The following is a 57,233-nucleotide window of genomic DNA, read 5'->3' on the forward strand; positions in this document are numbered from 1 at the left end:
CCTCCGGGGTCGCCGGCCGGGACCGAGCCATCGACAGGAAATGCCGCCCGCGACCGCGCCCACCGAGTGGATGCGACCGCTGCGGGACCGCGCCGCAGCCGAGCAGCCCCGGTACAGCACAGCGCGGTTCGCGGTCGTTGCGGTTGCTGCTCTCGTAGTCGTCGCACTGGTAGTCATCGGCGCGGTAATCGTGTCCGGTCGCGGAGACGACGCGGCGACAGCAGCGCCGAGCACGGAGACGGCCTCGACCAGCGTGGCGCCGTCCCCGGCCGCCACATCGGCTGAGTCGGCACCGGAAGCATTCGGCCGCATACGGTTTCGAGTTCCGCCCGGCTGGCGTGTGGCTCCAGCGCCGGAGAGTGCACGCGCCCGTGTCGATCTGGTTCCCGAAACTGGTGCGCGGCAGCGCATTACGGTGATGCAGACGCCATTGACGGCGGGTTCCGGCTATGAACAGGTCGCCGCGAAGCTGGAGGTCCAGATGGCGCAGCGTCCGCCGGGAGTCCTGACCGATCTGGAACGCGACGTCGTATTCGGTAGCCGTTCCAGCCTCGCCTACTCGGAACACCCTGAGGACGGGTCAACCGTGCGCTGGCACGTCCTGCTGGAGTCGGGAATTCAGGTCAGCGTCGGTTGCCAGTACGTGGGGGAAGGGTGGAGTCAGTTGGAGACCTTGTGCACGAATTTCGGGGACTCGGTCCGCGTCGTCCCGTGAGCTGCCTCCGGTGTCGCGGCAGCGGTTGTGGTCGCGGCAGCGGTTGTGGAGGAAACGAAGTTCAGCGTAGAACGATTCGAGCCCCCGGCACCGAAGTACCGGGGGCTCGAATCAGCCGAGACGGGATCTCAGAAGAGGCCCGCCAGCGCGGTGTCGGTGCCCTGCAGGTCGGCGTTGCCGCTGCTGACCAGCTTGCCCGCGCTTTCCAGCGTGGTGTTCAGCTGGGTGACCTGCGTGTTCCACTGGGCCTGCAGTGAGGCGAACGCGTCGTTCGCGTCACCCTTCCAGTAGTTCGTCACGAAGTCGGTGACCTGCTTGTGGAAATCTTCGAGCATGGTCATGACGCTGCGCGCCTCGGCCACGATGGCCTGTGCGCCCGCATCGACTTCGCCGAAGTTGGAGGCAATCCGACCGGGGTCGTTCGCTACCATGGGGAGCTCCTTGTTGTCTGTGGTACGGCTATCGGATCAGGGGAGGTCCAGGCTGGAGGACTGCGCCGCCACCTGCTGGGCGAACTGCTGATCCTGATCCGCGAACTTCCGTCCGGCGTGAGCGAGCTTGTCCGAAGTCTGATCCAGCTGGTCGTTCAGCTTCCGCGCCTGGGCGAAGTAGCTGTCCATGAAGGTGTCGAACGCCTGGCGGGCCGCGCCGCTCCAGGTGGCGGTGGTCTGATCCGACTTGCTGTTCAGTGCGGTGATCGCGGTCTGCAGATCCTGGTGCCGCTGGCGGCAATTGTCTACAAACTTCGTGATCGCCTCTTCGCTCGCTTCGAGCTGTCCTGCCATTTCGGCTCCTTTCGGTTCCCGTCTCGGCCAACGGCGGAAGCCTCAGTTGGCCTGTACATCTGGTTGGACGCGGTGCGGGTCTGATCGGTTCCATCCCGACTCGAGAAAGTTCGGCCTCGAGAAGTTCGGTATCGCCCCACGGGATCAGGGCCCTGCGCCCCTCAGTCCGGCCCGTCCGTGATTTCGGCGGCCGCGCACGGGCCTGCTCGGAAGACCACGATGCGGTCCGGGCCTGCATGACTTGTAACGCCAGCGCTCGGCTCCCCTCCTTCCCCCTGCTCGCTGCTGTAATGATCGGCGAGTGGGCTGGCTGCGGTACACCTTACCGAACGCCTAAGTCCGCCGCTACCAGCAGATTGCAGTTCGACCATGGCGAAACCAGGTTGTCGCGGAACGCGAAAAGCCCTCGAAGCCTTCGCCGCAGCGGATGTGGCCGCTACACAGGATTCCGCTCGAACCCTTCGTGTTCGGGTGTCTCGAGTGGGTGCCTGGGGTGACTCGTAAGTGGCTGCCGGCCGGGCGTATCAGCGACGACCGGAGGGTGTGGAGTCGTCCATGAGATGTTCACGGCCCCAAGCTTCCAACGGGAGCAGGGCTTGGTTGAGCAGTTCGCCCAGCGGGGTCAAAGAGTACTCGACACGCGGGATCAACTCGTCGTATACCTCGCGATGGACGATCCCGTCGGCTTCCAGTTCGCGCAGCTGTGTGGTGAGCACCTTCTCCGTGACTCCCGGCACCTGGCGGCGTAGCTCACCGAAGCGGTGGGGGCGTTCGCTCAGGGGCCACAGAATCATCATCTTCCACTTGCCGTTCAGTATCGACAGTGTGGCGTCGAGCCCGCACGTGTACGCGCCCGGTCTGCGTGTGATCGGCACGACCACCCCTTTCAGCTGCCTGCTGGCTTACCCGGAAGTACGTGCCCACTTCCATGTGCGTACTTGATCCACCCGGAATGCCCGGCCAAGAGTAGCCCGTATGTTCGATCATTCGAAGAAGTCGCTCACCGTCCTCGGTCTCGGAGATATGGGCTCGGCACTCGTCCGCTCATGGCTCACCGCCGGATACGCCGTCACGGTCTGGAACCGCAGTGCCCGGCGTGCGCCGGAGGGGGCGGTGGTCGCGGCCACCGCCGCTGAAGCCGTCGCCGCGAACGCTCTCGTCGTCGTTTGCCTTCTCGACGACGCGTCGGTTCGCGCGACTCTGGACGGCATCGACCTCACCGGCCGGGACATCGTCAACCTGACCACCAGCACCCCCGCCGAAGCCCGGGAGTTGTCCGGCTGGATCGCCGAGCGCGGCGGACGTTTTCTGGACGGCGGGATCATGGCCGTCCCGTCCATGATCGGTGTCGCCGACTCCGGCGGGTACGTCTTCTACAGCGGTTCGGTGGAGCTGCACGAGACCCACGCCGAGACTTTGGCCGTACCCGCCGGTGTCACCTACGTCGGGGCGGACGCCGGTTTCGCGGCTTTGTACGACATCGCTCTCCTCAGCGGAATGTGGGGCATGTTCGCCGGGGCCGCGCATGCCTTCGCCTTGATCGGTGGAGAGGACATCTCACCGGTGGAGTTCGCGCCCCTGCTGGTCGGCTATCAGCAGGCGATGGCCGGGTACGCGTACGGCACCGCCGCGCAGCTGGCGAGCGGCGACTACGCCGAGGACGTGGAGTCGAATTTGGCGATGATGGTCACGACGAACGCGACGCTGCTGCGTACCGCCGCCGAACAGGGCGTCAGCCCCGAACTCCTCACGCCCTTCATGGCATTGATGCAGCGCCGGGTCGCCGAGGGCGGGGGGAACGAGTCGACTACCGGCGTCGTGGACCTTCTGCGGCGTCGGCGATCGCAACCTGTGGAATGACCTTCACCCGGGGGACGCGCCGATCGACTTCCTACTTCACCCGATTGCGCAGCACCGGCACCAGACGTTCGAGCAAAGTCTGTTCGGAGGACGCGCTCCAATTGCGGACCGCGGCGACGGCTGCGGGATCGTCGAGCGGGATCACCGTGGCGCGTGTGCCCGCCACCTGGTACGGAAGGCCGAGTAGTCCACCGCCACCGGCCTTCTCGTCGCTGCGCACGGCCAGCACGTAACCGTCCGGTGCGACTTCCAGCCTGGAGGACCCCGTCAATTCCCGAGGTCCTGTCTCGTCACCCTGCCGTGCGTAGTTGAGGTTGTAGACGAATCCGAGATCCTCCAGGAACTTCGTCTGCGGGGTACCGCCGAGGAAGATCGAGACCTGCGAGCCGCGGGCCACGTCGACCATCGTGATCGTCTTGCCGCGGAACACCGGGTTGTTCGCCCGCGCCTGCTCCAGCGGCGACAGCGCGGCCGTACTGCTCGGCGTCGCGACCGCGGGCGCGGGCCCGGATTCGTCCCGGTTCAGTGCCCAGATGCCGATTCCCGCGGCGAGGGCGACGGTCACGACGCCGGCGGCCGCCGCGAGCAGCCAGTTCTTGCGTGCGGGTTGCCGGGGGACGGCTCCCTGGACGGAGACGGCGACGCGGGGATCGGTCCTGGGCCGCGGATCGAAAACCTGGATCGGATAGGTCGGGGAAGTGTTGGTGGCGACCGGGTTGTAGCCGGGAGTGAGCGCGGCGGCGGCGGCGTCGGTGAATTCGCGGCAGCTGGAGAAGCGGTCTGCCGGGTCCTTCGCCATGGCTCGGGCGAAGACATGGTCGATGGCAGGCGGCAATCCGGGGTGGACCGAGGTGGCCGACGGCGGGGGCTCGTGGAGATGCCCCATCATCACCAGGGCGGGTTGCGTTCCGGGGAAAGGGTTGCGCCCGGTGAGCAATTTGAAGAACGAGCACGCGAGACTGTAGACATCGGCGCGGTGGTCGAGCGGGCTGCCGGTGAGCTGCTCGGGCGGAGCATAGGCGATGGTCGCGACGAAACTGCCGGTCTGCGTGAGTTCGGTGGTGTCGTCATTGGCTTTCGCTACGCCGAAATCGGTGAGCAGGACGCGTTCTTCTTCGCCGTCGGCTGGGGTGGACAGCAGGAAATTCGCCGGTTTGACGTCGCGGTGCAGCAGGCCCTTGCGGTGCGCGTAGTCGAGGCCCTTACCGACCTCGGTCGTGATGCGCAGTGCGCGCAGCGGATTCATCGCGTGCGGGTCGCAGGCCAGTTCGGCGGCGGCATCGGTGCCGTCGACGTATTGCATGGCGATCCACAATTGGCCCTGTTCTTCACCACGGTTGTAGACCGAGACGATGTTCGGATGGTCGAGCCCGGCGGCGAGATTGGCTTCGCGTTCGAAACGCGTGCGGAACTCGTAGTCGCGGCTGAGTTCGCCGCCGAGCACCTTCAGCGCGTCGGTCCTGGGCAGGCTGGGATGTTTGGCCAGATATACCGTGCCCATGCCGCCCGCGCCGAGCACCCGCATAATTCGGTACCCGCCGACGATGGTCCCGGGGCTCATCGCCATCTTTTACGATCTCCTGACTCGACGCGGGCCGCTGCGCTCGCCACGCAGCATACTGGACCCCTGTCGCGACGAAAGTGCGGCATTATCGGCTGTTCGCGAAAATGGAATACTGCGCGGCGGCTCGTTGCTGAGCGTCCAGTAGTTGATTGGCGGCGACGAATCCCACGTATTCCTTGTACGCGACGACGCAGGTGAATCGTCGGTCGTCGAAAAGTCCGGACCGGTTCTCCACACAAGACGAATCCGGCAGATGCTGCGGTGGCTCGGCCGGGCCCGCTACCGTCGTGGGGGTGATACGTTCCGCGGCGACACGTCGCGCCGCCTCCGGGCTCGCCGTGCGAATCACCAAGGTGCCGCCGGAGGCCGCGAATTTCTCGGCGCCCATTGCCGTGAAACGTTGTTTCGCGTAATCGCGGTCTTCGGCGTATTGCATGATTCCGCGCAGACCGAACAGGGCGTGCGAGTCGTCGTAGCTCGGGGACTGGACCTCGGCCGGATTCAGGGTACGGCTCAGCAGATGGTCGGGGTCCCACGGCAGCCGCAACATCTCTTCTTCGGTCAGCGCAGGCAGTTGGTCGAGCAGTGGCAGCTGGACGTCGTACGCCTTCTCCGCCAGCGCGACCAAGGCGTTGCGATCAGGTGCGTTGGCCGAGACGAGGAACGCCACCACATAGGAACCGTGCGCGAGCACCGTACGCAGGAACGGAGAGCCGGGACGCCAGTGCGCTCGTGCCTGCGGCTGCCGCGGCAGCGTGAGGGGTTCGTTCTGATCGCGGTAGGCGCCGAAATCGGCATCGTGGAACTCGGTCGCGGCCTGGCGGGCACGCTCCGGGTCGGGGAACTGCATGACGGTCGTGCCGACCGTCGTGGAGTTGGGCCGTGGCTTGGTCGGCCACCCCGAGGGAAATAGGCTGATGTTCTGGTCGGATCCGTTGGTATGGAACCCGTACATCATCCGGTTCCGCTCGGCGATCGGCCGCATGTCCTCCGATCGCCCGAGTTCTCCGGGCAGTACCCCTTTGCTGACGCTCGCCGATGTCCAGCCGTACTTCATCCGCGGATCTATGTCGTATGCGGAGGCGACGTAATCGGCCAGCCGCATCGCGGCGACCTTCCCCATGTCGATGAACAGCGGTTGATAATCGTCGTCGTGGGCGTTCAGCGGCTCGGTGGGGTAGTTGCCATGGTCGAGACTGCGAACGTCGATCTCTCCCGGCTGCGCGGCACCCGGCATCGTGGAACCACAACCGGTGAGGATCACGGTGGCCACCGTGCACGCGAGCGCCGCGGCGGTGGTGCGGAATGTCGTCATGCGGCGTTCACCAACAACGCGTACTGAGACGAGATGCGCTGCTGCGCGTCGAGCAACTGATGCGACCACGCGAATGCCGCGTAGCGGTCGTAGGCCACCGAGCAGTAGAACCGGACGACGACCGTCTTGTTGCCGATGTACTCCTTGCATCGGGCGACGGGGAGGCCTTTCGGCGACTCGGCCGCGCGGAACTTCTTCGACAGGCCGCCGCGCTCCTCCCGCAACTGTATGGCCGCGGCGGCATCGCGGGTGCGGAACAGATCGGTCCCGTCGGTGGCGTACCGATCCGTTCCGGCCGCTTCGATCATCCTGCGGTCCTCGGCCGAATCGGTGGTGAAGTGCAACGCGCCATGGCCGGTGTAGGCGCCCGGCGGGTCGATCCAGGAATCTTCCCGTGGACGCGGCAGGGTTCGGTCCAGCATGCGGTCCATGTCGATCGGCAGCGTCATCAGCTGGTCGACGGGCGTCGGAGTGAAGCGGCCGATCGCCGGGACGACGGTGTCCAAACTCTTCTCGACCAGGGTGAGCAGCTGGGGAAGGTCGACCTTCTCCAGGAAGATCTTCACGTAGTCGAATACCCAGGTGTAGATGACGAACTTCCCGGTGGCGAACCACGAGCCGATCGACTGGGTCTGCGGTTGCCAATGCGCGTGCGCGGCGGGGTACTTCGGGATCTGCACCGGCGTATTCCGGTTGTTGGCCTCGAAGTCGACGCGTTCCAGGGCCGCGGCCGCGGCGGCCGCCTTCTGCTCGTCCGGGAAGATCAGGATCGCGTTGACCAGGTCCGTGCCGCGATTGTCCGGCGCGCTGCCCGCGCTGCTGAGGAACCCCGCGACGAACTCAGGTGCGGCTTCGGCGAAGCGGGAGACGTCCATGATCCGCCCGAGCGCACCCTTCGGCTCGAGGAAGATCTTGGAGATCGACGGATTCGCGGAGACGAACGCCGGGTCGATGTCCGACGGCAGCGGGACGAAGTTCGCCAGCCGCTCCGCCTCGATCATGCGCGCCTGCTCGGGATTCTTCGCGGTTCCCAGCGAACGTGGCTGGGTCGGGTAGTTGCCCACGTCGAGCTGCGCCAAGTCGATGGGTGGTGTGGTTTGCTCCGGCCCGGCCTCCGAGCCGCCGCACGCGGCGCCTGCGACGGCGACGACTGCGGCGAACGTCAGGGCACAGGCGGTTCGAATAGGTTTCGACATGACGCCGTGCTGCACTTCCCTCCCCTGATTGCGGTAGTTGCGCCGGAATCCTACTTCGGGCCCCCGGCGAGCGGAGACCGCGAAAATGGCGGCACCTACCCTGCTGAACTCAGAAACTGTTCGCCAACAGCGCATACTCCGCGGCGACCTTCTGTCGCACGTCCGGTTCCTTATCACTGGTGACGACTCCGACGTACCGCTTGTACGCCACGTAGCACCGGTACTTGTACTCCCGTTCCGGGTCACCCTTGCTGTTGAGCTGCAGGCACTTGGCGCCGGGAACGTCCCTGGGAGCGCCCAGCGGGTCGTAGTGGGCGCCTTCGCTCTCCAACAGGCCGGTGACCAGCTTCTGGGCGGCTTCCGCATCGCGGGTGCGGGCGACGTAGCTGTCGTCGACGAGGCCGATGTGGTCCACGCCCGCGTCCTCGATCAGGCGCAGGTGGACGGACTCGTCGTCGGCGCGGTGCACCGTGTGGTAACCGCCGTAGACGGCGAAGGACGCCGGGTCGGGAGCGCGGTCCTTGCGGTCGGCGACCGCGACGCGGGCGAGCAGGCCGTCCGGGTCGACCTCGAGGGAGTCGAGCTTGTTCTCCGGGGTGGCTGTGAACTCACCCAGCTGCGCGACCTGGGCGGCAAGGGTTTTGTCGACCCATTTCACGAGGTCGTCGCCATCGGCGGTGGGCCGCTGGATGAACAAGGAGATGACGAACTCCTTGTGCGCCATGAAGGTGCCGACAGTCGGAACGCCGGGTCGCCAATGGATGTGGGCGTCGGGATATTTCGTCGACGACAGTTTGCGGTTGTCCGGGGAGATGGCGATGTCGACGTCTTCGAGTTCGCGCGCGGCCAGCTTCGCGGTGGCCTCGTCGGGAAAACGGAACAGGGCGTTGGTGACCGCCGTGGCATCCGGGGCCGGGTTGGACTGGCCCGCGGGATCGGGGCGGTCCGCGCCGCTGGCGGCGTACCCGACGATCAGCTTGCGGTTGTCGAAGACCGGTTTGGACACCTTGGCCACGAAGTTCAGCGCCTGCTCGGCGTCGGTCACGACGGTGCTGCCGCGCCCGAACTTCAGCATTGGGTCGATGCGCACGGTCGGGACCACGGCATCGGACATCCGCATGCCTTCCAACAGCGCGCCCTTGCCGCCGGAGTCCTGGCTGTAGTCGTGCTTGTCGATTGGATAGGTGCCGACTTCCAGCGCGCGTACATCGATCTCGCCCGCGGTCGGCGTTCCCTGCACGCCTGCGCAACCGGCCAGCATCCCCGCCAGTGTCAGGCAAGACGCGGTGAGCGCGATGCGTTGCGTCCGAACCATCTCAGGCCCCTCGTTCCTCCCGTTACTGACACTGAAGTTACCCGACGGACGACGGGGAGGGGGACCGGTGGTGTTCGTATTGCCATACCCTTGTGGGTGTGGCGACGACCTTGCACTGCACCCCCGGTGGAGGCCGATACCGTTGAAGGATCGGCAGGTCGAAGTCGTCGTAGGCAGCCACGCCGTGGCCAGGGTCGCGGGGGCGGTCGTAGTCGTCGCGCACCGCAGGCCGGGCAGGCCGACGCAGGACTCGCCCGCCGTCGTCGCTGTCGAATCGCTGGCCGAACTGGTGCGCGAGGCGACCGATCGGGAACCGGACGGTCCCGGAGCCCTGGTGGCCCGGCAGGCCACGCGCTGGCTGATGAAACACGCCGAGCGGATCAGCCCGGGGGAACCGATCGACTTCGGCATCCTCTCGCTCGCCGAGAACGGGGGCTTGGCGATCTTCTTGCACGGAGCGGTCACCGCCGTGCTGGCCGGTGACGGCGCCGTCGAGCGGTATCGCGGCAGCGACGCGGCCTTCACGGTGGACCGGGTCGCCGCGATTCCCGCGCGGGCGGCGGCGTTGTTCGTCGACGACGGGAAGGGCCGCATCCCGGATCTGCCGCCGGAGCGCGGCATCGGCTGGCTGGTCGAGGGCATCGCGCAGGCGGGCGGCGCGATCGTCTGGTCGGAGGGTTCCCGCGCCGGTATGCCCGCGAACAGCCACGCGTCGCGTCCAGCGGGCACGCATCGCCGCCCGGAGTCGCCGCCGCTGCCGACGGCGCGCATCGAACCCGAGCTCACCGCATCGGAACGGCAGCACCGGCCCGAGCCGGAGCCGCGGCACGTGCTCGGCCAACCGCGGTACCCGACCGCGCCGTCGACCGCGATGCTCGACGCGGAGGCCGAGCAGCCGCCGATCGATCCGCACCACGCGCCCACCCAGGTGGGTGGCACCAACCCCGCGCCGCAGCCGGATCCGCAACTGCGGCGCAGGCTGGAGGCCACCGCGAAAGCCACCGCGCTCACCGTCAAAGTCATGGGATTCAAGTGCGCGCGAGCGCATCCCAGCGATCCGCGGGCGGCGTTCTGCACCGTGTGCGGGATGCCGGTGGACCAGACGCAGGCGCTGATCGAAGTTGTCCGCCCGCCGCTGGGCATGCTGATCCTCGACGACGGCATGACCTACATGCTCGCCGCGGACGCGGTGATCGGGCGCGATCCGGAGCGTTCCCCCGCCGCGGAGAGCGGACTCGTCCCGCTGCGCGTCGACGACGCCTCCGGCGGCATGTCCCGGGCCCACGCGGAGATCCGCTTGGTGAACTGGGACGTGATGGTGGTGGACTGCGGTTCGACCAACGGCACCCGGACCCGGCTGCCGGGCTACCGCGATTGGATGCGCCTGGCGGCGAACCAGTCCACGGTGCTGCTACCGGGCACCGAGATCATGCTCGGCAACCGGGTGCTGCGCTTCGAACTGGCCGCGCCGCCGCCGTTCGGCCGCTGAGCGCGCTAGGCATAGCGTGCGGCGCAGATGCTCTCGCCGTTCAGGACGCCCGCGCGGAAGGCCTCGACCCGGGAGAAACCACTGGGAACGGTCCTGCCTTGGGCGTCGCTCGCGGCCAAGCCGTCGGTGAGCAGACCCGATACCGCCTCGTCCAGATCGCCTGCGGCGAGCTTGATATCGCCCTGACTCACCGGTCGGCCGGATTCGGCGAGCTTGCCGGTGACCACTCCGGACAGACAAGCCGCGCGCAGTCCGGTCTTGGCGCCCACCAGGCTCTGGCCGCGGCTCTGCTGGACGGCCAGGGTATATCGGGAGATGAACACGATGTAGCCGTTGTAGTCGCCGGTCACTTTGAGCGGCAGCGGGTCGTCCTCGCCGGAGTTCGAGGTACCCCGCTCGGCGAGCCCGGGAATGTCCGCGGCGATCGTGTTCTTCGCGGGGCAGTACGACACCGGTTCGGTGACCACGCCGTTGCGGCATTCGATCTTCGCTCGGGAGTAGTCGTAGGTCGGCTCGTGATCGACCGGCAGAATGAACTCGAGCGCTTTGGTGAGTTCGATCAGGCTTTCCTTGGTGATCGGGAATTCGCCGTGCCCTTGGTCGTCGCTGAAACTCTGGGGCAGGTTCGCGCGGCGCTGGTCGATCTCGTCCTGGTCGATGCCCTTGCACCCCTTGGGGCCGTCGGTGAAACCGATCTGCACCGCGGTGACGCGTTCGAAGGCCGAGCCGTGCACGCTCTCCGGGTCGTCGGGGTCGGAGTCGCGGATGGCGACGGTGGCGGCGAGCACCGAGTTCAGGCCGTCGGAGGTGTTGATCGTGAAGTGCCGGGCCTTGCCTTCGGCGACGTGCCGCATGAACGCCCCCGCGAAGCAGTCCGCCTGCTGCTCTTTGACGATCACCGGGTCCTTCGGCCCGACGATCTTGGCCATGGTCTGCACCGCGTGCCCGTACTCGTGCGCGAGCACCATCACCACGGCCATCTTGCCGAAGGCCTCCTCCATGGTGGGAAGCAGCACCGACCGATCCCAGCCGATGGAATTGTCCAAGCGGCAGTAGGCGGCGTTCACCAAGCGGTAGGTGGTCTCCTTGCAGAACTCGACCGCCTCGCTGCGCCCAGCCTTCGCGCTCCACGACAGCAGCTTCTCCACCGGCTTGAACTCGCCTTGGAATTCCTTGCCGAACTCGCCGCGCCAGTAGGTCTGGATGTCGTCGACGGCGTTGAGCGCCAGCGTGTCCACGGCCCCGCCGTCGCCATTCGTCGCGGTCAGTGGGCTGTCCGGGACGCCGGTGCGCGGTCCGCTGGGTCCGCTCGTGGTCGGCAGTCCGGCGACCTTGAACGGATCGTCGTAGACGGATACGGCGCGGCCGTCGACCACTCGGGTGCAGCCCCCGGCCAGTATCAGAACACCCAGCAGCGCCGCGACCAGCGAGGTCGCTCCCACTCTCGGCAAGGTTCCCCCTCGTCGACCGGTACAGCGTTCACGTCGCCGGATCGCGGCAATTGGCGCATCGGGGGCACCGCCGATGTCCGGGTGATGGAATAGTATCCGCTGCATGTCTTCACCGGGGGCGCAGACCATCACCGTGCGCCATGATGGAAACGAACGAGTATTCGATTCGAGCCAGCAGGTCACGATGGGCCGCGCGCCGGAGGTGACGCTGTTCGTCGACAGCCCGCTCGTTTCTCGTGTGCACGCGACGCTGGCCTGGCAGGGCAGCGCCTGGGTGTTGACCGACAACAGGAGCACCAACGGGGTGTTCGTCGACGCGCGCAGGCTGACCCAGCCGGTGTCGATCGACCGGCCAACCCAGGTCCGGCTCGGTGACGCCATCAGCGGTCCGCTGTTGCATCTGCTGCCGGCGAGCCCGCAACCACCGCACCGGCCTTCGGTGCGACCCCCGCAGCAGGCGCCCCAGGCGCAGCCCGGTCCGCCGCCGCAGGCGGTCCGGCGACCCGCGCAGCAGTTCCAGCGTCCGCACTATTCCCCGCCGCAGGACACGCCCGCGCCCGCGCTGAACGTCAACATGACGACCAGGGCCGAGACCTCGAACATGCCGCCGGTCCGGGCCAGGGCCGCCACGGCGCCCATCGCCCGCGCCGACCGGATCCCGCAGACCGGGCTGAGCATCGGCCGCACCACCGACAACCAGATCGTCGTCAACGATCCGCTGGCCTCGCGCAAGCACGCCCGTCTGGTCGCCTCCGCCGAGGGGCTCACCATCGAGGACCTCGGTTCGGCCAACGGCACGTTCGTCAACGGCCACCGCCAGCAGCGGGTGGTGCTGCGCGAACGGGACATCATCACCGTCGGCAACGTCGACTTCGTCGTCCAGCAGGGCACATTGGTGCACCGGCAGAAGCCGGTCGCCGAGCAGGGCCTCGCGGTGCACGGGGTCGGCTTCACCGTCGAGGGCAACAAGCAACTGCTCGTCGACGTGAACATGTCGGCCAGTCGCGGGACGCTGACCGCGCTGATCGGGCCCTCCGGTGCGGGCAAGTCGACGCTGTCGCGCCTGATCGCAGGCACCACCCGGCCCTCGGGCGGCGTGGTCACCTTCGAGGGGCGCAACCTGCACGCCGAGTACGAGGCGCTGCGTTCCCGCATCGGCATGGTGCCGCAGGACGACGTGCTGCACCGCCAGCTCACGGTGCGCCAGGCGCTCGGTTTCGCGGCCGAGCTGCGGCTGCCCCGGGACAACAGCAAGCAGGACCGGCAGAAGGTCATCGACGGTGTATTGCAGGAGCTTTCGCTCACCGAGCACGCCGACACCAGGGTCGACCGCCTTTCCGGCGGTCAGCGCAAACGCGCTTCGGTGGCGCTGGAGTTGCTGACCGGCCCGTCGCTGCTGATCTTGGACGAACCGACCTCCGGCCTCGATCCGGCACTGGACCGCCAGGTCATGGTGATGCTGCGCGAGCTGGCCGACGCCGGCCGCGTGGTGATCGTGGTGACCCACTCGGTGGCGCACCTGGACATGTGCGACCAGGTGCTGCTGCTGGCCCCCGGCGGCAAGACCGCCTACTGCGGCAACCCGGCCGGTGTCGGCGCGGCGCTCGGCACCAGCGACTGGGCGGAGATCTTCGCCAACGTCGCGGCCAACCCGGATCAGGCGTTCGCGGCCTATCGCTCCCGGCAGGCGTTCGCACCGCCGCCTCCGCCGCCTCCGCAGCCGTACGGGTCCGCGGGCAGTCCACCGCAGTCCAGTCGCGGAAAGCAGTTCTCGACCCTGGCGCGCCGTCAGATCCGGCTGATCCTGGCCGACCGCGGTTATCTCACGTTCCTCGTGATCCTGCCGTTCATCCTCGGTGCGCTCTCGCTGGTGGTGCCGGGGAAGAACGGTTTCCAACGCGGCGCGTTGAAAGCGCTGCCGGACGGCACATTCGTGCCGGAGGGCGGCAGTGAGACGCAGCAGCTACTGGTGGTGCTCATTCTGGGCGCCTGCTTCATGGGCTCCACGCTCACAGTGCGCGACCTGGTCGGCGAACGGACCATCTTCCACCGCGAACGCGCTGTCGGGCTGCTGCCTTCGGCGTACCTGATGGCTAAGATCGCCGTGTTCAGCCTGACCGCGCTGCTGCAATCAGCGGTGCTGGTCGGCATCGTGCTCGCGGGCAAGAAGCGTCCTGGAGAGGGGGCGGTGCTGGCCTCCGGCAGCGCGGAGCTGTACATCGACATCGCGCTGACCGCGATCTGCTGCGTGGTCCTCGGCCTGTTGCTCTCGTCGCTGGCGAAGTCGAACGAGCAGGTGATGCCGTTGCTGGTGGTGGCCATCATGTGCCAGCTGGTGATGGCGGGCGGTCTGATCCCGGTCACCGGCCGCATCGTGCTGGAGCAGGTGTCCTGGCTGTTCCCGGCGCGCTGGGGCTACGCGGCCGGTGCGTCGACGGTGAACGTCCGTGAGTTGTTCCTGAACGCGCAGCCCGACACGCTCTGGCAGCACAAACCGGAGATCTGGGCGCTGGACGCGGGCGTGCTGCTGTTGATCACCGTGGTACTGGCGGTCCTCACCTGGCGCCGCTTGCGACTGAAGAAGTCGGCGGCGTGACGCGGCTTCGAGCGTTCGCGGGCGCCCCGGTGCGCGAAAGCGGCTCCGAGCGGCGCGGGAGGGCAACGACGAGCATCTCGGCCGCGAACCGGGCACACTTATGCCTGTGACGGTGCGAGTAGGGGCAGTGCATCTCGGCTGGGATGTGGTGTCTGTGGCGGCCGGTGGCGGTGGCATCCCCATCCGCCCGGTGCAGGTGGAGGGTATGTGGACGCCGCCGGCCTATCTGCTGGCGGATTCGTCGGGCCGGTTGCATACGGCGGGCGTGGAACGCAACAGGCCGGATCTCGGAATGGCGATCGCCGACGTGCGCGACATCCTCGGACATCCGCAGATCGTGGTCGCGGGCGCGACGTGGCCCGCGGAGCTGGTCTTCCGCGCGCGCATGTACAACCCGCTCGCGGAGATCGGCAAACACTTGCGCGGCAAACCGGACCTGGTGGCGCTGCCCTTCCCGGACAACTGGCCGGAGGAGAAGGTCGAGGTATACGCCTCGATGGTGGAACAGCTCGACGTGATGGTGGAGCCGCTGCCGGAGAGCGTCGCGCTGTCCGGCTACGTCCGAGCGCTCGGACTGGTGCACCCGCCGGACCGCTCCATGCCGCACGGCATCGGCGCGACGGGCGTGTACTCGGACGGCCGCAGCATGCTGGTGGTCGCGGTGCACGGCGACGACGAGCAGCCCACCGAGTCGGTCGACGTTCCGGTCGACGCGGAGGCCATGCGCGATGCCAGGTCGGCGGACGACGTGGTGATCGAGGTGATGGCCGCTGCGCGTTCGATCGGCGCGGACACCTCGACGGTCCTGCTGTCGGGCAACGTGCGCTTCAACGACGCGTTGCGCCTGGCTTTCCAGAACCATCTCGGCCACCGGCTGCACGTGGCCGACCATCCGATGCACGCGCTCGTGCTCGGCGCGGCGCACCTGCTGGTCAGCGACACCGAAGCCGAGGAGCCCGAGCCGGCGGGCAGGCATGCCGAGCCTGTCCCGCAGCGCCCGGTGGACGCGCGGCCCCAGGCCGAGTACCCCGCGCCGCCGCAACCCGCGGACGCCGGACAGCGATCGACCGGGCCGGTGCCCGGCGTCCAGTACGGGCCGGGATACCCGACCCAGCACGACGAGGCGCCGCGGGGTCTCCCGCCGAACCTCGCCGAGCTGGGCAGTCGCTTCACCCGGCCGCCGAGCGCGCCCGACGAGCAGCAGACCGGGCGTCCGCAGGGCGACCTCGCGGGCCCGCCGTCGGGGCCGCTGCCCGGTGGGCCGGTGCCGCCGCTGGGCCCGCAGCCGCCCTACTCGGGCGCACCGGAGCCGTTACACGGCGGACAGCGCCAGGACGCCTGGCAGGACCCGGAGTCCGATGCGGACGATCGGCACCGCAAGGGCAAGCTCTGGAACAAGATGAAGGGCAATTTGTTCGGAGCGAACACCGTCGCCGGGGCAGTGGCACTGGCCGTGGTCGCGCTTCCGTCCGGAGGCGATCGGGTCGAGCTGACCGCGCGGCAGGTCGTGGGGGACACGGGATCGGTGGTCGCGGAGGAGATGGCCGCCGACGGTGCGGCCGAGCCGGTCGCGTGTCCGAGCGTCCCCTACGCGATCACCAAGCCCAGACCGGGAGTCACCACAGCGCGGGGGAACGGGCCCGAAGGCCACGAAAGCGTCGCCGAGTGCGGGCGGCCGGACGTCGACACCCTGCGTTACCTGGTCCCCGGCCCGCCCGGAGCCATGGACTTCGGTCCGCCGATCGAAATCTGACGCGATTTCTTCCCGCGATACCCCACTGGTATCGTGGCTCGTTGGCGTGTGGAACGTCCGGTCGATCCCTGGTGGATCGCCCGAGCGTCCACCGAGCCCCGGGTCTCCACCGGCCGCCGGGAACACTCTCGACCGCACGCTCGGCTGGCAACACCGACGACAGACAGGGAAGCACTGTGCCTACGTACAGCCCCAAGGCGGGTGACGTGACCCGTAAGTGGTACGTCATCGACGCCACTGACGTAGTGCTCGGCCGTCTCGCCGTCCAGGCAGCGAATCTGCTGCGTGGCAAGACGAAGCCGACCTACGCCCCGCACGTCGATGGTGGCGATTTCGTCATCATCATCAATGCCGACAAGGTCGCCATCAGCGGCAACAAGCGGCAGGACAAGCTGATCCACCACCACTCCGGGCACCCGGGCGGCCTCAAGTCGCGGACCGTCGGTCAGGTGTTGGAGACCCGTCCCGATCGGCTCGTGGAGAAGGCCGTCAAGGGCATGATCCCGAAGAACAAGCTCGGTAACGCCATCGCGGGCAAGCTGAAGGTCTACGCCGGCCCCACGCACCCGCACGCCGCTCAGCAGCCCATTCCGTTCGAGATCAAGCAGGTGGCCCAGTGACCGCTCCCGAGGAATTCAACGAGGACTTCGTCGAGGAATTCGACGCTGCCGAGCCCGTCGAGGACGGTGCGGGTTACGAGGACTCCGAGGCTTCGGACTCTTCCGAGACCTACGCTCCGGTCGTGATCGACCGCCCGGTGCAGACCGTCGGCCGCCGCAAGGAGGCCGTCGTGCGCGTGCGCCTGCTGCCCGGCTCCGGCAACTTCGTGCTCAACGGCCGCACCATCGAGGACTACTTCCCGAACAAGGTGCACCAGCAGCTGGTCAAGTCGCCGCTGGTGACCGTCGAGCGCACCGAGAACTTCGACGTGCACGCCCGCCTGGTCGGCGGCGGCCCGTCCGGCCAGGCAGGCGCCCTGCGGCTGGCCATCGCCCGCGCGCTGATCGAGGTCACCCCGGACGATCGTCCCGCCCTCAAGCGGGCCGGCTTCCTGACTCGTGACCCGCGTGCCACCGAGCGTAAGAAGTACGGTCTGAAGAAGGCGCGCAAGGCGCCGCAGTACTCGAAGCGCTGATTTCGGCATCGTCGGCCCTCCGCATCCGGCGCCCTCGCGGTGCCGGAGGCGGTACGGTCGACGCGGCAGCTGTACGAGAGCAGGCTTCCAGCGAACAGCTGGTCGCCTGCTCTCGCGCTGTATGAAGATGTGGCGTGCGTGGGGCTTGCATGGTGCACAGTCCGGTGCCTCCCAGGGCCGACGCTCACGTCACGGATCACCAATGAGGGGCGAGGTATGGGACGGTTGTTCGGCACCGACGGAGTCCGCGGGCTTGCCAACGAGTCGCTGAGTCCGGAGTTCGCGCTGCGCGTTTCCGGAGCGGCCGCGCAGATCCTGAGCCGGGGCAAGAAGCGTGCGCTCGCGGTGGTCGGCCGCGATCCCCGGGCCAGCGGAGAGATGCTCGAGGCCGCGGTGACCGCCGGCCTGACCGCGGCGGGCGTGGACGTGCTCTCGGTGGGAGTGCTGCCGACGCCGGCCGTCGCCTACCTCACCGGTCTGTACGATGCCTGTCTCGGCGTGATGATCTCCGCCTCGCACAACCCCATGCCGGACAACGGCATCAAGATCTTCGCCGCGGGCGGGCACAAACTCGACGACGCGATCGAGGACCGGATCGAGGCGCTCGTCGCCGCGGACACCCCGTTCCGCCCGACCGGCGCCGGTATCGGACGGGTGCGCAGCGCGGCGGGCGCGCGGGATCACGGGCTGGTCATCCCGGACCAGTACAGCCTCGCGGGCACCCACGAGCGTTACGTGGAGCACCTGGTGGAGGCGACCGGCCAGGACCTGTCCGGGCTGACCGTCGTGGTCGACTGCGCGCACGGCGCCGCCGCCGAGGTGGGGCCCGCCGCGTATCGCGAGGCGGGAGCGACAGTGATCGCCATCAACGCCGAACCCGACGGGCTGAACATCAACGACGGCTGCGGCTCGACCCATCTCGACCAGGTGCGGGCGGCGGTAGTGGAGCACGGGGCAGACCTGGGCCTGGCGCATGACGGCGACGCCGACCGCTGCCTGGCCGTCGACGCCTACGGCAACGTGGTCGACGGTGACGCGATTCTGGCCATCCTGGCGCTGGCCATGCACGAGGCGGGCGAGCTGGCCGAAAACACCCTGGTCGCCACCGTGATGAGCAACCTCGGCCTGCACATCGCCATGCGCGCGGCCGGAATCACCTTGCGCACCACCGCGGTCGGCGACCGTTACGTGCTCGAGGAGTTGCGGCGCGGCGGCTACACGCTGGGTGGCGAGCAGTCGGGGCATGTGGTGTTCCCCCGCCATGGCACCACCGGCGACGGCATCCTGACCGGCCTGCGCCTGATGGCCCGGATGGCGCAGTCCCGGCGCACTCTGGCCGACCTGGCGAGTGTGCTGCAAACCGTGCCGCAGATCCTGGTGAACGTGCCGGTCAGCGACAAAGCCGTGGTCGCGCGCGCACCGGAGGTGCGGGAAGCGGTGCTGGAGGCGGAGCGGACGCTCGGCGACTCCGGGCGAGTACTGCTGCGCCCCAGCGGCACCGAGGAGCTGGTGCGGGTGATGGTGGAGGCCACCGATCCGGCACAGGCGCGGCAGCTGGCGGACGATCTCGCCAAACGGGTAGCGGCTGTGTGATTTCGGCGGCGCCTTCGGCGCTGGGTGTTCGGTCTCGCTTCGCTCGAAACCGGAATCGCGGTGCGCTGGGCGCGGCGGCGTTCGAGCTCACGCCATGGTGCGCGTGGCTTGCGGTGAGTATCGGTGCGGTCGTTCGTCGCCGATGTCGCGGTGACTCGGACGCGAGCTGTCTACGGTTGTCGCTCGAGCATTCCTGCGCCGGGTGTCAGTGCGTCTCGGTGAGTACGCCGGCAGCTATGTGCCAGCGACGGGTCGCGCGGACGGTGTCGAGCATGCGGCGGTCGTGGGTGACGAGCAGGAGTGTGCCGGTGAACGATTCGACGGCCTGCTCCAGCTGTTCGATGGCGAGAAGGTCCAAGTGGTTGGTCGGCTCGTCCAGCACGAGCAGGTTCACCCCGCGGGCTTGGAGCAGTGCGAGGGCGGCGCGGGTGCGTTCACCGGGGGAGAGGGTGTCGCACGGCCGCAGCACGTGCGGGCCGCGCAGACCGAATTTGGCCAGCAGTGTCCGCACTTCCGCCTCCGGCAGGTCGGGTACCGCGGCCCCGAATGTGTCGGCCAGGGCGGCGGTTCCGCGGAAAAGTTCGCGTGCCTGGTCCACCTCCCCGATCTCGACACCGGAGCCCAGGCTCGCGGTCCCGCTGTCCGGCCGGAGCTTACCCAGCAGCAACGCCAGCAAGGTGGACTTTCCGGAGCCGTTCGCCCCGGTGAGCACGATGCGATCCGCCCAGTCGACCTGGGTGGTGATCGGTCCCAGCGTGAAGTCGCCGCGGTTGACCCTCGCCTGGGACAGCGTCGCCACCACCGAGCCGCTGCGCGGGGCCGTGGCGATGCTCATGCGCAGCTCCCACTCCTTACGCGGCTCCTCCACTGCCTCCAATCGTTCGATGCGGCGCTGGGTCTGCCTGGCTTTGGCGGCTTGCTTCTCGGTCGATTCGGCCCGCATCTTGCGGCCTGCCTTGTCCGAATCCAGCTTCCTGGGATCACGCGCCTTACGGCGTGCGTTGCGGACGCCGTGCTCGAGCCAGTTGCGCTGCATCTGCGCGCGGGCCTCCAGGCTCGCTCTGGTGTCGGCGTACTCCTCGTAGGACTCGCGCGCGTGCTGCCGAGCGATCTCGCGCTCCATCAGATACGACTCGTAACCGCCGTCGTACTGCCCCACCTGTTGCTGGGCGAGGTCCAGCTCCACGATGCGATTCACGGTGCGCGCCAGGAATTCCCGATCGTGGCTGATCACCATCAGCGGCACCCGCACGCCCGCGACGAACCGCTCCAGCCGGGCCAGGCCGTCCAGGTCCAGGTCGTTGGTCGGCTCGTCCAGCAGCAGGATGTCGAAGCGCGACAGCAGGACCGAGGCCAGCCCGGCGCGTGCGGCCTGGCCACCGGACAAACCGGTCATCGGCGTGTCCAGGCCGCTCGGCAGGCTGTCGGCGAGGCCGAGGTCGGCGGCCACCTCGTGGGCGCGCTGGTCCAAGTCGGCGCCGCCGAGAGCCAGCCAGCGATCCAGCGCGGGGGAGTACTCGTCCGGCCCGCCTCCGGCGAGTCGCTCGGCCGCGGCGTCCATCGTCCGCTGGGCCGCGGTGACTCCCGTTCGGCGACTGAGGAAATCGAAGACGGTCTCACCCGCGACACGCTGCGCCTCCTGCGCCAGGTAACCGACCGTCGCGTCCGGCGGACTGAGCGTGATGCTGCCCGTCGGCGCCTGCCGCTCGGCGAGCATGCGCAGCAGCGTCGACTTACCCGCGCCGTTCACGCCGACCAGGCCGATCACGTCGCCCGGCGCGAGGGTCAGATCGAGGTCGGCGAACAGCGTGCGCTCGCCGTGACCGGCCGACAGGCCGCGGGCATGCAGAGTGGTGCTCACCAGCACGAGTCTGCCGTGCTCAGGGTCGCACCCTGAGGTCGGCCCCCGGGAGAAATCAGGGTCGGTATCGCCCGCCGGGCCGATGGCGCGGCCTGCGGCGGCGAGGACAGTGGAGGTCGTAGCGATCACCGCCAGAGAGGGAAGACCAATGACCGTCCCCACCCGCCGTTTCGCCCGTTCCGCCCACGACAAGTGGATCGCAGGCGTCTGCGGTGGCATCGCCGACTACCTCGGCTGGAATGCCAACGTCGTCCGTCTGCTGTTCGTGGTGTCGTGCCTGCTGCCCGGTCCGCAGTTCATCCTCTACCTCGTACTGTGGCTGGTGATGCCGAAGAAGTGAGCTGGAAGGCTGCGCCGAGCCCGCTCGGCTGTCAGGATGGGATGATGCCGCTTGTGCGGCACCGTACGAGTCCTGCTGAGGAGGAGTCATGATCACCTCGGAATTCCCCGGTCTGGATATACCCGGCATCGACGCGTCCTCGTCGCTCGGTGGATTGGGTGCGATCGAACTGCATCACCCGACCCAGGACATCGACGGCGACGGCACCCTCGACACCATCACCACGACGGGCGAGGAGGCGATGCACGTCTGGACCGACTACGACCACGACGGCTTCGCCGACCACGTCACCGTGGTGGAGAAGGACGGCGACTACGCCGCATGGGAATTCCACCGCCACCCCGACGGCACCTCCGAGTGGGTTCGCACCGATCATGGCCGGATCGGCGGCTAGCCGAACCGGCAGCGGAGGAACCGATTCGGACGCGCCCACGTCCAACGATCCGACACGAGCGGTTCGGCCGCCGTGATCGTTGTGCCGCCGGCGCGAAATTCGGGGGAACCGGGTGTCGGCGTGTTGCGTCGAAGGAAGTACGGCGGAATCAGGCGCGAACGAGATTCGCGTCGGCGCAATGACACTACGAGGATGGAGGGGAATCGTGGGCGGGTCGGAGATGGTCGGTGTCCGGACGGGGGAGCTCGGTGCGCTGGGCAGCGACTACCGGAGATCGGCGGACGCCGTCCGCGACCAAGCCGTGCGGGTCGCCGATCACCGGTTCGGCATCGCCGGCGAGGCGGGCCGCAACTACGCGCCGCAGGGAACGGCGGTTCATCAGGGGCTGGACCGAATCAGCGCATGGCTGCGGAATTGGAGCGACGCCACCACCGCGACCGCCGACGCGCTCGGCGCCGCCGTAGTGGCATACGCCGAGACCGACCAGCAACGCGCCTCCGAGACGAACAAGACATGAAACCGCCGAATGACAAGTGTTCGCACCAGCGACGCCACACATTCGAGGAGTCGGAATCATGACGATTTCGTGGCAGGGCAAGGCGATCGACACCCTCTTGGACGAGGGCAGCGCGGGCCTGCAGTACTGGATCGAGTTCATGCCGCTGTACGAGGCGGCGTTCGGCGGCGACGGGGGGCGCGGGAACGTCGACAAGCTGCTGGCGATGTACGACGAGCAGCGCGGCATGCGGGTGGAGAAGCTGGAGCAGGCGGGCGAGGCGCTGAAAGTCGCTCTGGCCGAGGTCGATCGGCAATGGGACGCGCAGCAGGGCTACAACCGCAGGTTGCCCGAGTTGTGGCAGGGAACGGCGGCCGCCACCGCGCTCGACATGCTCGGCAAACAGTCGGTCCTTGCCGACGAGGACCGGCAGCACGCCCGGGCGGCCATGACCGTGATCGCGGATATGGCCGGTTCGTTGCGCTCGGCGGTCGCCGCGAAGGCGTTCGCCACCCGTGAGTTGCTGGAGGGCCCGGTGGGCGGCAGCAAAGTCGTCAAGGTCGACGGTAAGACTCCCGAAGACGTGAAAGTCATTGTCGACGTGCACAATGCGCGGGAGTGGATCGACGCCGACCAGGTGCGCGAACTCGGCCGCATCTTCCCCGCGCTCGCCGTGCCGGAGGACCAGATCAACAAAAGCGTTCTCGGCTTCATCAATTCCGACAGCAAGAATCTGCTCACCGGCGCGTACGGCGACCGGGTCCGCAGCGTCACCGACGAGTGGCTGACCAAGACCTTCAAACCGGATTTCGATCGAAAACTGGCGTCGTATGTCGATGTCTGCGCCGAGGTCGATCGTCTGTTCAAGGACCAGTACAAGAACCTGACCGATGCGATGGCGCAGGTATCCGAGCAGGCCTACCCCCGCCCGGAAGGACCGGCCACCCCCCAGCCGGATGCTCTTGTGAGCCAGGACAATCCCACGAACACGGCTGCCCCGGGGCCGCCTGGGACACCCGCCACCACGACCCCGGCGAGTACCACACCCAGCAGCGTACCCACGTCGACCACACCGACCACACCCACTACTCCGACCACGCCCAGCAACCCGACCACCCCGGCGCTCAGGACGCCGTCGCTGGACGGGTTGGCGGCGATCAGCCAGGTGGCCAGGGAGTTCTCCCCCCTGGCAACGGGTCTCGGCCAGGCGGTCACCCAGGGGCTGTCCGCGCTGAGCGGCACGATCAAAAGCGGGGTCGATGACGCGGTCGAAAAGCTCATGCAGAGCGTCGATCCGAAGAACGCCGAGGCCGACGTCGAAAACGAAGAAGCCGAGAACGAGAAAGTGGCGCCGAAGGCCGAATTCGATATCGGCGGAAAGCATGTGAAGTTCGAGATGGGGCCGGACGGCCGGTTGAAACTCCTCCTCTCCGACGCCACCGGCGAAGAACAGGAGTTCACCGTCGAGCTGAACGAGCACGGGATGCCGATCATCTCGACCACCGATCCGAAAGCGGAGAACGCACAGCCTCCGGCGCCTGAGGCTTCGGCGCCTGAGGCTTCGGCGCCTGAGGTTCCGGAGCCGGAGGCTCAGGAGAAGCAGAAATTGCCCGACCCGGCCCCGGAGACCGAAACAGGTCGGCCCGGTCTGCCGAGCGCGACCCCGCCGAGCACCCGCCGCGAAGAAGACGGCGAGCACTACCCGAAGCCGCTGCCGGAGCAAGGCGAGCCGGAACCCGACACCCCGGTGGACAGCGGCGCGGAACTCGCCGAAGCCGGACCGCTGGGAGCGGACTTCGCCGAGGCTGGTCCGCTGTGAGCGCGGCCGCGACCGGTACCGCCACGTCGGAGGAGCGAGGAGGCGCCGCGTGGTGAATTACGCCGAGGAAGCGAGGCAACTCGCCGCCGAGAATCAGCGCCGCATGTCTCTGCTGCTCGACGAGATCCAGGCGATCAACGAGCAGACCGCGGCGACCGGCCGAGAGTTCGCCGATCGCTTGACCGCGGACATGGACCAGTTCTGGGCGACGCACGCCGCCGAACTGGACAAGGCCGCCGCCGAGGCGGAGGCGCAGCGACGGTTGGAGGACGAAGCGCGGGAGCAGCGCGAGGCCGTCGCGCGATCGATGGCCGCCCGGCGAGCCAATCAGACGGTCGCGCCGGTCGACGAGGAGGACGAGGAGGCCAAGTTCTACCAACGCAAGAGCTGGCTGATCTGACCGGCGCTCCGGACACCGGTGAGTCGGCTACCGTCGCAGCAGCGCGGCCAACTGGCCGACCTTCAGCTTCGGCGGCTCCTTCTCCTGCGGCGCTTCGGGGTCGATGACCGTGGTGTGCGGGATGACCTCGTCGGGCTCGGCGAAGGGACGGTAGGTCTTGTCGCCCGTCAGCGTGGCGAGCAGGTATCCGGCCAGCAGGGCGCGGGTGATGCGCGCGGTCTTCGATTCGTGCTTGCCCGCGCCGATGGCGGCGAGGACGCGCCGGCCCTCGATGATGCCGTTGTGCGAGGCCTTGTCGACGGCGCGCAGGATCGCGGGACCACCCCACGCGGTGGTCAGCGGGATGGCGTTGGAGCTGACCGAGGTGATGTCGGTCGCGCCGGCCAGGATCAACGCCGGAACGTCGAGCTCGGGCGCGACGGCTTCGGCGGCCGGCGACGTCGGCGCGGGGAACAGCGCCACGACGGTGGCGACGTCGCGGCGTCCGGCGGCGATGACGGCGGCGCCCGCGCCCATGCCGTGTCCGGCCAGGGCGAGACGCTCCGGGTGCACGCTGATCTCGCCGTCGCCGAGCCGCACGCCGGTGCAGATGTCGAGCGTGGTCAGCAAGTCGGCGGCCAGCCCCAGATGTGACGGGATCGGCCCGCGCTCGGTGTCCGGGGCGGCGGCCACAATTCCCCACGAAGCGAGGTGTTCCAGCAGGGTGCGGTAGTGCCCCGCCGCGGTCAGCCAGCCGTGCCCGAAGGCGACGGCAGGTAGATTCCGCCCGGACTCGGGGGTGAACACCACCCCCGGCTGGCCGGCGATGGCCAGATTGCCGCGCAACACGCGGTGCGGGCCCCGGCTGGTCAGGGTGCTCAGTAGCGATTTCACAGACGCCGACACGACGTGAACGTTATCCGATAAGTAGTGTGGTGAGCCATGTGCGGAATCGTGGGGTACGTCGGGTACCGAGACGCGCTCGGCGTCGTCGTTGACGCGTTGCGCCGCATGGAATATCGCGGTTACGACTCCGCGGGTGTGGCGATCCTGGACGGCGCGGGCGCGCTGGCGGTGGAACGCAAGGCGGGTCGCCTGGCCAACCTGGAGGCCCAGCTGTCGCAAACCGGCATCGACCGCTTCGTGGGCACCACGGGCATGGGGCACACCCGCTGGGCGACGCACGGCGCGCCGACCGACCGCAACGCGCACCCGCATCGGGACGACAGCGGCAAGGTCGCGGTGGTGCACAACGGCATCATCGAGAACTTCGCTCCGCTGCGCCGCGAACTGGAGGACGCCGGGGTCGAGCTGAGCAGCGACACCGACACCGAGGTAGCCGTGCACCTGGTGGCCCGCGCGTATGCGAACGGCCCGACCGCCGGTGACTTCGCGGCCAGCGCGCTGGCCGTGCTGCGCCGTCTGGAGGGCGCGTTCACCCTGGTCTTCACGCACGCCGATCACCCGGACACGATCGTGGCCGCGCGCCGTTCCACGCCGCTGGTGGTGGGCGTGGGCAAGGGCGAGATGTTCATCGCCTCGGATGTCACGGCGTTCATCGAGCACACCAGGGAGGCGGTCGAGCTCGGTCAGGACCAAGCTGTCGTGATCAACCTGGACAGCTACCGGGTGACCGATTTCACCGGCGAGGACGCGAGTTCGCGCACCCGCCCGTTCACGATCGACTGGGACCTTGCCGCGGCCGAGAAGGGCGGCCACGACTACTTCATGCTCAAGGAGATCGAGGAGCAGCCCGCCGCGGTCGCCGACACCCTGATGGGGCATTTCAGCACCGATCGCGACGGCGCGGGCCGGATCGTGCTGGACGAGCAGCGTCTGGCCGACCAGGAGCTGCGCGATTTCGACAAGGTGTTCGTCGTCGCGTGCGGAAGCGCCTACCACTCCGGTCTGCTGGCCAAATACGCCATCGAGCACTGGACGCGGTTGCCCGTCGAGGTCGAGCTGGCCAGCGAATTCCGCTACCGGGATCCGGTGCTGGATCGCTCCACGCTGGTGGTGGCGATCTCCCAGTCCGGCGAGACCGCCGACACGCTGGAGGCGGTGCGCCACGCGAAAGAGCAGAAGGCGCGCGTCCTGGCGATCTGCAACACCAACGGCGCGCAGATTCCCCGCGAGTCCGACGCGGTGCTCTACACCAGGGCCGGGCCGGAGATCGGCGTCGCCTCCACCAAGGCGTTCCTGGCCCAGGTGACCGCGAATTACCTGGTCGGGCTCGCCTTGGCGCAGGCGCGCGGCACCAAGTACCCCGACGAGGTCGCCCGCGAGTTCGCCGAACTGGAGGCAATGCCGAAGCTGGTGGAACGCGTGCTGGAGACCGCGCCGCAGGTGCGGACCATCGCACGGGAACTCGCGCAGGTGCCGACCGTGCTGTTCCTGGGACGTCACGTCGGCTACCCGGTGGCGTTGGAGGGCGCGCTCAAGCTCAAGGAGCTGGCCTATATGCACGCCGAGGGATTCGCGGCGGGCGAGCTCAAGCACGGTCCGATCGCGCTGATCGAGGACGGCCTCCCGGTGATCGTGGTGATGCCGTCGCCGAAGGGTCGCGCGGTGCTGCACTCGAAGTTGCTGAGCAATATCCGGGAGATCCAGGCGCGCGGGGCGCGCACGATCGTGATCGCCGAGGAAGGCGACGACACGGTTCGCCCGTTCGCCGACGACCTCATCGAGATTCCCAGCGCGCCGACTCTCTTCCAGCCGCTGCTGTCGACGGTCCCGCTGCAGATCTTCGCCGCCGAGGTGGCGCAGGCTCGAGGTTACGACGTCGACAAGCCCCGCAACCTGGCTAAATCCGTCACCGTGGAATAGGCACGGCGGCCGTGCACCCTCGAGTGCGCGGCCGCCGCTTCGCATGTTTCTATGCGTGCACCGCGTCCGATGGCTCCGCCGCAACGGCGGGGGTGTCGCGGCGTTCGAGGTATCCGGACAGGACCGCGAGACCCAGCGCGACCAGAACCAAACCCACGCCGACCCAGTTGGGGGAGGTGTAGCCCAGACCCGCTGCGATCACGACGCCACCGAGCCAGGCCGACACGGCGTTGCCGAGGTTGAACGCACCGATATTGACCGCGGAGGCCAGGGTGGGCGCGCCCGCCGCGTGGTCGAGGACGCGCTTCTGTAGCGGCGGGACGGTCGCGAAGCCGAGTGCGCCGATCAGCACGACTGTGACGGCGGCGGCCACCTTGTGGTGCGCGGTGACGGTGAACAGCGCGAGCACGATCGCGAGCCCGCCGAGGGTGAGATACAGCATCGGCATCAGGTGGCGGTCGGCGAACTTGCCGCCGATCAGGTTGCCCGCGAAGAAGCCGAGCCCGAAGAGCACCAGCAGCCAGATGACCGAACTCTCCGCATAGCCGGTGACCTCGGTCATCATCGGCGCCAGATAGGTGATCGCTGCGAATACGCCGCCGAAGCCGAGCACCGTCATCGCCATCGCCAGCAGCACCTGGGGATTGCGGAACACCGCCAATTCGGTGCGCAGCCGCGCGTCCGCGCGGGGGCGGGTTGTTCCGGGACCAACGCCGCGACTCCCACCAGCCCGACCAACCCGACCAGCGCGACGAACAAGAAGGTCAGCCGCCAGCCGAAGTGCTGACCGAGCAGCGTTCCGAGCGGCACGCCCACGATCGTGGCGACGGTGAGACCGGTGAACATGATCGCGATCGCACCGGCACGCCGGTCGGCGCTGACCAGCGTCCCCGCGACGACCGCGCCGATACCGAAGAACGCGCCGTGGGCGAGCGACGCCACGATCCGTCCGCTGAGCATCAGCCCGAAGGTGGGTGCGACCGCGGAGAGCACGTTGCCGAGAACGAGCAGCGTCAGCATGCCGAGCAGCATGCGTTTGCGCGACACCCGGGTGCCGAGGCCGGTCATCAACGGCGCACCCACCACGACGCCTAGCGCGTACCCGGTGACCAGCAGGCCTGCCGTGGGGATGGACACCGAATAGGTGCCCGCGATGTCGGGCAGAAGACCGACGACGACGAATTCCGTCGTCCCGATCCCGAATGCCCCGAGGGTCAGGGCGAGGAGTGCGAGCGGCATGGAGCCTCCACATGGATGTTGCCTTAGAGCTTTACAGGCGCAAACAATAATTGCATACGCTTTATAATTGCAAGCGCTGGATATTGCGTAGCCTGTCTATCCTGGAGGCACGATCCCCCGAGCCGAAGGAACGCCATGACCGCGGATGCCGCCCTGACGGGCCTGGCCGATGGTTGGTACGCACTCTCGCTGCTGCACGACCGGATCGAGGCGCACATCGAGCGGGCGCTGCAATCCGGCCACGACCTGAGCGTTCGCGAGTTCTCGCTGCTGGTCGTCCTGAGCCGCCAGCACGATGGCCCCGGCGGGCACCTGCGCATGAACCAGGTCGCCGAAGCCGTGGTCCTGAGCCAGAGCGCCACCACCCGCCTGGTCTCCCGGCTCGAAGATCGCGGCCTGCTCCAGCGCTACCTGTGCCCCGACGACCGTCGTGGCATCTACACCGACGTCACTCCGGCGGGATTGGACCTGCTCGCGCGGGCCCGGCCCACACACGACGCCGCCCTCGCCGGCGCGCTCGGTCAAGCCGCCGCCAACCCCGAACTCGCTCCGCTCGTGGCCGCGGTCGAAGCCCTCAACACCAGCTCGGCGCGTGGCGCACGCCCCCGCGACTACCGCCCGGTCTGACCGGATACAAGGAGGAGCCTGCGATCTGTCGGCAGGCATGTGGTGGTCCGCGAACGCGCCGCACCGCGCCCTCGCCCCGCTATTCGACGGTGACCGACCCGCGCATCTCCGGATGCAGTGAGCAGAGGTAGCGGTAGGTGCCCGGCGTGGTGAAGGTGTAGCTCCACTCGCCCCGGTCGAGGATCGGGCTGTTGATGCCCATCGCCTTGTCGCCGATGCCCTGCACGGTGTGCGGGACCTGGTCGTCGAATTTCCAGGTGACCGTGTCGCCGACCGCGACGGCGACCTCGGCGGGGGAGAATTCCATATCGTCCACCACCACGGTGGCGGCGGCGGGTTTGCGCTCGCCGGTCTGCTGAGCGGTGGTGGTGGGCCGAGCCGGTTTCCTCGTGGTGGTGGCGGCCGAGCCGGGTTCGTCTCCGCCGCAGCTCGACAGCAGCAGCGCCCCGGCCAAGGCGACTCCCGTGACGAGGCGGACAGTCCCGGTGTGGCGGCGGACGCTTGGCATGATGGCCAAGCGTAGTAGGCCACACCGACGAAGGGAGCGGCGATGTCCACGCAGCGGGGCTATTTCACCGTAGACGAAGTGCGTGCGGCGGAGGCCGAGCTGTTCACCCGGGTGCCGGACGGCGTGCCCATGCGTCGTGCGGCGCACGGCTTGGCCACCGTGGTGGCGGGCGAACTCCGGGAGCGCACCGGCGGTGTCGCGGGTCGGGCGGTGACCTTGCTGGTCGGGTCCGGCGACAACGGGGGCGACGCGCTTTACGCCGGAGCGCAGTTGCGCCGCCGCGGTGTCGCGGTCACCGCGGTATTGCTGAACCCGGAGCGGGCGCACGCGAAAGGACTCGCGGCGCTGTGCGCTGCGGGCGGTCGAGTCGCCGACGACCCAGGTCGCCCGGATCTGGTGATCGACGGGATCGTCGGTATCTCCGGTCGTGGTCCGCTGCGGCCGCGTGCCGCGGAAATCGTTGCGGCGCTGGACGCTCCGATCGTCGCGGCCGACCTGCCCAGCGGCGTCGATCCGGACACCGGCGCGATCGAGGGCCCGGCCGTGCGCGCGGACGTCACGGTCGCCTTCGGCGGCTACAAACCGGTGCATGCGCTCGCCGCGCCGCAGTGCGGCCGAATCGAGTTGGTCCCCATCGGTTTACGTCTCCCGGAGCCGGGTCTCGTCGCACTGGAGCCCGCCTCGATCGGCGCCGAATGGCCGGTTCCCGGCGCGGCCGACGACAAGTACACACAGGGTGTGACCGGCATATGCGCGGGAAGCGCGACATATCCGGGCGCCGCGGTGCTGTGCGCGGCCGCTGCCGTCGCCGCGACGTCGGGCATGGTGCGGTACGCGGGAACCGCGGCGGCCGAGGTGCTGAGCCACTTTCCGGAAGTCATCGCCACCCGGCAGCTCGCCGACACCGGTCGCGTCCAGTCCTGGGTCTTCGGTCCCGGCGCGGGCACCGATGCCGACGCCGGGCAACGCCTCCGCCAGATCTTGGACACCGACCTACCGGTCGTGGTCGACGCCGACGGCCTGACCTTGCTGGCCGCACGGCCGCACCTGGTGCGCGATCGCGCGGCGCCGACCGTGCTGACCCCGCACGCGGGCGAGTTCGCCCGCCTCACCGGTCACGAAGTCGGCCAAGACCGGGTGGCCGCGGTCCGGGACCTCGCGGATGCCTGGCAGGTCACGGTACTGCTGAAGGGTCGGGCCACGCTGGTCGCCGCACCGGGCCGCCCCGTGCTGGTCAACGAAGCGGGCGGTTCGTGGGCCGCCACCGCGGGCGCGGGCGACGTGCTCTCGGGCATCATCGGGACGCTGCTCGCCGCGGGTCGCGACACCGCCTGGTCCGCTGCCGCGGCCGCGCGGGTGCACGCCCTGGCCGCGAACCTCGCCGCCCACGACGGCGCGCCCGCGGGAGCCCCGGTCTCGGCGAGCGTCCTGGCGACCCACGTCCGTCCCGCGATCGGAGTCCTCCGCGGCCTCGCCCATACGTAGGCTGTGCTCATCGTGGCGTCGAGCACAGCGCTGACCGGCGCGTAAACCGGTTGCAACCGAGATCGAGCACGCCAATAGACTCGACCGGAACCAACGCGACGACTGATCTCGAGGGCACATGGGTAACTCCCCGGGTACGCCCAGAACTCCGGCGGCACCAGACGGAAGACCTGAACGCGAATATAGCGCCCCCCGGCTGGTACGGCCCGAATACTCGAAAGAGGCGGAGAAGACTGCCGTGAATGCGCAAGCGGAAACGGTCATCGACCTGGATGCCATCGCCGACAACGTGCGGATCCTGCGGGAACACGCGGGCGACGCCGCGGTGATGGCGGTGGTGAAGGCCGACGGCTACAACCACGGCGCAGTCGAGGTGGGGCGGGCCGCCCTCGCGGCGGGGGCGGCGGAATTGGGCGTCACGACGGTGGCGGAAGCCGTGCAGTTGCGCGCGGCCGGAATCACCGCGCCCATCCTGTGCTGGTTACACAACACCGACGCCGACTTCGCGGCCGCGGTGGACGCCGACGTCGAGATCGGGGTCTCCTCGCCCGCCCATCTGCGGGCGGTCGAAGCCGCGGCGCGCCGCGTCGGCCGTCCGGCGACGGTCGCCTTGAAGGTGGACACGGGCCTGAACCGCAACGGGGTCTCACCGGCCGAGTACCCGGAAGTGCTGACAGCGCTGCGCGCTCTGGTCGACGAGCAGGCGGTGCGTTTCCGCGCGATCTTCTCCCATCTCGCGCACGCCGACGAACCTGAACACCCCAACAACGACGTGCAACGCGCCCGGTTCCTGGACGCGATCGCCACGGCCAAGGAACACGGCTTGGAGCCGGAACTGGTGCACATCGCCAACTCTGCCGCCGCCCTGACCCGCCCCGATCTGGCCTTCGACCTGGTCCGGCCGGGCATAGCCGTGTACGGCCTGTCCCCCATACCGGGCAACGACTTCGGCCTGCGGCCCGCGATGACCTTCCAGGCCCGGGTCGCCTTGGTCAAGCGGGTGGCCGCGGGCGAAGGCGTCTCCTACGGGCACCAGTGGGTCGCGCCGCACGACACCACCGTCGCGCTGATCCCCACGGGTTACGCCGACGGCGTGTTCCGCCCCCTGAGCGGGCGATTCGACGTCTGGCTCGGCGGAGCCCGGCGCAGAAACGTGGGCCGGGTGTGCATGGACCAGTTCGTCGTCGACCTGGGAGACAATGCCGCGGGCGTCCGGGAGGGCGACACCGCGATCCTCTTCGGCGCGCGACCGCACGCCCAGGACTGGGCCGACCTGCTCGGCACCATCCACTACGAAGTGGTGTGTTCGCCGCGCGGCCGGGTCACCCGGCGCTACACGGGTGGCGACCGGTGAGCCGGTTCCGGGTGACCCCGCTGCGCGGCGGGCTCGCCACCGTGGGGCTCGTGGGTGCGCTGGCGGGTGCCCATGCCCTGCGCCGCGCCGGCGCGCGCGTGCTGTGGCCCCCGCGGGGCGACGACTACCGCGACGAGGATTTCGGACTGATCGATGCCGACCGCGCGGGGACCGTGCTCGCCGATGACGGCGTGCCGCTGGCCACCCGGACCTGCGGCCCCGACGACGCGCCGGTGACGGTGATTTTCGTACACGGGTTCTGCAACAGCATGGCTTCCTTCCACTTCCAGCGTCGCGATCTGGAAAAGCGTTGGGGCGCGCGGGTTCGCATGGTGCTGTTCGATCTGCGCGGGCACGGTCGATCCGGAGTGCCGAGCGCCGCGAGCTGTACCGTCGCCCAGCTGGGCCGCGACCTGGCCACTGTGCTGAGCGCCACCGCTCCGGCCGGGCCCGTGGTGCTGGTCGGGCATTCGCTGGGCGGTATGGCGGTCCTGGCCGCGGCCGCGCGATTCCCGGAATTGTTCGCGGCCAGGGTGATCGGCGTCGCACTGCTGTCGACCGCGGCGGCCGGGGTCACCGCGGCGGGGATCGGGCAACTGCTGCGCAACCCCGCGATCGACGGCTTCCGGTTGGCCGTGCACACCGCGCCCGCGCTGGTGCAGGCGGGCCGCGCCACCGCGCGGCATGTGATCACACCGATCCTGCACGTCAGCTCGTTCCACGGTCCGGTGAGCCCGACCCTGTCGCGCTTCGCGACGCTGATGATCGACCAGACGCCGGTGGAGACCATCGTGAAGTTTCTCCAAGCCATCGAGCTGCACGACGAGTCGGCGGCGTTGCCCGCCCTGGCGGGCACACCGGTTCTGGTGCTCGGCGGTAAGCACGATCTGGTGATCCCGTTCCGCAATTCGCGCGCGCTGGCCGCCGCTCTGCCCGAAAGCGAACTCATTCTGCTGCCGGGGGCGGCGCACATGCCGCATCTGCAGTACCCGGACATCGTCAATGCCGCGCTGGATCGATTGCTGGTGCGCGCGGGTGCCATCGACCCGGTGGCGGGAAACGCCTCCGAGGTGTCCGGTGGCTGATCGACGGTCTCGGATTTTGCCCACCGTCGCCGACACCGAGGCGCTCGGCCGGGAATTGGCCATGGATCTGCGCGCCGGTGACCTGGTGGTTCTGGACGGCCCGCTCGGCGCGGGCAAGACCGCGCTGACCCGTGGTATCGCCGAGGGGCTCGGCGTACAGGGCCGGGTCAGCTCCCCGACGTTCATCATCGCCCGCCAGCACCGCGCCGGGGAGCGGGAGGGCGGGCCCGCCGTGCCCATGGTGCACGTGGACGCCTATCGGCTCGGTGGCGATCTGGACGAGCTGGACGCGCTGGATCTGGACACCGATCTGCATCAGGCGGTGGTCGTGGTGGAGTGGGGCCGCGGCGTGGTCGAGCACCTCGCCGAGCGCCACCTGCGCGTGCTGCTGTCGCGTGAGCCGGATTCGGATGTGCGCACCGCGATCTGGGAATGGGTGGATTAGCTATCAGGTAGCTCTGCATCCGTGGGGCCTACCACCCGGTATCGTTGGGCCAATCATGCTTGTACTAGCCGTCGACACCGCGACCCCCGCCGTCACAGCGGGACTGGTGGAATTGGAGCAGGGCGCCGGCTCGGCGGATCCCGTCCTGGCACGCACCGTCGCCTCCCGGGTGCGGGTCGACCCCCGTGCTCATGCCGAGGTGCTCACCCCGCAGATCCTCGAATGCCTCGGCGAGGCAGGCCGTTCCAGGACCGATATCGACGCGATCGTGGTCGGCGTCGGTCCGGGGCCGTTCACCGGCTTGCGCGTCGGTATGGCCACCGCGGCCGCGTTCGGTGACGCGCTCGGCATTCCGGTGTACGGGGTGTGCAGTCTCGACGCGATCGCCGCCGACGCCGCCATCGACCCCGCCGTGCCGCCTCCGGTCGAGTTCCCGCTCGATGCCGAACTGCTCGTGGTGACCGACGCGCGGCGGCGGGAGGTGTACTGGGCGCGGTACCGCGAGGGCGCGCGCGTGGCAGGCCCCGAGGTGTGCAAGCCCTCCGACTTGGACGAAGGACAAGCCACGGCGATCGCCGGATCCGCCTCGCACGTGGACTTCTTCGACTTGCCGGTGCTGCCCGCCGAGACGCCCTCGCCCGCCGGACTGGTGCGCGTCGCCGCCCCCGAGCTGCTGTCGCGCAGCGTGCCGGAGCCGCTGGTTCCGCTGTACTTGCGCAGGCCGGACGCGGTCGAGAACGCCTACCGTCGACTCGACCGGACGGGAGCGTGACGGCCGTGGCTTTCCGTATCGAGCCGATGGTGGCCGCCGACATCACGCGCTGCGTCGAACTGGAGCAGTTGCTGTTCCCGGAGGACGACCCGTGGGCCGCCGTGGCGTTCCAGTCCGAGCTGGCAGGCAGGCACAACTGCTACATCACCGCGCGCGACGACGACGGGCGAATGGTGGGCTACGCGGGCATCGCCCTGCTGGGTGACGCCGAACACCCCGAGGCCGAGGTGCACACCATCGGCGTCGACCCCCGCTGCCACCGCGCGGGCGTGGGCACGCTTCTGCTGGAGGCGCTTCTCGCCGAGGCAGGACGGCGCGGCGGGCCGGTGTTCCTGGAGGTCCGCACCGACAACGCGCCCGCGATCGCGCTGTACGCCAAGCACGGTTTCCACATCATCGGATTGCGCAAGAACTACTACCACCCCAGTGGCGCGGACGCGTACACGATGCGCCGGCCCGCGCTGACCAGCGCGGACCGCCAGTGGCGCACACCGGACGAGGTGCTGTCGTGATCATCATGGGCATCGAGAGCTCCTGCGACGAAACCGGAGTGGGCATCGTCCGCCGCCACCCCGACGGCACCTGCGAGCTACTCGCCGACGAAGTCGCCTCGAGCGTCGACCAGCACGCGCGCTTCGGTGGCGTGGTCCCCGAGATCGCCTCGCGCGCGCACCTCGAGGCGATCGTGCCCGCCATGCGCCGTGCGCTGTCGGCGGCGGGTATCGCGAAGCCGGACGCGCTGGCGGTGACCATCGGACCGGGCTTGGCCGGTGCGTTGCTGGTGGGCGTCGCCGCCGCGAAAGCGTATGCGGCGGCGTGGGATGTGCCTTTCTACGCGCTCAACCATCTCGGCGGCCACGTCGCGGTGGACACCCTGGAACACGGGCCGATGCCACCGTGCGTCGCGCTGCTGGTGTCGGGCGGGCACACTCACCTGCTGCACGTCACGGATCTGTCCGAGCCGATCGTCGAGCTGGGCAGCACGGTCGACGATGCGGCGGGGGAAGCCTTCGACAAAGTGGCGCGCCTGCTCGGGCTGGGTTTTCCCGGCGGCCCGGCGCTCGATGCCGCAGCCGCGGACGGCGATCCGCGCGCCATCGCCTTTCCCCGGGGCATGACCGGGCCGCGTGATCCGCGCTACGACTTCTCCTTCTCGGGCCTCAAGACCGCGGTGGCACGATACGTGGAGGCGGCGCAGCGCGACGGCATCGCCGCGGAAGATCTCCCCATTCCCGATATCGCGGCGTCGTTCCAGGAGTCGGTCGCGGATGTGCTCACCATGAAGGCGGTGCGCGCGGCGCGGGATGTCGGTGTCGGCACGCTGGTGCTCGGCGGCGGCGCGACGGCCAACTCACGAATTCGCTCGATGGCCGAGGAACGTTGCGCCGCGGCCGGTTTGAGTCTGCGGGTGCCCAAGCCCCGGCTGTGCACGGACAACGGGGTGATGATCGCCGCGCTGGGCGCACATGTCATCGCGGGCGGCGCGGCGCCGTCACCGCTGACGGTCGCCACCGACCCCGGTCTGCCGGTGTCGGTCAGCATGGTCCGCTGATCTGCTCGGACTCGGTGAGCCGTCGGTAGCGCGCGGGTGGCTCGACGGCTTCCGTGGAATCGTCCGGAAACCGCCGTTGTGCCGTCGGATCAGTTCGGTACGAGTAGGCCCGGGTCGAATGCCGACCCCGAGCTTCCATGCGGCGGCAGCGGCAGGCCCGACCGCGCGGGCACCTGGCTCGGCGTCGAGCTCGGGCCGGGCCTCTCGACGCTCGGCGTCGGCGAAGAGGTCTGGCTCGGCCCCGGCTCGGGCGAACTGCCCTGTGTGGCATTCGGGTTGCCGAACAGCGGACCGAGGAGTTCGGGGAACGGGATCGGCGGAAGGTCGGGATCCGGTCGCAGCGTGGGTTGTGTCGGTGTGACCGCCTCCGTGGTGAACGGTACGCCGGTCGTACTGCGCGGCCCGCGTCCGGTGGTGGTCGGCGCGACGCCGGTGCTGTCCGGGGTGCCGCCTGCCCGCGTTACCGCCGCCGCGGTCGAGGGCGCCGCGGACGTCGGAGGCGGCAGCTGCGAAGCGCTGCTCGTGGTCCCGGCGGGGGAGACCTCGTCGTCCGCGGTGGGCGCGAACGTCTGCACGCCGTAACCGACGATCAGTCCGACCACCACGATCGCCCCGGCCAGTGTGCCGAACACCTTGGTGACCGTTCCGGCGGGCGCGTCGCCGCCGCGCGTGCCCACCGGGAACACCGCGGGTTGCACCGAATCCGCGACCAGCGCCGCGCCTTTCGCGGTCACCGCCTCCGGGTCCGGCACGGTGAAGACCGGGACGTCCAGCGCCGCGGTGAGTGTGTCGAGCACCGAGGGAATGTTGGCGCCGCCACCGATGACCGCGACCGCCTGCGGCTGCCGGGGCGCCCGGCCGAACGCCGCCGTGACGAACCGCGCCAGGTCGCGCAGCAGGTCGGCGATCAACTCTTCGAAGTCGGCCCTGGTCAGCTTCAGCGGCCGCCCCGCGACGTGGTCGATGGTGACGGCGGGCGCGATGGACAAATGCTCTTTCGCCGCGCGGCCTCGATTGGTCAGCATGCCGCGGTTGGGCCGGGTGCCGCGCCGGGCGAAGTGCATGTCCACCAGATGGTGGTAGATCAGGTCATCGATCGCCTTGCCGCTGACGGTCGCGGTGCGGTCGGAACGCAGCAGCGAGCCGTCGGTTCGATCGGCGACGGTGACGCTGAGCCCCGAGGCGCCGAGATCGACGATGGCTACCGTGTCGTAGCGGTCCAGCAGGCCGGTGTGCCGCAGGTAGGTCAGCGCGGCGGTGCCCTCCGGGATCAGCCGCAGTTCACGCTGTTTGCCGGTGGCCGCGCGGATGATCTGCGCCTGCTCCCTGGTGCGGTAGGCGACCGCGACGCTGGTGGGCGGATGACCGGTCATCGACGCCCAATCGCGTGCGGTGCCCGCGAATCGCCCGCCGACCGGGCTGATGATCTCGCGCGGCGGCTGCGTGGTCGGCAGTTGCGTGGTCATCAACTCGATCGAGGACGCCACCAGATCGCCGAGATCGGAATGGGCCGCATCGGCGGAGACGACGCGGTAGTCGAAGCTCTGCGCGCCATTGGACGCGGTGGCGACCAACGCCGAGCACACGACCTCTGCCCCGGCCGAGATGCCGAGGGATGTTCGCATGTTCACCTCCCTTCGAGCGGATGGTCATGGTGTCGCCGACCATCTCGAATGGACTGCCGGACCGCCGTATGGATGACGAGCGCCCCGGATCGGGAAACGAACCGGCCCCTCGTCCGGGTGGGTCGCGGGGACCGGCCATGGATCACGTGTCTTGCTCTCTGGTGACGCTGGTAATGCAACGACTGCTGCGGCGCTGCGTGTTTCGGCGACGCTGCGGTAACGCTGTGCGGCCCCGCCGCCGCCCACAGGCGACGGACGTGGCGGCCGGACCGCGACCGTCGTCAATAGTGTCACAATCCGTTATCCGAACGTTACTGTTTCCTCGAACGAATCGCCAAGCCGCGAGTCGGATGGGCGCGCCGCGCAAAGTTGGCACCGTCCAGCCTTGAGCGCTGGCACTCTCATGTATAGAGTGCTAGTCGGCACTGTATGAAGTGCTTGTGCCAGCAGCTTGACCATTGGGCAGGGGTCCCGGCACCCGCGACGACGGGGCTATGCGCAAGGTCAGCATCGTGACCAACCGACGAGTCCGGGACAACAGTTCCGGACGACCGAATCCCCTGAAAGTGGAGGGCTCAACGTGGCGAGCGTGAACATCAAGCCGCTCGAGGACAAGATCCTCGTCCAGGCCAACGAGGCCGAGACGACGACGGCCTCCGGCCTGGTCATCCCCGACACGGCGAAGGAGAAGCCGCAGGAGGGCACCGTTGTCGCCGTCGGTCCCGGCCGGTGGGACGACGAGGGCGAGAAGCGCATCCCGCTGGATGTCCAGGAGGGTGACACCGTCATCTACAGCAAGTACGGCGGCACCGAGATCAAGTACCAGGGCGAGGAGTACCTCATCCTGTCGGCGCGCGACGTGCTGGCCGTCGTCACCAAGTAGCCGAACGGGCACGCATGCGTTCCGCCCCGGTGTCTTTCAGGCCCCGGGGCGGAACGCGTTCGACGCCGACAGACACCCGGCACTGAACACGCGGTGCGAGCGACGGGCCCGGAGGCGGCAGCCTGCGTGACCACGTAGGGACCCGGGAGCACCGCAAATCAGATACAGCGGTGCGAGCGACGGGCCCGGAGGCGGCAGCCTGCGTGACCACGTAGGGACCCGGGAGCGCCGCAATCCACTACAGGAGCGAATTCCCATGGCAAAGCAGATCGAGTTCGACGAGAAGGCTCGCCGGGCTCTGGAACGCGGTGTCGACAAGCTCGCCGACGCGGTGAAGGTCACCCTGGGCCCGCGCGGGCGGCACGTCGTGCTCGCGAAGTCCTTCGGCGGTCCGACCGTCACCAACGACGGCGTCACCATCGCGCGTGACATCGAGCTGGAAGACCCGTTCGAGAACCTCGGCGCGCAGCTGGTCAAGAGCGTCGCCACCAAGACCAACGACGTCGCGGGCGACGGCACCACCACCGCCACCGTGCTGGCCCAGGCGCTGGTCCGCGCCGGGCTGAAGAATGTTGCCGCGGGCGCGAATCCGATCGCGCTCGGTTCCGGCATCGCCAAGGCCGCCGACGCGGTCTCCGAGGCGCTGCTCGCGCTGGCCACCCCGGTCTCCGGCGAGCAGGCCATCGCGCAGGTCGCGACGGTGTCCTCGCGCGACGAGCAGATCGGCGAGATGGTCGGCAAGGCGCTGACCACCGTCGGCAAGGACGGCGTCGTCACCGTCGAGGAGTCCTCGACGCTGCAGACCGAACTCGTCGTCACCGAGGGCGTGCAGTTCGACAAGGGTTACCTGTCGCCCTACTTCATCACCGATCCCGACAGCCAGCAGGCCGCCCTCGAGGACGCGTTCGTCCTGCTGCACCGCGAGAAGATCAGCTCGCTGCCGGACTTCCTGCCGCTGCTGGAGAAGATCGCCGAGAGCGGCAAGCCGGTCGTGATCATCGCCGAGGACGTCGAGGGCGAGGCGCTGTCGACCCTGGTGGTCAACGCCATCCGCAAGACGATCAAGGCCGTCGCGGTGAAGGCGCCGTTCTTCGGCGACCGCCGTAAGGCGTTCCTCGACGACCTGGCCGTGGTCACCGGCGGCACTGTGGTGAACCCCGACCTCGGCATCACCCTGCGCGAGGCGGGCCTGGACGTGCTCGGCAAGGCGCGTCGCGTGGTCGTTACCAAGGACGACACCACGATCATCGACGGCGCCGGTTCCGCGGCGGACGTGGAGGGGCGCGTCGCGCAACTGCGTCGCGAGATCGAGTCCACCGATTCCGATTGGGACCGCGAGAAGCTCGAGGAGCGGTTGGCCAAGCTGGCCGGCGGCGTCGCGGTGATCAAGGTCGGCGCGGCCACCGAGACCGCGCTCAAGGAACGCAAGTACCGCGTCGAGGACGCGGTGAGCGCGGCCAAGGCCGCTGTGGCCGAGGGCATCGTGCCCGGCGGCGGCACCGCGCTGGTGCAGGCGAGCGGCAAGCTCGTCGAGCTGCGCGACTCGCTGTCGGGTGACGAAGCCGTCGGCGTCGAGGTGGTTCGCACCGCGCTGCGGGCGCCGCTGTTCTGGATCGCCACGAACGCGGGCTTGGACGGCGCGGTGGTGGTCAGCAAGGTGGCCGAGGGCAAGGAGGGCTTCAACGCCGCCACCCTCAGCTACGGCGACCTGCTCACCGACGGCGTCGTCGACCCGGTGAAGGTGACTCGTTCGGCCGTCGTGAACGCCGCCTCGGTCGCGCGCATGATCCTCACCACCGAGAGCGCCGTGGTCGACAAGCCCGCCGAGGAGCACAACGATCACGGCCACCACGGCCACGCTCACTGAGCCGAGCGCCTCTTCGCGACGATTCATCAGGCAAGGCCCTCGAACCACCTGGTTCGGGGGCCTTGCCCGTACCCGGGACAAGCCGGGGCCGGCAGGCGACTACCAGTGAGACCGAGGATGTTCCGAAGCTCGACGCGCTGGCTGCCGCGAACCGGAAGGAGGCTGCGGGATCGTCCGGCTGTCGGACCCGGACGCGCGGAGCGGGAGTGCCTGACGGATCGCTGAATTCAGCTGGCGACCGGTGGCTGCTCGGCGGCGATGGCCGCGAGGAGGCGAGCGCGCAGCGACGGCGGTGGCATGGCCGCCGTGGCTGTGGCGAGAACGGAGAGCGCTTCTTTCGTGTCTCTGACTTCCTGGATGAACTCCGCGCGTAGCACGGGGTCCTCGCTGTCGAGCAGATCCTGCACTTCCTGATGGTCTTCGTCGTCGATCGATCCGAGCGCGACGGTGTGCGCGAGATCGATCTGGCGTTCGTTCATCTCACGTCACCCCCAAACTTTTCTTCAGTCGTGTCAATCCGTCCCGAATCCGGGACTTAACGGTAGGTAACCCTACGTTGAGGTAGGTGGCTACCTCCGCATAGGTGCGCCCGCCGTAGTAGGCGAGCGAGATGGCTTCCCGTTGGGTTTCGGTGAGTGTGGCGAGACCCGCCAGGACGGCCTGTTGTTCGAGCCTGCGCTCGACCTCTTCGGTGACCTCGTCGAATTCGTTGCCGAGCACCCGGATCCCGTACGCGACCTCGCGCTGGGTGTGGGCCTGCTCGGCGCGCACCCGGTCGACGGCGCGCCGGTGCGCGAGCGTCATCAGCCAGGTCACCGCGGAACCCTTCGCGGGATCGAAGCTCGACGCCATCCGCCAGATCTGGAGAAAGACCTCCTGGGTGGTCTCCTCCGCGTATCCCGGATCGTGCAGGACACGCAACACCAGACCGAAGACGCGCGCACACGTCCGGTCGTAGAGCTCGGCGAATGCTTCCTGGTCGGCTCGGCCACATCGATGTAAAAGCGCGGCGAGCTCGATACTTTCGGCTGCGCGTGCCGTAACCGCAGAATCCACCGTAGGTGGGAAGGCCGCTCTTCGGAACGAGTCGCCCTCTGCGGCTGGCGGCCGCGTTGTCACAACGCTCCATTCTGTGTCATCAGTCACTACCGTAGCGCGCCGCTATGACCTCCCTTCCGGTGGGGTGCCCACGAGCGCGTCATGGGACGGCGCCGCGTTGCGGAAAAGCGCCGTTACGTCGGACATCTGGGAGAAGACACGCCATGACACGCCGTGACACGCCGAACGCTGTCGCATCGCGCCGGACCGGTAGTGCACCGGCCTTCGCCGCGGCGGCCGGCCGATCGATGGTGACCGATCGGAACCCACGCGCCGACCTTCGGACAGGAACCGATCGGCGTGTTGCGTGACCGGCTCGGCCGAAAAGCATGTTGCAGTGGCCCGTTGTTTGCTAGGGATTCGATGCCCGCTGGCGTGCGGATGGGAGGAGATTGGTTCAGACGGCCATGCGGCGGCGGTTGCGCCGCGCGTGCATCTCGCGCTCGGTTTCCGACATGCCGCCCCAGATGCCATAGGGCTCGCTGACTTTCAGCGCGTGGGCGCGGCACTGCATGAGCACCGGGCAGGTGCGGCAGATCTCCTTGGCGCGCATCTCGCGCGCGGTGCGGGCTCGGCCACGCTCGCCATCGGGATGGAAGAACACCGCGGAATCCTGCCCGCGGCACGATCCTCGCATCTGCCAATCCCAGACATCGGCGTTGGGTCCCGGGAGGTGGGTCGGCATGGGCATGTGAACTCCTCGTGGTGCGAGCTCGTCAGCGTTGTCGAGCAGTTGTTCTGCAACAGTTGTGGGCCACGACGCCGTGTCGGCGGGGGTACCCGGGGGGCTCGCCCCTTCGTGGTCGCTGCAATTTCGCGCGGCGCCGTCCGTGGCGATGAGCTACGTTAGGTCCAGCCGCGAAATTCCGTCAATAGTTCCACGCAGCACTTTTCCAAATCTCGCGCTGCGAAATTTAACCTCCGAACTGTTTACTTTTCGCGTTGGTTCCGGCGATACTGTTCGGTTGGCCGGAGGTCGGTGGTTTCCGCTTGTGCCATGACGAGTCAAGTTTCTGCAGGTAGATGCGATTTACGGTGCGTGGGGCCGCTGCGGTGCGGATGCTGGGCGCACGGCGGCGGCGGCCCTGCCGCCCACGACGTTCCCTTCGCGCGGATCCGAAGATGGCGGAAACGGGGCGCGCAGGTTAATTACGCGAAACGCGCATGAATTCCCGGCGCGGCCGCTCGGTGATTGCCGGAGCTAGATTTACCTAATGGAAACATCGGCTCGGCGGCGGAAATGCCGGGCGGTTGCGGGTCGGCGGTCGATCACCTTTCGTCGTCTCCGGCCCGCGTACCGGGCGGGATAGAGTGCGCCCGTGTTCGCGCCCGCTCCGTTCGGAGATCCTCACGTCGCGGCCCTCGCCGAGGCCGCCTTCGGTGCCGACCCTGGTCGCGCCGCCGCCGAGTTGCCGCCCGCTTCGGACCCACTCGGCCGGTGGTATCGCGCGGTGGTCCTCGGCGGTCAGGGTCGTTATGCCGCGGCGCGCGTCGAATTGCGAAGGTTATGCAATCACAGCGCCGACCCCGTGCTCCTCTCACTGGCGGGAAGTACGGAGGGCTCTTTCCTTCGCCAGCTCGGGTGGCACGAGCGGGCGGCCGCGTTCGACGGGCGGGCCGCCGCGCTGCTGCTCGCCAGCGACGCCGTGGCAGAGGACGAGACCGCAGGCGGTCCGTCGAACGGGCCGGGCGGCTACCTTCCCAGCCGCGCCGACGCGATCTGCGACGCCCTCACCGGCTTGGCCGCCGACGCGCTGGGAACCGGGCGGCTCGCGCTGGCCGATCGGCTGCTGCGGCGCAGCGCCTCGGCGGCACAGCGGTATCGGGCCGGTTGGCGTCCCGCGATCCGCCTGGGCTGGGTACGCGCGGAAACCGCGTTGGCGGCAGGTGATTTCGAGTCGGCCGCCGAGCACGCGTCGGTCGCGCTGGAGCTGGCCGATCGGTCCCCCTCGGTACGCCACCAGGTCAAGTCCCGCCTACTGGTCGCCGCGGCCGACGCGGCGCGCGGCGCGCGCGAACGATCCCGGGCCTCGGCCGAGGAGGTCGCCGAGCAATGCCGCGAGCACGGGCTGCTGCCGTTGCGGTGGGCTTGCGCCATGCTCCGCGCCGGATCGGGCGCCGAGAAAGCGGCGGCGGAAGCGGCCGAGTGTGCAGCGGTCATAACCCGCGCAGGCGGGGCATTGCGCCCCATGGATGGTTGGTAGCTGATCACGGAGACCACCGTGTTGCCCAGATCCCGCCGACGGGTCGCTATTGTTAGATCCGTTCCGCCCCTTCGGTGGAAGCACTGGTCGTCACCGGACCGTGCCACTTGTAACGCCAGGAATATCTCTGACGATGACGCACACGGGCGAAGAGTTGGACCTCGCCGTCGCTGCCGCTGCGCAGGGCGACAGATCCGCTTTAGCTCAGGTACTGGAGATGGTCCGCCCGCTGGTGGTGCGCTACTGCCGCGCGCGGATCGGAGCCGCGGAGCGTGGGCAGCTCTCCGCGGACGACGTTGCGCAGGAGGTTTGCCTGGCTGTGATGACCGCCTTGCCCAGGTATCAAGACCAGGGCAGGCCCTTCATGGCCTTTGTCTACGGGATCGCTTCGCACAAGGTCGCCGACGCTCATCGCAATGCCGCCCGTAACAAGGCGGAGGCGATGGCCGAAGTACCAGATGTCATATCCACCGACCAGGGACCGGAACAACGAGCTCTCGAATCCGAGACGAGCAGACAGATGAACCGTTTGCTCGCGACGCTTCCCGAGAAGCATCGAGAGATCTTGATCCTGCGCTTGGTCATGGGTTTGTCAGCGGAAGAAACCGCAGTCGCCGTGGGCAGTACGGCGGGTGCGATACGGGTGGCCCAACACAGGGCACTCGCGAAACTCAAGTCACAAGTGGCGAGGGCAGGTGAAATGTATGGCTAGGGATGGCGAGCGCGGTCGGGGTGACTGGAAGGCGCGGCTTGGATCGCGAAACAGCGGTCCCTACGCCGAGGCGTCCGGTGACAGCGACCCGGTCGACATCGCCGCGGTACGCCGCGACGATGCTCTGATCGACGCCATCGCCAGCGATGGTCCGGTGCACACCGACAGCGCCGAGGAGTATCAGCTCGCGACGCTGCTCGCGGATTGGCGAGCGGAGCTGACCGCGGCTCCGATGTCGGCCGAACCGGACCTGGATGCGATCGTGGCCGCGGTCAACCAGGAGATCGGCGCGCGGCAGGTTCGTATCGGGGCGCACAGCGGCGGGCGACTGAGGCTTCTGCGCCCGATCATGGGCACCGCGGCCGCACTGGCGCTGGTCTTCGGCGGCATGACGGCGTTCTCGTACAACGCGGAGCCGGGCGACCCGCTATGGCGGGTCAAGGAAGTCGTGTTCAGCGAACAGGCCCAGACAACCGTCGTGCAGCGGGCCGACGACGACCTGAGCCAGGCCTCCGCGCTGGTCGCGCAGAACCCGGAACAGGCGAAGGCGCGGTTGGAGCGCGCCAAGGAGAACGCCGCGCAGGTCAGCGATCCGGGCAAGCGCGCCGAGTTGATGACCGAGTGGGAGCGGCTGCTCGCGGAGCTGGGGAAGGTGTCGCCGGAACTGGCCCAACAGCTGGAGTCGACGGTGCCGAAGAGCACCGACCCGCGTGCCACCCCGGGCACCAGCGTCACCACGAAGCCCAATGCGACCAGCGGGTCCGCGACGATCATGCAGCAGCCGGGCGAGCAGACGGACAAGCCCTCGCCCACCGTGGACGCGACCGCGCCGAACGGCGGCGGCGCCACGAACGGCGGCGCGCCGACCACGGCGCCACCGGTTACCACGCCCCCGCCTGCAGCCACCACACCGCCGCAGGCGACCGTGGAGCCGACGGCTCCGCAGCAGCCGCCGGCCACGGATGTCCGGCCGCCCACAGCGGATCCGACGGTGGACACCGGGAATCCGACGGTGGCACCGCCGCCGCAGCAACCGGCCACCCGGCCGCCGACCCAGGGCCAGCCGCCGACTTTCAGCGTGCCGTCCTTCCCCAACCCGGGCTCGTTCTTGCCGCCCGGTAGGTAAGCGAACATCTCGGACGTACGACACGAACCGATCGCCGGCCAGGCGATCGGTTCTTTGTTCTTCTGACGCCGAAGGAGCCGGTCATCCGCGCTTCAGGCGGACGTCCGGCTCGTCGGGGTGCGTTGTCTGCTCGAACCGTGATCCTGTGCGTCGAAGATCACAGTGGCAAGCGCGAGATGCGCGGGCCGGGGAACGGCTCGCGCGCGTCTCGGGTCGGGCCGGTCAGCCGTCGAATCCGTCGAACCCGTCGCCGTGGAAAGCCTCGTTCATCGAGGCGTCCGCGTAGCCACGGCAGTAGTCCCAGGTGACGTACGCTTCCGGCGTCGGGTCGTAGGCGGGCTCGTGCGGGCGGACCGTGCCGTCGACCAGCAACTGGAGCAGGTTGGCGCGCAACATGTCCCAGTCGTGGTAATGGTCCTGCCTACAGTCTTCGCAGCTGACCACGAGTCCGCGGATCCCGCGGTGAGCCAGCAGCGCCTCGTAGACCGCGAGGTCGGCGAGATCCTCCTCGACCGCAAGGCGCTCGTGGGGATCCAGCGGTTCGCCGGGCTCGATGGCGTCGAGCGCGGCGGACGGGTCGGAGGGGTCTCCGGCGAACGGATCCGGCGGCAAGCCAGGTGGTAGATGGTCACGCACATCCCCACGGTACGCAGAACAGGGTGGTCTGCGCCAGCGATGCGGCCCGCCAGTTTCGGGGGTGGGCTCACTTCGTCGGCGAGTTCACCGGACAGATACCATGGAGCACAGGCTACGGCGGGTCCCGACATCACCGCCGCCGAACGCAACGTCCATCCCATCAGCCGTCACGGCGCCGGTCGCACCGGCGCCGGTCGCTATCGACGTCCAGGAGGGGTCGATCCGAATGAGTAATCCCGTAACGGGCGAACGAAGCGCAGTCCGCCCTCCTACGGGTGGCGACGATCCGAACAAGATCGCCATGCTCGGCCTCACATTCGACGATGTGCTGTTGCTGCCTGCCGCCTCGGATCTCATCCCCAGCTCTGTGGAGACCTCCAGTGTGCTGACCAGGGAGATCCGTCTGCGCACCCCGCTGGTCAGCTCGGCCATGGACACGGTGACCGAAGCGCGGATGGCGATCGCCATGGCCCGCGCGGGCGGCATGGGCGTGTTGCACCGCAACCTCTCGGCGGCCGACCAGGCTTCGCAGGTGGAGACGGTCAAGCGGTCCGAGGCGGGCATGGTCACCGACCCGGTGACCTGCCGTCCGACCGACACCCTCGCCGAGGTCGACGCCATGTGCGCCAGGTTCCGTATCTCCGGACTTCCGGTGGTGGACGAGACCGGTGCGCTTGTGGGCATCATCACCAATCGCGACATGCGTTTCGAGGTGGATCAGAACCGCCGCGTCGCCGACGTGATGACCAAGGCTCCTTTGATCACCGCGCAGGAGGGCGTGACCGCCGAGGCGGCGCTCGGGCTGCTGCGCAGGCACAAGGTGGAGAAGCTGCCGATCGTCGACGGCAACGGGCGCCTGCGCGGCCTGATCACCGTCAAGGACTTCGTCAAGACCGACCAGTACCCCAACGCCACCAAGGACCGTGACGGCCGCCTGCTGGTCGGCGCCGCGGTCGGCGTGGGCGAGGACGCCTGGTCGCGCGCCATGACGCTCGCCGACGCGGGCGTCGACGTGCTCGTGGTGGACACCGCGCACGGTCATCAAGCGCAGGTGCTGCAGATGGTGACCAAGGTCAAGACCGAGGTCGGCGACCGCATCCAGGTGGTCGGCGGCAACGTCGCCACCCGCGCGGGCGCGGCAGCCCTGGTCGAAGCGGGCGCGGACGCGGTCAAGGTGGGCGTCGGTCCCGGTTCCATCTGCACCACCCGCGTCGTCGCGGGCGTCGGCGCGCCGCAGATCACCGCGATCCTGGAGGCGGTCGCCGCGTGCAAGCCCGCGGGCGTCCCGGTGATCGCCGACGGCGGCATCCAGTTCTCCGGCGACATCGCCAAGGCCATCGCGGCGGGCGCGTCCACGGTGATGCTCGGCTCGTTGCTCGCGGGCACCGCCGAGTCGCCGGGCGAGTTGATCCTGGTCGGCGGCAAACAGTTCAAGAGCTACCGGGGCATGGGCTCGCTGGGCGCCATGCAGGGCCGCGGCCAGGCCAAGTCGTTCTCCAAGGACCGCTACTTCCAGGACGACGTGCTGGCCGAGGACAAGCTGGTCCCCGAGGGCATCGAGGGCAGGGTGCCGTTCCGCGGCCCGGTCAACCAGGTGATCCACCAGTTGGTCGGCGGCCTGCGCGCCGCCATGGGCTACACCGGCTCGCAATCGATCGCGCATCTGCAGGAGGCTCAGTTCGTGCAGATCACCGCGGCGGGCCTCAAGGAGAGCCACCCGCACGACATCACCATGACCGTCGAGGCCCCTAACTACACCGGACGGGGCTAGTCCGGCTACGTTCATGTACAGGACCAACCGGTCCGTGCATGATTGAGCTTGCCCACCGGCTGTGGCGGTGAGCAACCTGCGCGGTAGTTGGCGGTTCATTCGTGCTGCCCACCTGCCCCCACAAGTAACCACTGGAGGCGCGAGTCCTACGAGCGCCGTTCGCGGCCTGGCTCGTTGTCCGAGTGGGCGAAGCGCATGCGCCGGAGGCGCGAGCCTCGCCCGCTCGGACAACGAGCCGCCAACGGGCCCGAATACGCAGCGCCGCGGGCGCTGCACATCAGACAAGGAGATTTCGCGTGCGCGACATGGTGGAGATCGGCATGGGCCGGACCGCCCGGCGTACCTACGAGCTGGACGACGTCGACATCGTCCCCTCGCGCCGGACCCGCTCGTCGAAGCAGGTCTCGCTGTCCTGGCAGCTGGACGCCTACCGCTTCGAGATCCCGTTTCTCGCGCATCCCACCGACGCGCTGGTATCGCCGGAGTTCGCCGTCGAGCTCGGCCGCCTCGGCGGCCTCGGCGTGATCAACGGCGAGGGCCTGTGGGCGCGGCACGCGGATGTCGGCGCGAAGATCGACCAGTTGCTCGAACTGGTCGGCAAGGGCGGCTACGAGCGCGCCGTGGCGTTGCTGCAGGAGCTGCACGCCGCGCCGATGCAGCCGGATCTGCTCGCCGCCGCGGTCGCGCAGGTCCGCGCCGCGGGTGTCACCGTGGCGGTGCGGGTGAGCCCGCAGAACGCGCGCACGCTCACCCCGGCACTGCTGCAGGCGGGCATCGACCTGCTCGTGGTGCACGGCACGATCATCTCCGCCGAGCACGTCGGCGACGGTGAGCCGCTGAACCTGAAGACCTTCATCGCCGAACTGGACGTGCCCGTGGTCGCGGGTGGCGTGAGCGATCATCGCACCGCGCTGCACCTGATGCGCACCGGTGCGGCGGGCGTGATCGTCGGCTATGGCTCCTACCCGGGCGCGACCACCACCGGCGAGGTGCTCGGCATCGGTGTGCCGATGGCCACCGCGATCGCGGACGCCGCCGCGGCGCGCCGCGACTACCTGGACGAGACCGGTGGCCGCTACGTGCACGTCATCGCGGACGGCGACATCGCCACCTCGGGTCAGCTGGCCAAGGCGATCGCGTGTGGCGCGGACGCCGCCGTGCTCGGGGTCCCGCTCGCCCTGGCCGCGGAGGCGCCCGGCCGCGGCTGGTACTGGCCGTCGGCGGCCGCGCACCCGTCCGTGCCGCGCGGGTCGATGCTGCACGTCGACGATCCGTGGGATCTGGGTGGCGAGCCGGTCGGCGATCCCGTGCGTCCCAGCCTGGAGCGGGTGCTCTTCGGTCCGTCGGACGATCCGTTCGGCTCGCTGAACCTCGTCGGCGGACTGCGGCGTTCGATGGCCAAGGCCGGTTACTCGGATCTGAAGGAATTCCAGAAGGTGGGTCTCAGCGTCCGTGCGTGAGTTCACCGTGCCCGGGCCGGCTTGGTCCTGGCGCGCAGGAACTGCTGGATGGCGTGATTCACCGGCTCCGCGTGGGTCATCGTCACCGCGAGTCGCGCGTCCGCGATCTCGATGAACGTGGCGCCGGACAAGCCGTTGGCCAGTTCTCGGGCGCGCTTGCGGTCCATGCCGCTGTCGGTGGGATGGATCACCAATGCGGGACAGTCGATTTCGCGGAGCCGGTCCAGCACCGAATCCCGGCTGAGCAGGCAGCCCGCCGCGACCTCGATGCCGCGGCGGTCGCGCACCAGCCAGCGCTGGGTCCAGATCGTGCGGTACCACTCGTCGTCGCCGATCAGCCAGGAAGCCAGCTGGTGCACGGCGCGCTCGCGGGAGCCGTCGTCATACCACTCTTCGAGGAACTTCTGGGTGGCGCTGGACTGTTCAGGGGTGGGGGCGTGCGCTTCGGTGCTGATCAGGATCAGTCCGGAGACGCGTTCCGGGGCGATCAACGCGGTGCGCAGCGCGGTGAAACCGCCCTGCGCGGTTCCCCCGATGACGGCCTGCTCGGCGCCGAGATGATCGAGGATGGTGAGCGCGTCCCTGGCCGCGGTCCAATAGGTGAAGGGTAGGCCCTCGTCCCTGGTGCGGCCATGGCCGCGGGCATCCCAGGACACGATCCGGAACTCTGGTGCGAGCGCGGCCATTTGGGCGGCGAACATGGTGCGGTCCATCAAGAACTCGTGCGCCAGCAGTACCACCGGGCCGTCCCCGCCGCTGTCCTCGTAATGGATGTCGGCATCGATCGCGCGGGCGAAGGGCACGAGCAGAAGGATAACCAGCGAGCCGGGCCGCGCGTGACGATTCGGGCGGCCCGGCTCGCCCCCTGCACAGGCTGCTGTGCCGATGATTCGCTCGTTTCGAGGCTCACTAAACTGGTTGGGTGGCACAAACCCAGAGACCGGTCCTCGTCGTCGACTTCGGAGCACAGTACGCCCAACTGATCGCACGGCGGGTGCGCGAGTCGAGCGTGTTCTCCGAGGTGGTTCCGCACACCGCGACGGTGGAGGAGATCGCCGCGAAGCAGCCGCTCGCTGTGATCCTCTCCGGCGGCCCGGCCAGCGTGTACGCCGAGGGCGCGCCACAGCTGGATCCGCGGTTGTTCGATCTGGGGCTGCCGGTCTTCGGCATCTGCTACGGCTTCCAGGCGATGGCTCAGGCGCTGGGCGGCACGGTCTCGCATACCGGGACGCGTGAGTACGGGCGCACCGAGCTCAATATCGACGGCGGTTTGCTGCACGGCGGCCTGCCCACCATTCAGCCGGTGTGGATGAGCCACGGCGACGCGGTCACCGACGCGCCGGAGGGCTTCGAGGTCACCGGCACCACCGCGGGCGCTCCGGTCGCCGCCTTCGAGGACCGCGCGCGCCGCCTGGCCGGTGTGCAGTACCACCCGGAGGTGCTGCATTCGCCGCACGGGCAGCAGGTGCTGAGCCGGTTCCTGCACGAGCTCGCCGGCATTCCCTCCACCTGGACCCCGGCGAACATCGCCGATTCGCTGGTCGCCTCGGTGCGCGAGCAGATCGGTGACGGGCACGCGATCTGCGGGTTGTCCGGTGGGGTGGACAGCGCCGTCGCCGCCGCACTGGTGCAGCGCGCCATCGGCGACCGGCTGACCTGTGTGTTCGTCGACCACGGCCTGCTGCGGGCGGGCGAGCGCGAGCAGGTGCAGCAGGATTTCGTCGCCGCGACCGGGGCCAAGCTGGTGACCGTCGACGCGGTGGACAAGTTCCTCGGCGAGTTGAAGGGGGTGACGGATCCGGAGGAGAAGCGCAAGATCATCGGCCGGGAATTCATCCGGTCCTTCGAGGACGCGGTGGGCGAGGTTGTGCTCGAGCACGGCGCGGCCGACGGTGTGACGCCGAAGGTCGAGTTCCTGGTGCAGGGCACGCTCTACCCGGACGTCGTGGAGTCCGGCGGCGGCAGCGGCACCGCGAACATCAAGAGCCATCACAACGTCGGCGGTCTGCCCGACGACCTGGAGTTCGAACTCGTCGAACCGCTGCGATTGCTGTTCAAGGACGAGGTCCGCGCGGTGGGCCGCGAACTCGGTCTGCCGGAGGAGATCGTCGCCCGGCAACCCTTCCCGGGTCCCGGTCTCGCCATCCGGATCGTCGGCGATGTCACCGCGGACCGGCTGGAGACGCTGCGCCAGGCCGACGCCATCGCCCGCGAGGAGTTGACCGCGGCCGGTCTGGACCGGCAGATCTGGCAGTGCCCCGTCGTGCTGCTCGCGGAGGTCCGCAGCGTCGGCGTCCAGGGCGACGGCCGCACCTACGGCCACCCGATCGTGCTGCGCCCGGTCTCCAGCGAGGACGCCATGACCGCCGACTGGACCCGGCTGCCCTACGAGGTGCTCGAACGCATCTCCACCCGCATCACCAACGAGGTGGCGGAGGTCAACCGCGTGGTCCTGGACGTGACCAGCAAGCCGCCGGGCACCATCGAGTGGGAGTGATCCTCCGGCTGCCTTGACGTCGGCTCCGCGCGGGTAAGTGTGCGAATTCAGCGGGGGCGCTGGAAGGTGCTGTGCAGGATCAGGTGCCCGAGGAGCGTGCCATGGGTGGTGACGCGGTGCGGGCGGGGATCCGGCGGTGTGATTCCAGCGGGGGAGGGAGCCCGGTCATCGGGTTCATCGGCATTCACGCGGGATTCTCCTGTCGGACGACGAAGGGGGAGTGTGCGAGAAGAGAACGGCCCGTCGGTATCGACGGGCCGTTCGGCATGATCACGGTCGTTTGCGCGGGGAGATCACCAGCGCGATGCCGATGACGATCGCGGCGAGCACGACGATCCAGCCGATCGGGATCATGCTGGCCGCCGGCCAGGACGCGGGTCCGGCGAAAGCCCACACGCTGACCGCGAGGGACAGCAGGCCCGCGATGAGCAGTGAGGCCGCGGGGCCGCGGGATTCGGTCGTGTTTTTCTTCTCGGTCTCAGCCACGCTGCACCTCCACGTTTCCGGCGCGGACGTCGACGTTCAGATCGAGCACCGGCGCACCGGGGGCGTTCGGACCGCTGATGCCTTCGGCGCAGACGGCCTCGGCCATGGACACCGCGCAGCGCGTGCGGACGGTCATGTCCGCGGGCAGCAGCACGCGGGCTTCGCCCATCCGCACATCGAGGTCCACGGTGCGGCTCTCGGTCAGCTTCACCGAACGCAGGTCCAGCGTGCCGGAGCCCATGGTCACTTTGTAGTTCGAGGCCAACTCGGCGAGGGAGGCGGGCGCCCAGGTGTGCTCACCCATCGCGCTCTGGTCGAACTCGATCGGGCCGACCGCGGAGGCCAGCAGCACGAACCCGGCCAGCGGCGCGGTGAGTACCAGCAAGCCGTACCCGCGCCGCAGGAACGCGCCGAGCACCAGTCCGAGACCGATCACCGCCAGCGCCGCCGCACCGATCCGGCCGGGAGTCATCCACTCCACGCCGGAGGCCGCTGCCGCGCCCGCACCTGCTGCCGCCAGGATGGCCAGGCCGAGCACCACCGGAGTCAGGCGGGAGCGGGGGCGTTTCGGTGGCGGCGCGACGACGGTGCGGACAGGCGCGGGTTCCGGGAGGTCCCAAGCGAGGGGAGCCACGCCCAGCGGATCCCACGACGGCGGGGTCTGGCCGCCGATGATCGCGGGGTGGACGGCTGCGGGCCGGTTCGTGGCCGAAGTAGGCCGACTCCCGTGCGTCGAGGTGCCGGCGCCGTCTTTACCGAACGAGACGGTGTGGTCGGCCGGTGAGGTCTTCTCGATGGACGTGGCCGGTCCCGCGTGGACGCTGCCGGACGGGTGCCGTCCTGCCTCGTCGCCGTTGCCGGATTCGGCCTTGTCGCCGATCGAAGCTACTCGGCTGTCGACGGGCGCATTCGATGCGGTTCCGCCTTCGTCGGGCGGAGTCGATCCGGACTCGCCCGACGGCGCCGCCGCCTTGTCCAGCGCTACGGTCGTGGGTTCGCCCTGCTGGCCGGGGGCGGGCTTGTCCAGCGGCACCGTGCGGGCATCCTCCGCGACTCGAACCGGCGTCTCGGGGACGTAGGAATCCGGCAGCTTGGTGTACGGCGTGTACATGGTGGTCGGCGGCATATAGAAATCTCCGACGGTCCGGGTGGCTCCCGGCGGGAAGACCGCGCCTGGGTAGCCGGTGGCGGTGAGTCCACTGTCCGGGGCGAATCCGCCGAACACTTCCGTGGTTCCGGGCGGCGGGTTGGGCGTGCGCAGGTGCAGCATCCACCAGCCCGCCAGCATCAGGGCGAGGCTGATCAGGCCCGATCCGCCGAGACCGACGCCGACCGGGCCCATCGTGCTGACCGCGATGGCCAGCGCCACGATCAGCACGATGGTCTTGGTCTGCGATTGCGAGCTGTGGCCCTTGCCGACCAGCGACTCCGCCGCCGATGCCTGGTCGCCCGACGCGCTCAGCAGCAGCCAGGCCAGCAGGTAGAGCACGATGCCCGCGCCGCCGAATATCGTCGACACCACGAACGCGACGCGAACCAGCACCGGGTCGATCTCGTAGCGCCGCGCGAACCCCGCCGCCACGCCCGCGACCGGTCCCTGCCGCGGCAACCGGACCGGCCGGGTCTGCCATATCTGCTGGACCTGGTCGCCGATGTTCGTTTTCGTCATGTATTTCATGGTGTGCCCGAGCCGCGTATCGGCGCATCGGGGGGAACCCTGAAAATCAGCCTGAACACTTTGGACCGATCGACCGCTGGAGCAATCATTCGGCTGTGCAGCCGGCAAGATCAGGGTGAATCCCCATGCTGGTGGCCGCGGAATCGTGCCAGTATCGAAGACATGTACCCGTCTGTTCCCGCGTTCGACACTCGGGGGTTCGACGCTGCCCGTGGGCTGGGACCCGCGCCCGCGCCGATCCCCGGGCCGCCGCAGGTGCGGATGGTCCGCCGATCGGGCGGCCGGGTCGTCGGCGGGGTGGCGGGCGGTGTGGCCGACCATCTGGGCGTCGACGTGTTCAAGGTGCGGATGGCGTTCGTGCTGCTGTCCGCCCTTGCCGGGGCGGGCATCGCCGCGTACGGGCTGTTGTGGATCTTCACGTCCGGCGGCTCGGACCAGGTGAAACCCTCCGGTGCGGAGCGGCGGCAGGCCATCGGTCTCGCGATGCTCGGGCTCGGGCTCGCGGTCGCCGTGTCGTGGGTGTTCAGCGGGACGGCGGCGAAGGTGATCGCGCCGATCATCGTGGTCGCGGTCGGCGCGGCGCTGGTGTGGCGGGAGTACGACGTCGACGGGCCTCGTTCGCTGCTCGGTCTGCCCGCGCGGCCGTCGGTGGTGACCTGGTCGCGCATCGTCGCCGGAGCGACGTTGATCGTGGCCGGTCTCGGCGTGGTGGTGCTGGCGCGGATCGATCTGAGTTCGCTCGGCTCGGCGCTGCTCGCGGTGGCGGTCACGCTGGTAGGCGCGGGACTGCTGACGGTCCCGCTGTGGCTGCGCATGATGCGCGCGCTGAACACCGAGCGCGCCGCCCGCATCCGCAACGAGGAACGCGAGGAGATCGCCTCGCACCTGCACGATTCGGTGCTCCAGACGCTCGCGCTCATCCAGCGCCAAGCCGACGACCCGCAGGAGGTGCTGCGGCTGGCACGCAGCCAGGAGCGGGAACTGCGGAAATGGTTGTTCGAGGATTCCGGTCCGGCGCAGTCGAGCCTGGCCGCGGCCCTGCGGACCATCGCGGGCGAGGTGGAGGACCAGCACGGCGTGAAGGTGACGCCGGTGACCGTCGGCGACGTGTCCATGGACATCGACGGCTCCGGGGCGGGTCTGCCGAAGGAACACTTCACCGCCCTGCTCGGCGCGAGCAGGGAAGCGCTGGTCAATGCCGCGAAGCACGCGGGCGTTCCGGAGATCGACCTGTTCGCCGAGGCCGAGCCGCACCAGGTGAGCGTCTTCGTCCGGGACCGCGGCGTGGGCTTCGACCTCGCTTCCGTGCCGGAAGACCGCCGGGGCCTGGCCAAATCCATCCGCGGACGGATCGAGCGCCGCGGCGGGCAGGTGGAGATCCGGTCGGCGCCCGGCCGCGGCACCGAGGTCAGGATCAGCATGCCGCGTACCGACTCCGGCTGCCCCGCGCCGGACGAGGAACCGGCTCGAGCCGCCGGCACCGCGCGCTAGCCGTCCGTTTCTCGCGGCCACGGTGGTTTTTCGCGGGTGCGCGGAGTGGGCGTGGACCCGGCGTGGTCCGCGAGGAGCGCGTGGGGGGATGGGTGTGGTACGGGTGGGGGGTCAAGGGTCGGTTAGGAGAAGTAGGTGACCGTGCGGGTCTTTCTCGTGGATGATCACGCCGTTTTTCGGTCGGGTGTGCGTGCCGAATTGAGCCGGGAGGCGGACATGGAGGTGGTCGGAGAGGCCGGCGGGGTGGCGGAGGCGGTGGCCGGAATCAATGCCGAGCGCCCGGACGTCGTCCTGCTCGACGTGCACATGCCCGACGGCGGCGGGGTCGCGGTGCTGGCCGGTATCGAGCCCGGGCCGGTGTGCCTGGCGCTGAGCGTGTCCGACGCGGCCGAGGACGTGATCGCGGTGATCCGTGCCGGGGCCAGAGGGTATGTGACCAAGACGATTTCGGGATCCGAACTGGCCGACGGCATCCGCCGGGTGGCCGGTGGCGACGCGGTCTTCAGTCCACGCCTGGCCGGCTTCGTCCTGGACTCGTTCACCGGGAAGTCTCCGGTGCCCGAACCACCGCTGGACCCCGAACTCGACTCGCTGACCCCGCGCGAGCTGGAGGTGCTGCGCCTGCTCGCCCGCGGCTACACCTACCGCGAGATCGCCGAATCCCTCTTCATCTCCGTCAAGACCGTGGAAACCCACGCCTCCAACGTGCTGCGCAAAACCCAGCAGTCCAATCGCAACGCCCTGACTCGCTGGGCCCACCGCCGCCGCATCGACTGACCCGCACCCGATGCCGTTGCGGCTCTTCGTATCCGGCGGGCCGAATGCGAGGCAGGCCTCGGGCGGGCCTCAGAGGACGGCGACGATGATCGCGATGATGATGACCAGGCCGATCAGGAGGCCGACGGCGATGGCCAGCGGGGCGTTGGCCGGCTGGGGATCCCTGGCGCGCTGAGGGGCCGCGGCCGCGGTCGCCCCGGCGGGATTGCGGTGCGGACGGGGAAGCGGCGTGGAGTGGGGGCTGCGGATCCCCGACGCCGAATTACGTGCGGCCCAAGGCGGAATGGTCCCGTCCTCGGTGCGGACGGGCGCGCCGAGAATGTACGGCCCGGTGCCGGGACCGAAAGCGGCGGTGAGGATCTCGTCCCGCGCCTCGGCCATGGTCGGGCGGCGCTGGGGCGCGGGCTCCATCATGTGCAGCAGCGCCTGGGTGAGCACGCCGCTGCGGGTCGGCGGGATGATCTGCGCCATGGCGGCGCGGTGCACGATGACGTCGCTGTCCTCGTCGAAACCGTACGGCGGCTGCCCTTCGATCGCGGTGTAGAGCGTGGCGCCCAGGGAGAACACGTCGCTGGCTTTCGTCGGCTGCGCTCCGCGCGCCACCTCGGGGGGCAGGTAGGAGGGGGTGCCGGTGATCACGCCGTCCGGTTCGTCGGACAGATCGCCCGCGCCGCGGGAGATGCCGAAGTCGCTGAGCTTCGCCATACCCACGCCGGGCCCGCGATCGGCGACAAGGATGTTGCCCGGTTTGATATCCCGGTGCACGATGCCGACGGCGTGCGCGGCGGCCAGCGCGTCGGCGACCTGGGCGCCGATCTGCGCGACCTCGATCGGCGGCAGCGTGTCGACCAGCGCGAGCGCCTTCGCGACGCTGCGCGAGGGTAGGTGCTCCATCACCAGCCAGGGCTCACCGGCCTCGAGCACCACGTCGTACACGGCGATCGCGTGGTCGTGCGAGAGCTTCGCGGCGACC

Annotated in this window: 53 protein-coding genes and 1 pseudogene (2 of these 54 cut by a window edge); 32 read left to right on the plus strand and 22 right to left on the minus strand. The window is 69.1% G+C overall.

The genetic code is table 11. From position 1 onward, the window contains the following. A protein-coding gene (locus tag GVY39_RS10145) for a type VII secretion-associated protein (RefSeq protein WP_159922941.1) crosses the window boundary here: on the plus strand, positions 1-715 show its 3' end. 728 nt of this gene lie to the left of the window's left edge; only the last 715 of its 1,443 coding nucleotides appear in the window; its start codon lies beyond the left edge, outside the window; it ends in the stop codon at positions 713-715. 128 nt (positions 716-843) lie between these two features. On the opposite strand, the gene GVY39_RS10150 is transcribed toward GVY39_RS10145, so the two are convergent. The 3 genes from GVY39_RS10150 to GVY39_RS10160 all read right to left on the minus strand — a co-directional run bounded on the left by GVY39_RS10150 (position 844) and on the right by GVY39_RS10160 (position 2,375). Continuing rightward, complete coding sequence (locus tag GVY39_RS10150; protein ID WP_159922943.1) at positions 844-1,146, minus strand: WXG100 family type VII secretion target; 303 nt, start codon at positions 1,144-1,146, stop codon at positions 844-846. Between the two features lie 36 nt (positions 1,147-1,182). Continuing rightward, positions 1,183-1,500 (minus strand): WXG100 family type VII secretion target, encoded by a 318-nt coding sequence (locus GVY39_RS10155; RefSeq protein ID WP_159922945.1) that lies wholly within the window; start codon positions 1,498-1,500, stop codon positions 1,183-1,185. A gap of 524 nt (positions 1,501-2,024) precedes the next feature. Continuing rightward, positions 2,025-2,375: a helix-turn-helix domain-containing protein gene (locus GVY39_RS10160; RefSeq protein ID WP_159922947.1), complete on the minus strand. Its 351-nt coding sequence runs from the start codon at positions 2,373-2,375 to the stop codon at positions 2,025-2,027. 100 nt (positions 2,376-2,475) lie between these two features. Between GVY39_RS10160 and GVY39_RS10165 the strand changes: the two genes are divergently transcribed. Further along, positions 2,476-3,360: an NAD(P)-dependent oxidoreductase gene (locus GVY39_RS10165; protein ID WP_159922949.1), complete on the plus strand. Its 885-nt coding sequence runs from the start codon at positions 2,476-2,478 to the stop codon at positions 3,358-3,360. A 31-nt stretch (positions 3,361-3,391) separates the two neighbouring features. On the opposite strand, the gene GVY39_RS10170 is transcribed toward GVY39_RS10165, so the two are convergent. From GVY39_RS10170 to GVY39_RS10185, 4 genes are all read right to left on the minus strand, one after another. Beyond that, on the minus strand, positions 3,392-4,927 hold the full coding sequence (locus GVY39_RS10170) for a serine/threonine-protein kinase (protein ID WP_159922951.1): 1,536 nt from the start codon (positions 4,925-4,927) through the stop codon (positions 3,392-3,394). Between the two features lie 82 nt (positions 4,928-5,009). Next, complete coding sequence (locus GVY39_RS10175) at positions 5,010-6,239, minus strand: hypothetical protein (RefSeq protein WP_159922953.1); 1,230 nt, start codon at positions 6,237-6,239, stop codon at positions 5,010-5,012. Further along, complete coding sequence (locus GVY39_RS10180) at positions 6,236-7,435, minus strand: hypothetical protein (protein WP_236565387.1); 1,200 nt, start codon at positions 7,433-7,435, stop codon at positions 6,236-6,238. The genes GVY39_RS10175 and GVY39_RS10180 overlap by 4 nt, the downstream gene beginning before the upstream one ends. 109 nt (positions 7,436-7,544) lie before the next feature. Then, complete coding sequence (locus GVY39_RS10185) at positions 7,545-8,750, minus strand: hypothetical protein (RefSeq protein WP_159922957.1); 1,206 nt, start codon at positions 8,748-8,750, stop codon at positions 7,545-7,547. A gap of 142 nt (positions 8,751-8,892) precedes the next feature. On the opposite strand from GVY39_RS10185, the gene GVY39_RS10190 reads away from it, so the two are divergent. After that, positions 8,893-10,239 carry an FHA domain-containing protein gene (locus GVY39_RS10190; protein ID WP_236565388.1) on the plus strand — a complete coding sequence of 449 codons (1,347 nt, stop codon included), beginning with the start codon at positions 8,893-8,895 and terminating at the stop codon, positions 10,237-10,239. 5 nt (positions 10,240-10,244) lie between these two features. Here the strand turns inward: GVY39_RS10190 and GVY39_RS10195 are convergent, their stop codons facing one another. Beyond that, on the minus strand, positions 10,245-11,690 hold the full coding sequence (locus GVY39_RS10195; RefSeq protein ID WP_159922961.1) for a metallopeptidase: 1,446 nt from the start codon (positions 11,688-11,690) through the stop codon (positions 10,245-10,247). 103 nt (positions 11,691-11,793) lie between these two features. Here GVY39_RS10195 and GVY39_RS10200 point away from each other — a divergent pair, with 103 nt between their 5' ends. The 5 genes from GVY39_RS10200 (at position 11,794) to glmM (ending at position 18,767) form a co-directional block, all read left to right on the plus strand. Next, positions 11,794-14,286, plus strand: coding sequence for an FHA domain-containing protein (locus tag GVY39_RS10200; RefSeq protein WP_159922963.1), 2,493 nt, complete (start codon positions 11,794-11,796; stop codon positions 14,284-14,286). A gap of 100 nt (positions 14,287-14,386) precedes the next feature. Beyond that, entirely contained in the window at positions 14,387-16,039 is a 1,653-nt protein-coding gene (locus tag GVY39_RS10205) for a hypothetical protein (protein ID WP_159922965.1), read from the plus strand. Positions 16,040-16,215: 176 nt separating this feature from the next. Beyond that, complete coding sequence (rplM, locus tag GVY39_RS10210) at positions 16,216-16,659, plus strand: 50S ribosomal protein L13 (RefSeq protein ID WP_040864934.1); 444 nt, start codon at positions 16,216-16,218, stop codon at positions 16,657-16,659. After that, entirely contained in the window at positions 16,656-17,174 is a 519-nt protein-coding gene (gene rpsI / locus GVY39_RS10215; RefSeq protein WP_159922967.1) for a 30S ribosomal protein S9, read from the plus strand. The genes rplM and rpsI overlap by 4 nt, the downstream gene beginning before the upstream one ends. A gap of 216 nt (positions 17,175-17,390) precedes the next feature. Next, complete coding sequence (gene glmM / locus GVY39_RS10220) at positions 17,391-18,767, plus strand: phosphoglucosamine mutase (RefSeq protein WP_159922969.1); 1,377 nt, start codon at positions 17,391-17,393, stop codon at positions 18,765-18,767. A 205-nt stretch (positions 18,768-18,972) separates the two neighbouring features. Here the strand turns inward: glmM and GVY39_RS10225 are convergent, their stop codons facing one another. Beyond that, the gene (locus GVY39_RS10225) at positions 18,973-20,628 is read right to left on the minus strand and encodes an ABC-F family ATP-binding cassette domain-containing protein (RefSeq protein ID WP_159923194.1); all 1,656 of its coding nucleotides are present in this window, start codon (positions 20,626-20,628) and stop codon (positions 18,973-18,975) included. Between the two features lie 148 nt (positions 20,629-20,776). Between GVY39_RS10225 and GVY39_RS10230 the strand changes: the two genes are divergently transcribed. From GVY39_RS10230 to GVY39_RS10250, 5 genes are all read left to right on the plus strand, one after another. Then, on the plus strand, positions 20,777-20,968 hold the full coding sequence (locus GVY39_RS10230; RefSeq protein ID WP_159922971.1) for a PspC domain-containing protein: 192 nt from the start codon (positions 20,777-20,779) through the stop codon (positions 20,966-20,968). A gap of 88 nt (positions 20,969-21,056) precedes the next feature. Next, entirely contained in the window at positions 21,057-21,362 is a 306-nt protein-coding gene (locus tag GVY39_RS10235; protein ID WP_159922973.1) for a DUF6802 family protein, read from the plus strand. A 205-nt stretch (positions 21,363-21,567) separates the two neighbouring features. Beyond that, positions 21,568-21,879, plus strand: coding sequence for a hypothetical protein (locus GVY39_RS10240; RefSeq protein WP_159922975.1), 312 nt, complete (start codon positions 21,568-21,570; stop codon positions 21,877-21,879). Between the two features lie 58 nt (positions 21,880-21,937). Beyond that, positions 21,938-23,677 (plus strand): hypothetical protein, encoded by a 1,740-nt coding sequence (locus tag GVY39_RS10245; RefSeq protein ID WP_159922977.1) that lies wholly within the window; start codon positions 21,938-21,940, stop codon positions 23,675-23,677. Between the two features lie 49 nt (positions 23,678-23,726). After that, positions 23,727-24,077: a hypothetical protein gene (locus tag GVY39_RS10250; RefSeq protein WP_159922979.1), complete on the plus strand. Its 351-nt coding sequence runs from the start codon at positions 23,727-23,729 to the stop codon at positions 24,075-24,077. Between the two features lie 27 nt (positions 24,078-24,104). Here the strand turns inward: GVY39_RS10250 and GVY39_RS10255 are convergent, their stop codons facing one another. Continuing rightward, positions 24,105-24,962, minus strand: coding sequence for a hypothetical protein (locus GVY39_RS10255; protein WP_159922981.1), 858 nt, complete (start codon positions 24,960-24,962; stop codon positions 24,105-24,107). Positions 24,963-24,998: 36 nt separating this feature from the next. Between GVY39_RS10255 and glmS the strand changes: the two genes are divergently transcribed. Continuing rightward, positions 24,999-26,882: a glutamine--fructose-6-phosphate transaminase (isomerizing) gene (gene glmS / locus GVY39_RS10260; RefSeq protein ID WP_159922983.1), complete on the plus strand. Its 1,884-nt coding sequence runs from the start codon at positions 24,999-25,001 to the stop codon at positions 26,880-26,882. A gap of 49 nt (positions 26,883-26,931) precedes the next feature. Here the strand turns inward: glmS and GVY39_RS10265 are convergent. Further along, a pseudogene (locus tag GVY39_RS10265) lies at positions 26,932-28,121 on the minus strand (MFS transporter). A 135-nt stretch (positions 28,122-28,256) separates the two neighbouring features. On the opposite strand from GVY39_RS10265, the gene GVY39_RS10270 reads away from it, so the two are divergent. Next, on the plus strand, positions 28,257-28,748 hold the full coding sequence (locus GVY39_RS10270; protein ID WP_159922985.1) for a MarR family winged helix-turn-helix transcriptional regulator: 492 nt from the start codon (positions 28,257-28,259) through the stop codon (positions 28,746-28,748). A 79-nt stretch (positions 28,749-28,827) separates the two neighbouring features. Here GVY39_RS10270 and GVY39_RS10275 read toward each other — a convergent pair whose 3' ends face one another. After that, a complete protein-coding gene (locus GVY39_RS10275) occupies positions 28,828-29,256 on the minus strand; it encodes a cupredoxin family copper-binding protein (RefSeq protein ID WP_159922987.1) in 429 nt (142 codons plus the stop codon). A gap of 42 nt (positions 29,257-29,298) precedes the next feature. Between GVY39_RS10275 and GVY39_RS10280 the strand changes: the two genes are divergently transcribed. The 7 genes from GVY39_RS10280 to tsaD all read left to right on the plus strand — a co-directional run bounded on the left by GVY39_RS10280 (position 29,299) and on the right by tsaD (position 35,949). Beyond that, positions 29,299-30,741: an NAD(P)H-hydrate dehydratase gene (locus GVY39_RS10280; protein WP_159922989.1), complete on the plus strand. Its 1,443-nt coding sequence runs from the start codon at positions 29,299-29,301 to the stop codon at positions 30,739-30,741. Between the two features lie 118 nt (positions 30,742-30,859). Further along, a complete protein-coding gene (alr, locus tag GVY39_RS10285) occupies positions 30,860-32,095 on the plus strand; it encodes an alanine racemase (protein WP_159922991.1) in 1,236 nt (411 codons plus the stop codon). Beyond that, positions 32,092-33,180 (plus strand): alpha/beta fold hydrolase, encoded by a 1,089-nt coding sequence (locus GVY39_RS10290; RefSeq protein ID WP_159922993.1) that lies wholly within the window; start codon positions 32,092-32,094, stop codon positions 33,178-33,180. Before alr ends, GVY39_RS10290 begins: the two co-directional genes overlap by 4 nt. Continuing rightward, positions 33,173-33,625, plus strand: a complete 453-nt coding sequence (gene tsaE, locus GVY39_RS10295) for a tRNA (adenosine(37)-N6)-threonylcarbamoyltransferase complex ATPase subunit type 1 TsaE (protein ID WP_223518699.1) — start codon at positions 33,173-33,175, stop codon at positions 33,623-33,625. Before GVY39_RS10290 ends, tsaE begins: the two co-directional genes overlap by 8 nt. A gap of 55 nt (positions 33,626-33,680) precedes the next feature. Further along, positions 33,681-34,397, plus strand: coding sequence for a tRNA (adenosine(37)-N6)-threonylcarbamoyltransferase complex dimerization subunit type 1 TsaB (tsaB, locus tag GVY39_RS10300; RefSeq protein ID WP_159922997.1), 717 nt, complete (start codon positions 33,681-33,683; stop codon positions 34,395-34,397). A gap of 5 nt (positions 34,398-34,402) precedes the next feature. After that, on the plus strand, positions 34,403-34,909 hold the full coding sequence (gene rimI, locus GVY39_RS10305) for a ribosomal protein S18-alanine N-acetyltransferase (RefSeq protein WP_159922999.1): 507 nt from the start codon (positions 34,403-34,405) through the stop codon (positions 34,907-34,909). Next, positions 34,906-35,949 (plus strand): tRNA (adenosine(37)-N6)-threonylcarbamoyltransferase complex transferase subunit TsaD, encoded by a 1,044-nt coding sequence (gene tsaD, locus GVY39_RS10310; protein ID WP_159923001.1) that lies wholly within the window; start codon positions 34,906-34,908, stop codon positions 35,947-35,949. The genes rimI and tsaD overlap by 4 nt, the downstream gene beginning before the upstream one ends. An 89-nt stretch (positions 35,950-36,038) precedes the next feature. On the opposite strand, the gene GVY39_RS10315 is transcribed toward tsaD, so the two are convergent. Further along, complete coding sequence (locus GVY39_RS10315; protein WP_159923003.1) at positions 36,039-37,574, minus strand: Hsp70 family protein; 1,536 nt, start codon at positions 37,572-37,574, stop codon at positions 36,039-36,041. A gap of 580 nt (positions 37,575-38,154) precedes the next feature. On the opposite strand from GVY39_RS10315, the gene groES reads away from it, so the two are divergent. After that, a complete protein-coding gene (gene groES, locus GVY39_RS10320; RefSeq protein ID WP_028479292.1) occupies positions 38,155-38,457 on the plus strand; it encodes a co-chaperone GroES in 303 nt (100 codons plus the stop codon). A gap of 256 nt (positions 38,458-38,713) precedes the next feature. After that, positions 38,714-40,324: a chaperonin GroEL gene (groL, locus tag GVY39_RS10325; RefSeq protein WP_159923005.1), complete on the plus strand. Its 1,611-nt coding sequence runs from the start codon at positions 38,714-38,716 to the stop codon at positions 40,322-40,324. Between the two features lie 227 nt (positions 40,325-40,551). Here the strand turns inward: groL and GVY39_RS10330 are convergent, their stop codons facing one another. The 3 genes from GVY39_RS10330 to GVY39_RS10340 form a co-directional block, all read right to left on the minus strand. Continuing rightward, positions 40,552-40,803: a hypothetical protein gene (locus GVY39_RS10330; RefSeq protein ID WP_159923007.1), complete on the minus strand. Its 252-nt coding sequence runs from the start codon at positions 40,801-40,803 to the stop codon at positions 40,552-40,554. 1 nt (position 40,804) lies between these two features. Then, entirely contained in the window at positions 40,805-41,380 is a 576-nt protein-coding gene (locus GVY39_RS10335; protein WP_159923009.1) for a sigma-70 family RNA polymerase sigma factor, read from the minus strand. Between the two features lie 439 nt (positions 41,381-41,819). Next, positions 41,820-42,113 carry a WhiB family transcriptional regulator gene (locus tag GVY39_RS10340; protein ID WP_039796164.1) on the minus strand — a complete coding sequence of 98 codons (294 nt, stop codon included), beginning with the start codon at positions 42,111-42,113 and terminating at the stop codon, positions 41,820-41,822. 628 nt (positions 42,114-42,741) lie between these two features. Here GVY39_RS10340 and GVY39_RS10345 point away from each other — a divergent pair. The 3 genes from GVY39_RS10345 to GVY39_RS10355 all read left to right on the plus strand — a co-directional run bounded on the left by GVY39_RS10345 (position 42,742) and on the right by GVY39_RS10355 (position 45,464). Beyond that, the gene (locus tag GVY39_RS10345; RefSeq protein WP_159923011.1) at positions 42,742-43,626 is read left to right on the plus strand and encodes a hypothetical protein; all 885 of its coding nucleotides are present in this window, start codon (positions 42,742-42,744) and stop codon (positions 43,624-43,626) included. A gap of 133 nt (positions 43,627-43,759) precedes the next feature. After that, a complete protein-coding gene (locus GVY39_RS10350; RefSeq protein ID WP_043687710.1) occupies positions 43,760-44,338 on the plus strand; it encodes a sigma-70 family RNA polymerase sigma factor in 579 nt (192 codons plus the stop codon). After that, entirely contained in the window at positions 44,331-45,464 is a 1,134-nt protein-coding gene (locus GVY39_RS10355; RefSeq protein WP_159923013.1) for an anti-sigma-D factor RsdA, read from the plus strand. The genes GVY39_RS10350 and GVY39_RS10355 overlap by 8 nt, the downstream gene beginning before the upstream one ends. Positions 45,465-45,686: 222 nt before the next feature. Here the strand turns inward: GVY39_RS10355 and GVY39_RS10360 are convergent, their stop codons facing one another. Then, a complete protein-coding gene (locus GVY39_RS10360) occupies positions 45,687-46,100 on the minus strand; it encodes a DUF5319 domain-containing protein (RefSeq protein ID WP_039795739.1) in 414 nt (137 codons plus the stop codon). Positions 46,101-46,326: 226 nt separating this feature from the next. Between GVY39_RS10360 and guaB the strand changes: the two genes are divergently transcribed. Both guaB and GVY39_RS10370 read left to right on the plus strand, forming a co-directional pair. Next, positions 46,327-47,871: an IMP dehydrogenase gene (gene guaB, locus GVY39_RS10365; RefSeq protein WP_159923015.1), complete on the plus strand. Its 1,545-nt coding sequence runs from the start codon at positions 46,327-46,329 to the stop codon at positions 47,869-47,871. 296 nt (positions 47,872-48,167) lie between these two features. Continuing rightward, positions 48,168-49,331 carry a GuaB3 family IMP dehydrogenase-related protein gene (locus tag GVY39_RS10370; RefSeq protein ID WP_159923017.1) on the plus strand — a complete coding sequence of 388 codons (1,164 nt, stop codon included), beginning with the start codon at positions 48,168-48,170 and terminating at the stop codon, positions 49,329-49,331. A gap of 2 nt (positions 49,332-49,333) precedes the next feature. On the opposite strand, the gene GVY39_RS10375 is transcribed toward GVY39_RS10370, so the two are convergent. Then, on the minus strand, positions 49,334-50,134 hold the full coding sequence (locus GVY39_RS10375; protein ID WP_159923019.1) for an alpha/beta fold hydrolase: 801 nt from the start codon (positions 50,132-50,134) through the stop codon (positions 49,334-49,336). Between the two features lie 119 nt (positions 50,135-50,253). Here GVY39_RS10375 and guaA point away from each other — a divergent pair, with 119 nt between their 5' ends. Next, entirely contained in the window at positions 50,254-51,828 is a 1,575-nt protein-coding gene (gene guaA / locus GVY39_RS10380; protein ID WP_159923021.1) for a glutamine-hydrolyzing GMP synthase, read from the plus strand. A gap of 47 nt (positions 51,829-51,875) precedes the next feature. Here guaA and GVY39_RS10385 read toward each other — a convergent pair whose 3' ends face one another. From GVY39_RS10385 to GVY39_RS10395, 3 genes are all read right to left on the minus strand, one after another. Further along, positions 51,876-52,016: a hypothetical protein gene (locus GVY39_RS10385; RefSeq protein WP_159923023.1), complete on the minus strand. Its 141-nt coding sequence runs from the start codon at positions 52,014-52,016 to the stop codon at positions 51,876-51,878. A gap of 82 nt (positions 52,017-52,098) precedes the next feature. Further along, positions 52,099-52,314 carry a hypothetical protein gene (locus GVY39_RS10390; RefSeq protein ID WP_159923025.1) on the minus strand — a complete coding sequence of 72 codons (216 nt, stop codon included), beginning with the start codon at positions 52,312-52,314 and terminating at the stop codon, positions 52,099-52,101. Continuing rightward, a complete protein-coding gene (locus GVY39_RS10395) occupies positions 52,307-53,992 on the minus strand; it encodes a PspC domain-containing protein (RefSeq protein WP_159923027.1) in 1,686 nt (561 codons plus the stop codon). The genes GVY39_RS10390 and GVY39_RS10395 overlap by 8 nt, the downstream gene beginning before the upstream one ends. Before the next feature lie 162 nt (positions 53,993-54,154). Between GVY39_RS10395 and GVY39_RS10400 the strand changes: the two genes are divergently transcribed. Both GVY39_RS10400 and GVY39_RS10405 read left to right on the plus strand, forming a co-directional pair. Beyond that, positions 54,155-55,483, plus strand: coding sequence for an ATP-binding protein (locus tag GVY39_RS10400; RefSeq protein ID WP_159923029.1), 1,329 nt, complete (start codon positions 54,155-54,157; stop codon positions 55,481-55,483). A 141-nt stretch (positions 55,484-55,624) separates the two neighbouring features. Next, positions 55,625-56,260, plus strand: coding sequence for a response regulator transcription factor (locus GVY39_RS10405; protein ID WP_159923196.1), 636 nt, complete (start codon positions 55,625-55,627; stop codon positions 56,258-56,260). Between the two features lie 69 nt (positions 56,261-56,329). Here GVY39_RS10405 and GVY39_RS10410 read toward each other — a convergent pair whose 3' ends face one another. Next, on the minus strand, positions 56,330-57,233 hold the 3' portion of the coding sequence (locus GVY39_RS10410) for a serine/threonine-protein kinase (protein WP_159923031.1). The gene runs 218 nt beyond the window's last position; only the last 904 of its 1,122 coding nucleotides appear in the window; its start codon lies beyond the right edge, outside the window; it ends in the stop codon at positions 56,330-56,332.

Origin of the sequence: Nocardia sp. CY15 (assembly GCF_009829295.1) — a bacterium.
Taxonomy (GTDB): Bacteria; Actinomycetota; Actinomycetes; order Mycobacteriales; family Mycobacteriaceae; genus Nocardia; species Nocardia sputi.

Coding starts and splice junctions, on each gene's coding strand:
- GVY39_RS10165 (WP_159922949.1), top strand. CDS start 2,476: ATGTTCGATCATTCGAAGAAGTCGCTCACCGTCCTCGGTCTCGGAGAT.
- GVY39_RS10180 (WP_236565387.1), bottom strand. CDS start 7,435: ATGTCGAAACCTATTCGAACCGCCTGTGCCCTGACGTTCGCCGCAGTC.
- groL (WP_159923005.1), top strand. CDS start 38,714: ATGGCAAAGCAGATCGAGTTCGACGAGAAGGCTCGCCGGGCTCTGGAA.
- GVY39_RS10170 (WP_159922951.1), bottom strand. CDS start 4,927: ATGGCGATGAGCCCCGGGACCATCGTCGGCGGGTACCGAATTATGCGG.
- tsaB (WP_159922997.1), top strand. CDS start 33,681: ATGCTTGTACTAGCCGTCGACACCGCGACCCCCGCCGTCACAGCGGGA.
- GVY39_RS10205 (WP_159922965.1), top strand. CDS start 14,387: ATGCCTGTGACGGTGCGAGTAGGGGCAGTGCATCTCGGCTGGGATGTG.
- GVY39_RS10235 (WP_159922973.1), top strand. CDS start 21,057: ATGATCACCTCGGAATTCCCCGGTCTGGATATACCCGGCATCGACGCG.
- GVY39_RS10230 (WP_159922971.1), top strand. CDS start 20,777: ATGACCGTCCCCACCCGCCGTTTCGCCCGTTCCGCCCACGACAAGTGG.
- glmS (WP_159922983.1), top strand. CDS start 24,999: ATGTGCGGAATCGTGGGGTACGTCGGGTACCGAGACGCGCTCGGCGTC.
- alr (WP_159922991.1), top strand. CDS start 30,860: ATGGGTAACTCCCCGGGTACGCCCAGAACTCCGGCGGCACCAGACGGA.
- GVY39_RS10395 (WP_159923027.1), bottom strand. CDS start 53,992: ATGAAATACATGACGAAAACGAACATCGGCGACCAGGTCCAGCAGATA.
- GVY39_RS10280 (WP_159922989.1), top strand. CDS start 29,299: ATGTCCACGCAGCGGGGCTATTTCACCGTAGACGAAGTGCGTGCGGCG.
- GVY39_RS10270 (WP_159922985.1), top strand. CDS start 28,257: ATGACCGCGGATGCCGCCCTGACGGGCCTGGCCGATGGTTGGTACGCA.
- GVY39_RS10350 (WP_043687710.1), top strand. CDS start 43,760: ATGACGCACACGGGCGAAGAGTTGGACCTCGCCGTCGCTGCCGCTGCG.
- GVY39_RS10355 (WP_159923013.1), top strand. CDS start 44,331: ATGGCTAGGGATGGCGAGCGCGGTCGGGGTGACTGGAAGGCGCGGCTT.
- GVY39_RS10315 (WP_159923003.1), bottom strand. CDS start 37,574: ATGCGAACATCCCTCGGCATCTCGGCCGGGGCAGAGGTCGTGTGCTCG.
- GVY39_RS10155 (WP_159922945.1), bottom strand. CDS start 1,500: ATGGCAGGACAGCTCGAAGCGAGCGAAGAGGCGATCACGAAGTTTGTA.
- GVY39_RS10275 (WP_159922987.1), bottom strand. CDS start 29,256: ATGCCAAGCGTCCGCCGCCACACCGGGACTGTCCGCCTCGTCACGGGA.
- GVY39_RS10200 (WP_159922963.1), top strand. CDS start 11,794: ATGTCTTCACCGGGGGCGCAGACCATCACCGTGCGCCATGATGGAAAC.
- GVY39_RS10330 (WP_159923007.1), bottom strand. CDS start 40,803: ATGAACGAACGCCAGATCGATCTCGCGCACACCGTCGCGCTCGGATCG.
- GVY39_RS10245 (WP_159922977.1), top strand. CDS start 21,938: ATGACGATTTCGTGGCAGGGCAAGGCGATCGACACCCTCTTGGACGAG.
- GVY39_RS10175 (WP_159922953.1), bottom strand. CDS start 6,239: ATGACGACATTCCGCACCACCGCCGCGGCGCTCGCGTGCACGGTGGCC.
- guaB (WP_159923015.1), top strand. CDS start 46,327: ATGAGTAATCCCGTAACGGGCGAACGAAGCGCAGTCCGCCCTCCTACG.
- GVY39_RS10185 (WP_159922957.1), bottom strand. CDS start 8,750: ATGGTTCGGACGCAACGCATCGCGCTCACCGCGTCTTGCCTGACACTG.
- GVY39_RS10150 (WP_159922943.1), bottom strand. CDS start 1,146: ATGGTAGCGAACGACCCCGGTCGGATTGCCTCCAACTTCGGCGAAGTC.
- GVY39_RS10400 (WP_159923029.1), top strand. CDS start 54,155: ATGTACCCGTCTGTTCCCGCGTTCGACACTCGGGGGTTCGACGCTGCC.
- GVY39_RS10340 (WP_039796164.1), bottom strand. CDS start 42,113: ATGCCCATGCCGACCCACCTCCCGGGACCCAACGCCGATGTCTGGGAT.
- glmM (WP_159922969.1), top strand. CDS start 17,391: ATGGGACGGTTGTTCGGCACCGACGGAGTCCGCGGGCTTGCCAACGAG.